This window comes from Mesorhizobium sp. LCM 4577, from assembly GCF_001854795.2.
Taxonomy (GTDB): Bacteria; Pseudomonadota; Alphaproteobacteria; order Rhizobiales; family Rhizobiaceae; genus Mesorhizobium; species Mesorhizobium plurifarium.
The window spans coordinates 1-53,740 of record NZ_MDDU01000018.1; the positions used below are offsets into that span (position 1 = coordinate 1).

Annotated in this window: 59 protein-coding genes, 2 pseudogenes and 1 riboswitch (1 of these 62 cut by a window edge); of the genes and pseudogenes, 29 read left to right on the forward strand and 32 right to left on the reverse strand. The window is 64.3% G+C overall.

The features are described from left to right. Both LCM4577_RS19495 and LCM4577_RS19500 read left to right on the forward strand, forming a co-directional pair. Window positions 1–314 (forward strand): annotated as a pseudogene (locus LCM4577_RS19495) (transposase); the annotation flags it as partial. A 130-nt stretch (window positions 315–444) separates the two neighbouring features. Then, complete coding sequence (locus tag LCM4577_RS19500; RefSeq protein ID WP_071072957.1) at window positions 445–2,067, forward strand: ABC-F family ATP-binding cassette domain-containing protein; 1,623 nt, start codon at window positions 445–447, stop codon at window positions 2,065–2,067. Window positions 2,068–2,071: 4 nt separating this feature from the next. On the opposite strand, the gene LCM4577_RS19505 is transcribed toward LCM4577_RS19500, so the two are convergent. The 8 genes from LCM4577_RS19505 to groES form a co-directional block, all read right to left on the reverse strand. Continuing rightward, a complete protein-coding gene (locus LCM4577_RS19505; RefSeq protein WP_071035839.1) occupies window positions 2,072–3,199 on the reverse strand; it encodes a serine hydrolase domain-containing protein in 1,128 nt (375 codons plus the stop codon). Between the two features lie 76 nt (window positions 3,200–3,275). Then, the gene (locus tag LCM4577_RS19510) at window positions 3,276–3,956 is read right to left on the reverse strand and encodes a type 1 glutamine amidotransferase (RefSeq protein WP_071035840.1); all 681 of its coding nucleotides are present in this window, start codon (window positions 3,954–3,956) and stop codon (window positions 3,276–3,278) included. Between the two features lie 116 nt (window positions 3,957–4,072). Continuing rightward, window positions 4,073–5,965 (reverse strand): molecular chaperone HtpG, encoded by a 1,893-nt coding sequence (htpG, locus tag LCM4577_RS19515; RefSeq protein WP_071072959.1) that lies wholly within the window; start codon window positions 5,963–5,965, stop codon window positions 4,073–4,075. 60 nt (window positions 5,966–6,025) lie between these two features. After that, entirely contained in the window at window positions 6,026–6,328 is a 303-nt protein-coding gene (locus tag LCM4577_RS19520; protein ID WP_040988400.1) for a DUF982 domain-containing protein, read from the reverse strand. Further along, entirely contained in the window at window positions 6,309–6,704 is a 396-nt protein-coding gene (locus LCM4577_RS19525) for a helix-turn-helix transcriptional regulator (RefSeq protein WP_052468051.1), read from the reverse strand. Before LCM4577_RS19525 ends, LCM4577_RS19520 begins: the two co-directional genes overlap by 20 nt. 72 nt (window positions 6,705–6,776) lie before the next feature. Next, complete coding sequence (locus LCM4577_RS19530; protein ID WP_040988402.1) at window positions 6,777–6,998, reverse strand: hypothetical protein; 222 nt, start codon at window positions 6,996–6,998, stop codon at window positions 6,777–6,779. 65 nt (window positions 6,999–7,063) lie between these two features. After that, window positions 7,064–8,692 carry a chaperonin GroEL gene (gene groL, locus LCM4577_RS19535; RefSeq protein WP_041009250.1) on the reverse strand — a complete coding sequence of 543 codons (1,629 nt, stop codon included), beginning with the start codon at window positions 8,690–8,692 and terminating at the stop codon, window positions 7,064–7,066. 58 nt (window positions 8,693–8,750) lie between these two features. Then, window positions 8,751–9,065 (reverse strand): co-chaperone GroES, encoded by a 315-nt coding sequence (gene groES, locus LCM4577_RS19540; RefSeq protein WP_040988406.1) that lies wholly within the window; start codon window positions 9,063–9,065, stop codon window positions 8,751–8,753. Between the two features lie 328 nt (window positions 9,066–9,393). Between groES and LCM4577_RS19545 the strand changes: the two genes are divergently transcribed. The 5 genes from LCM4577_RS19545 (at window position 9,394) to LCM4577_RS19565 (ending at window position 13,194) form a co-directional block, all read left to right on the forward strand. Continuing rightward, complete coding sequence (locus tag LCM4577_RS19545; protein ID WP_244508379.1) at window positions 9,394–9,741, forward strand: hypothetical protein; 348 nt, start codon at window positions 9,394–9,396, stop codon at window positions 9,739–9,741. A gap of 12 nt (window positions 9,742–9,753) precedes the next feature. After that, window positions 9,754–10,032: an usg protein gene (locus LCM4577_RS19550; protein WP_040988407.1), complete on the forward strand. Its 279-nt coding sequence runs from the start codon at window positions 9,754–9,756 to the stop codon at window positions 10,030–10,032. Between the two features lie 241 nt (window positions 10,033–10,273). Then, window positions 10,274–10,750: an Hsp20 family protein gene (locus LCM4577_RS19555; RefSeq protein ID WP_040988410.1), complete on the forward strand. Its 477-nt coding sequence runs from the start codon at window positions 10,274–10,276 to the stop codon at window positions 10,748–10,750. A 93-nt stretch (window positions 10,751–10,843) separates the two neighbouring features. Further along, window positions 10,844–11,353, forward strand: coding sequence for an Hsp20/alpha crystallin family protein (locus LCM4577_RS19560; RefSeq protein WP_040988412.1), 510 nt, complete (start codon window positions 10,844–10,846; stop codon window positions 11,351–11,353). A 416-nt stretch (window positions 11,354–11,769) separates the two neighbouring features. Then, window positions 11,770–13,194 carry a hypothetical protein gene (locus tag LCM4577_RS19565; RefSeq protein ID WP_071072961.1) on the forward strand — a complete coding sequence of 475 codons (1,425 nt, stop codon included), beginning with the start codon at window positions 11,770–11,772 and terminating at the stop codon, window positions 13,192–13,194. A gap of 33 nt (window positions 13,195–13,227) precedes the next feature. Here LCM4577_RS19565 and LCM4577_RS19570 read toward each other — a convergent pair whose 3' ends face one another. The 3 genes from LCM4577_RS19570 to LCM4577_RS19580 form a co-directional block, all read right to left on the reverse strand. Further along, a complete protein-coding gene (locus tag LCM4577_RS19570; RefSeq protein ID WP_244508380.1) occupies window positions 13,228–14,109 on the reverse strand; it encodes a hypothetical protein in 882 nt (293 codons plus the stop codon). A gap of 88 nt (window positions 14,110–14,197) precedes the next feature. Beyond that, window positions 14,198–15,868: an acyl-CoA synthetase gene (locus LCM4577_RS19575; RefSeq protein WP_071072965.1), complete on the reverse strand. Its 1,671-nt coding sequence runs from the start codon at window positions 15,866–15,868 to the stop codon at window positions 14,198–14,200. Window positions 15,869–16,068: 200 nt separating this feature from the next. After that, a complete protein-coding gene (locus LCM4577_RS19580) occupies window positions 16,069–16,875 on the reverse strand; it encodes a helix-turn-helix transcriptional regulator (RefSeq protein ID WP_071072967.1) in 807 nt (268 codons plus the stop codon). A 137-nt stretch (window positions 16,876–17,012) separates the two neighbouring features. Here LCM4577_RS19580 and LCM4577_RS19585 point away from each other — a divergent pair, with 137 nt between their 5' ends. Then, on the forward strand, window positions 17,013–17,402 hold the full coding sequence (locus LCM4577_RS19585; protein WP_071035849.1) for a VOC family protein: 390 nt from the start codon (window positions 17,013–17,015) through the stop codon (window positions 17,400–17,402). On the opposite strand, the gene LCM4577_RS19590 is transcribed toward LCM4577_RS19585, so the two are convergent. After that, window positions 17,399–18,103 carry a YafY family protein gene (locus LCM4577_RS19590; RefSeq protein ID WP_071035850.1) on the reverse strand — a complete coding sequence of 235 codons (705 nt, stop codon included), beginning with the start codon at window positions 18,101–18,103 and terminating at the stop codon, window positions 17,399–17,401. The genes LCM4577_RS19585 and LCM4577_RS19590 overlap by 4 nt on opposite strands. Before the next feature lie 119 nt (window positions 18,104–18,222). On the opposite strand from LCM4577_RS19590, the gene LCM4577_RS19595 reads away from it, so the two are divergent. The 3 genes from LCM4577_RS19595 to LCM4577_RS19605 all read left to right on the forward strand — a co-directional run bounded on the left by LCM4577_RS19595 (window position 18,223) and on the right by LCM4577_RS19605 (window position 21,183). Further along, window positions 18,223–18,627, forward strand: a complete 405-nt coding sequence (locus LCM4577_RS19595; protein WP_071035851.1) for a glyoxalase/bleomycin resistance/extradiol dioxygenase family protein — start codon at window positions 18,223–18,225, stop codon at window positions 18,625–18,627. A gap of 178 nt (window positions 18,628–18,805) precedes the next feature. Further along, window positions 18,806–19,906: a KamA family radical SAM protein gene (locus tag LCM4577_RS19600; RefSeq protein WP_198541063.1), complete on the forward strand. Its 1,101-nt coding sequence runs from the start codon at window positions 18,806–18,808 to the stop codon at window positions 19,904–19,906. Between the two features lie 416 nt (window positions 19,907–20,322). Next, window positions 20,323–21,183 carry a BA14K family protein gene (locus LCM4577_RS19605; protein ID WP_116390111.1) on the forward strand — a complete coding sequence of 287 codons (861 nt, stop codon included), beginning with the start codon at window positions 20,323–20,325 and terminating at the stop codon, window positions 21,181–21,183. 34 nt (window positions 21,184–21,217) lie between these two features. On the opposite strand, the gene LCM4577_RS19610 is transcribed toward LCM4577_RS19605, so the two are convergent. Beyond that, window positions 21,218–22,351, reverse strand: a complete 1,134-nt coding sequence (locus LCM4577_RS19610) for an alpha-hydroxy acid oxidase (RefSeq protein WP_071073045.1) — start codon at window positions 22,349–22,351, stop codon at window positions 21,218–21,220. A gap of 193 nt (window positions 22,352–22,544) precedes the next feature. Here LCM4577_RS19610 and LCM4577_RS19615 point away from each other — a divergent pair, with 193 nt between their 5' ends. Further along, on the forward strand, window positions 22,545–23,132 hold the full coding sequence (locus LCM4577_RS19615; RefSeq protein ID WP_040988427.1) for a TetR/AcrR family transcriptional regulator: 588 nt from the start codon (window positions 22,545–22,547) through the stop codon (window positions 23,130–23,132). Window positions 23,133–23,299: 167 nt separating this feature from the next. After that, a complete protein-coding gene (locus tag LCM4577_RS19620) occupies window positions 23,300–23,725 on the forward strand; it encodes a globin family protein (RefSeq protein ID WP_071035853.1) in 426 nt (141 codons plus the stop codon). A gap of 44 nt (window positions 23,726–23,769) precedes the next feature. On the opposite strand, the gene LCM4577_RS19625 is transcribed toward LCM4577_RS19620, so the two are convergent. Next, window positions 23,770–25,149, reverse strand: coding sequence for an FAD-binding oxidoreductase (locus LCM4577_RS19625; protein ID WP_071072973.1), 1,380 nt, complete (start codon window positions 25,147–25,149; stop codon window positions 23,770–23,772). 138 nt (window positions 25,150–25,287) lie between these two features. Here LCM4577_RS19625 and LCM4577_RS19630 point away from each other — a divergent pair, with 138 nt between their 5' ends. Beyond that, complete coding sequence (locus LCM4577_RS19630) at window positions 25,288–26,955, forward strand: DUF6119 family protein (protein ID WP_157900477.1); 1,668 nt, start codon at window positions 25,288–25,290, stop codon at window positions 26,953–26,955. Window positions 26,956–26,965: 10 nt separating this feature from the next. Further along, window positions 26,966–27,715 (forward strand): hypothetical protein, encoded by a 750-nt coding sequence (locus LCM4577_RS19635; RefSeq protein WP_071072976.1) that lies wholly within the window; start codon window positions 26,966–26,968, stop codon window positions 27,713–27,715. Between the two features lie 133 nt (window positions 27,716–27,848). Here LCM4577_RS19635 and LCM4577_RS19640 read toward each other — a convergent pair whose 3' ends face one another. Together LCM4577_RS19640 and LCM4577_RS19645 are read right to left on the reverse strand one after the other, a co-directional pair. Continuing rightward, window positions 27,849–28,283, reverse strand: a complete 435-nt coding sequence (locus LCM4577_RS19640; protein ID WP_071035856.1) for a hypothetical protein — start codon at window positions 28,281–28,283, stop codon at window positions 27,849–27,851. 95 nt (window positions 28,284–28,378) lie between these two features. Continuing rightward, complete coding sequence (locus LCM4577_RS19645) at window positions 28,379–28,807, reverse strand: SgcJ/EcaC family oxidoreductase (RefSeq protein ID WP_071073047.1); 429 nt, start codon at window positions 28,805–28,807, stop codon at window positions 28,379–28,381. Window positions 28,808–28,991: 184 nt separating this feature from the next. On the opposite strand from LCM4577_RS19645, the gene minC reads away from it, so the two are divergent. The 3 genes from minC (at window position 28,992) to minE (ending at window position 31,087) form a co-directional block, all read left to right on the forward strand. Beyond that, window positions 28,992–29,888: a septum site-determining protein MinC gene (minC, locus tag LCM4577_RS19650; RefSeq protein ID WP_071072978.1), complete on the forward strand. Its 897-nt coding sequence runs from the start codon at window positions 28,992–28,994 to the stop codon at window positions 29,886–29,888. Between the two features lie 114 nt (window positions 29,889–30,002). Further along, a complete protein-coding gene (gene minD / locus LCM4577_RS19655; protein WP_040988440.1) occupies window positions 30,003–30,818 on the forward strand; it encodes a septum site-determining protein MinD in 816 nt (271 codons plus the stop codon). Then, window positions 30,815–31,087, forward strand: a complete 273-nt coding sequence (minE, locus tag LCM4577_RS19660) for a cell division topological specificity factor MinE (protein ID WP_040973218.1) — start codon at window positions 30,815–30,817, stop codon at window positions 31,085–31,087. The genes minD and minE overlap by 4 nt, the downstream gene beginning before the upstream one ends. 267 nt (window positions 31,088–31,354) lie before the next feature. Here minE and LCM4577_RS19665 read toward each other — a convergent pair whose 3' ends face one another. From LCM4577_RS19665 to LCM4577_RS19680, 4 genes and pseudogenes are all read right to left on the reverse strand, one after another. Next, window positions 31,355–33,127 (reverse strand): ABC transporter ATP-binding protein, encoded by a 1,773-nt coding sequence (locus LCM4577_RS19665; RefSeq protein ID WP_071072980.1) that lies wholly within the window; start codon window positions 33,125–33,127, stop codon window positions 31,355–31,357. Beyond that, a pseudogene (locus tag LCM4577_RS19670) lies at window positions 33,124–34,154 on the reverse strand (glycosyltransferase family 2 protein). The gene LCM4577_RS19665 and the pseudogene LCM4577_RS19670 overlap by 4 nt, the downstream one beginning before the upstream one ends. Beyond that, complete coding sequence (locus LCM4577_RS19675; protein ID WP_071072982.1) at window positions 34,151–35,260, reverse strand: glycosyltransferase family A protein; 1,110 nt, start codon at window positions 35,258–35,260, stop codon at window positions 34,151–34,153. The pseudogene LCM4577_RS19670 and the gene LCM4577_RS19675 overlap by 4 nt, the downstream one beginning before the upstream one ends. After that, the gene (locus tag LCM4577_RS19680) at window positions 35,257–36,399 is read right to left on the reverse strand and encodes an acyltransferase (protein WP_071072984.1); all 1,143 of its coding nucleotides are present in this window, start codon (window positions 36,397–36,399) and stop codon (window positions 35,257–35,259) included. Before LCM4577_RS19680 ends, LCM4577_RS19675 begins: the two co-directional genes overlap by 4 nt. A gap of 626 nt (window positions 36,400–37,025) precedes the next feature. On the opposite strand from LCM4577_RS19680, the gene LCM4577_RS19685 reads away from it, so the two are divergent. From LCM4577_RS19685 to LCM4577_RS19695, 3 genes are all read left to right on the forward strand, one after another. Then, entirely contained in the window at window positions 37,026–37,877 is an 852-nt protein-coding gene (locus LCM4577_RS19685; RefSeq protein ID WP_244508381.1) for a DMT family transporter, read from the forward strand. A gap of 266 nt (window positions 37,878–38,143) precedes the next feature. Further along, window positions 38,144–38,857, forward strand: coding sequence for a hypothetical protein (locus tag LCM4577_RS19690; protein WP_071072988.1), 714 nt, complete (start codon window positions 38,144–38,146; stop codon window positions 38,855–38,857). 371 nt (window positions 38,858–39,228) lie between these two features. Next, window positions 39,229–39,786: a hypothetical protein gene (locus LCM4577_RS19695; RefSeq protein WP_071072990.1), complete on the forward strand. Its 558-nt coding sequence runs from the start codon at window positions 39,229–39,231 to the stop codon at window positions 39,784–39,786. A gap of 116 nt (window positions 39,787–39,902) precedes the next feature. Here LCM4577_RS19695 and LCM4577_RS19700 read toward each other — a convergent pair whose 3' ends face one another. After that, window positions 39,903–40,547, reverse strand: coding sequence for a response regulator transcription factor (locus LCM4577_RS19700; RefSeq protein WP_071036181.1), 645 nt, complete (start codon window positions 40,545–40,547; stop codon window positions 39,903–39,905). Beyond that, the gene (locus LCM4577_RS19705; RefSeq protein WP_041009273.1) at window positions 40,544–41,947 is read right to left on the reverse strand and encodes a sensor histidine kinase; all 1,404 of its coding nucleotides are present in this window, start codon (window positions 41,945–41,947) and stop codon (window positions 40,544–40,546) included. Before LCM4577_RS19705 ends, LCM4577_RS19700 begins: the two co-directional genes overlap by 4 nt. Window positions 41,948–42,510: 563 nt before the next feature. Between LCM4577_RS19705 and LCM4577_RS19710 the strand changes: the two genes are divergently transcribed. Both LCM4577_RS19710 and LCM4577_RS19715 read left to right on the forward strand, forming a co-directional pair. Next, window positions 42,511–42,696 (forward strand): hypothetical protein, encoded by a 186-nt coding sequence (locus LCM4577_RS19710; RefSeq protein WP_041010875.1) that lies wholly within the window; start codon window positions 42,511–42,513, stop codon window positions 42,694–42,696. A 336-nt stretch (window positions 42,697–43,032) separates the two neighbouring features. Then, window positions 43,033–43,254 carry a hypothetical protein gene (locus LCM4577_RS19715; RefSeq protein WP_041009275.1) on the forward strand — a complete coding sequence of 74 codons (222 nt, stop codon included), beginning with the start codon at window positions 43,033–43,035 and terminating at the stop codon, window positions 43,252–43,254. A gap of 122 nt (window positions 43,255–43,376) precedes the next feature. Here LCM4577_RS19715 and LCM4577_RS19720 read toward each other — a convergent pair whose 3' ends face one another. From LCM4577_RS19720 to LCM4577_RS19730, 3 genes are all read right to left on the reverse strand, one after another. Next, window positions 43,377–43,538 (reverse strand): hypothetical protein, encoded by a 162-nt coding sequence (locus LCM4577_RS19720; protein ID WP_157900478.1) that lies wholly within the window; start codon window positions 43,536–43,538, stop codon window positions 43,377–43,379. 252 nt (window positions 43,539–43,790) lie between these two features. Then, window positions 43,791–44,171 carry a YkvA family protein gene (locus LCM4577_RS19725; RefSeq protein ID WP_071072992.1) on the reverse strand — a complete coding sequence of 127 codons (381 nt, stop codon included), beginning with the start codon at window positions 44,169–44,171 and terminating at the stop codon, window positions 43,791–43,793. A 61-nt stretch (window positions 44,172–44,232) separates the two neighbouring features. Beyond that, entirely contained in the window at window positions 44,233–44,415 is a 183-nt protein-coding gene (locus LCM4577_RS19730) for a hypothetical protein (protein WP_041010878.1), read from the reverse strand. Between the two features lie 248 nt (window positions 44,416–44,663). On the opposite strand from LCM4577_RS19730, the gene LCM4577_RS19735 reads away from it, so the two are divergent. Next, a complete protein-coding gene (locus tag LCM4577_RS19735) occupies window positions 44,664–44,813 on the forward strand; it encodes a hypothetical protein (RefSeq protein WP_112100506.1) in 150 nt (49 codons plus the stop codon). Between the two features lie 29 nt (window positions 44,814–44,842). Here the strand turns inward: LCM4577_RS19735 and LCM4577_RS19740 are convergent, their stop codons facing one another. After that, complete coding sequence (locus LCM4577_RS19740) at window positions 44,843–45,178, reverse strand: hypothetical protein (RefSeq protein ID WP_131803328.1); 336 nt, start codon at window positions 45,176–45,178, stop codon at window positions 44,843–44,845. Window positions 45,179–45,543: 365 nt separating this feature from the next. On the opposite strand from LCM4577_RS19740, the gene LCM4577_RS19745 reads away from it, so the two are divergent. The 3 genes from LCM4577_RS19745 to LCM4577_RS19755 all read left to right on the forward strand — a co-directional run bounded on the left by LCM4577_RS19745 (window position 45,544) and on the right by LCM4577_RS19755 (window position 48,068). Continuing rightward, on the forward strand, window positions 45,544–46,368 hold the full coding sequence (locus tag LCM4577_RS19745; RefSeq protein WP_071072996.1) for a Ku protein: 825 nt from the start codon (window positions 45,544–45,546) through the stop codon (window positions 46,366–46,368). 100 nt (window positions 46,369–46,468) lie between these two features. Further along, a complete protein-coding gene (locus LCM4577_RS19750) occupies window positions 46,469–46,726 on the forward strand; it encodes a metal-sensing transcriptional repressor (protein ID WP_071036188.1) in 258 nt (85 codons plus the stop codon). Window positions 46,727–46,736: 10 nt separating this feature from the next. After that, window positions 46,737–48,068, forward strand: coding sequence for a cation diffusion facilitator family transporter (locus LCM4577_RS19755; protein WP_071072998.1), 1,332 nt, complete (start codon window positions 46,737–46,739; stop codon window positions 48,066–48,068). Between the two features lie 167 nt (window positions 48,069–48,235). On the opposite strand, the gene LCM4577_RS19760 is transcribed toward LCM4577_RS19755, so the two are convergent. The 5 genes from LCM4577_RS19760 to LCM4577_RS19780 all read right to left on the reverse strand — a co-directional run bounded on the left by LCM4577_RS19760 (window position 48,236) and on the right by LCM4577_RS19780 (window position 51,931). Beyond that, complete coding sequence (locus LCM4577_RS19760; RefSeq protein WP_071073000.1) at window positions 48,236–49,135, reverse strand: DUF1259 domain-containing protein; 900 nt, start codon at window positions 49,133–49,135, stop codon at window positions 48,236–48,238. Window positions 49,136–49,289: 154 nt separating this feature from the next. Next, window positions 49,290–50,237, reverse strand: coding sequence for a DMT family transporter (locus LCM4577_RS19765; RefSeq protein WP_071073002.1), 948 nt, complete (start codon window positions 50,235–50,237; stop codon window positions 49,290–49,292). Window positions 50,238–50,301: 64 nt separating this feature from the next. Further along, window positions 50,302–50,775 carry a hypothetical protein gene (locus tag LCM4577_RS19770; protein ID WP_131803485.1) on the reverse strand — a complete coding sequence of 158 codons (474 nt, stop codon included), beginning with the start codon at window positions 50,773–50,775 and terminating at the stop codon, window positions 50,302–50,304. Window positions 50,776–50,934: 159 nt separating this feature from the next. After that, entirely contained in the window at window positions 50,935–51,675 is a 741-nt protein-coding gene (locus LCM4577_RS19775) for a CbtA family protein (protein WP_071073005.1), read from the reverse strand. Between the two features lie 46 nt (window positions 51,676–51,721). Continuing rightward, window positions 51,722–51,931 carry a CbtB domain-containing protein gene (locus LCM4577_RS19780; protein ID WP_040980324.1) on the reverse strand — a complete coding sequence of 70 codons (210 nt, stop codon included), beginning with the start codon at window positions 51,929–51,931 and terminating at the stop codon, window positions 51,722–51,724. A 1-nt stretch (window position 51,932) separates the two neighbouring features. Continuing rightward, window positions 51,933–52,076, reverse strand: a riboswitch (adenosylcobalamin (AdoCbl) riboswitch). Window positions 52,077–52,161: 85 nt separating this feature from the next. On the opposite strand from LCM4577_RS19780, the gene LCM4577_RS19785 reads away from it, so the two are divergent. Both LCM4577_RS19785 and LCM4577_RS19790 read left to right on the forward strand, forming a co-directional pair. Further along, complete coding sequence (locus LCM4577_RS19785) at window positions 52,162–52,737, forward strand: histidine phosphatase family protein (protein WP_071073007.1); 576 nt, start codon at window positions 52,162–52,164, stop codon at window positions 52,735–52,737. 145 nt (window positions 52,738–52,882) lie between these two features. Further along, window positions 52,883–53,155, forward strand: a complete 273-nt coding sequence (locus LCM4577_RS19790; protein WP_052457634.1) for a hypothetical protein — start codon at window positions 52,883–52,885, stop codon at window positions 53,153–53,155. A gap of 102 nt (window positions 53,156–53,257) precedes the next feature. On the opposite strand, the gene LCM4577_RS19795 is transcribed toward LCM4577_RS19790, so the two are convergent. Beyond that, window positions 53,258–53,740, reverse strand: partial view of a DUF6428 family protein gene (locus LCM4577_RS19795; RefSeq protein ID WP_040980327.1) — the 3' portion only. The gene runs 39 nt beyond the window's last position; 483 of the gene's 522 nt are visible here — the last part of the coding sequence; its start codon lies off the right edge, out of view — the gene reads right to left on this strand; it ends in the stop codon at window positions 53,258–53,260.

The following is a 53,740-nucleotide window of genomic DNA, read 5'->3' on the forward strand; positions in this document are numbered from 1 at the left end:
CCGCGCGCGCCGCCTGCATCATCATGCAGCTTGTCCAAGCTCGCGACGGAGCATCCGCACAGTCGGCCGAGATCGCCTTTACGCCTACCGAAATCGACACCTTGCAGGCACTGGTGCCCGAGCTGGAKGGCAAGACCGAACTTCAGAAAAACCCTCACCCGCCCAAATCCCTGGCCTGGGCCGCATGGATCATCGCCAAGCTCGGAGGATGGGATGGCTATCCCAAGTCCAAGCCGCCAGGCCCCATTACCTTCCGCCACGGCCTTCAGTACTTCCAATCCATCGCACGGGGCTGGAGCCTACGAGATGTGTGAATCGCCTAGCCACATTCGTGGGGCGAGGAACCTTCATCCTGCGGCGCTTCTGCCTCTTCCCCTCGCACCCTCATTCGCGTACACGCCCGGGCAAATCCCGCCACGCCAGCGCAGTTTCCCGGACCGTCCCATGATCCGTCTTGAAAGTATCGGCAAGCAGAACGGCCGACAGATCGTCTTCATCGAAGCTTCGGCCGCCTTGCAGAAGGGCGAGAAGGTCGGGCTGGTCGGCCCGAACGGCGCCGGCAAGACGACCTTGTTCCGCATGATCATCGGTGAGGAGCAGCCCGACGAAGGCCAGGTCTCGGTCGATCGCGGCGTCACCATCGGCTATTTCAACCAGGATGTCGGCGACATGGGCGGTTTGAGTGCCGTCGCCGAGGTCATGGAAGGGGCGGGGCCGGTGAGCGCCGTGGCCGCCGAGATGCGCGAGCTCGAGCACGCCATGGGCGATCCCGAGCGCGCCGACGAGATGGATCAGATCATCGAGCGCTATGGCGAATTGCAGCACCGCTTCGAGGAGCTCGACGGTTATGCGCTGGATGGCCGGGCCCGCGAGGTGCTGGATGGCCTCGGCTTCAGCCAGGAAATGATGGACGGCGACGTTTCAAAACTCTCCGGCGGCTGGAAGATGCGCGTGGCACTTGCCCGCATCCTCTTGATGCGGCCCGATGTCATGCTGCTCGACGAGCCGTCGAACCATCTCGACCTCGAAAGCCTGATCTGGCTGGAGAAGTTCCTCAGAGATTATGACGGCGCGCTGCTGATGACCTCGCACGACCGCGAGTTCATGAATCGCATCGTCAACAAGATCATCGAGATCGACGCCGGCGCGCTCACCTCCTATTCCGGCAATTACGAATTCTACCAGGAGCAGCGGGCGCTGGCCGACAAGCAACTGCAGGCGCAGTTCGAGCGCCAGCAGGCGATGCTGGCCAAGGAGATCGCCTTCATCGAGCGCTTCAAGGCGCGCGCCTCGCATGCGGCCCAGGTGCAGAGCCGGGTGAAGAAGCTCGACAAGATCGACCGCGTCGAGCCGCCGAAGCGCCGCCAGACCGTAGCCTTCGAGTTCCAGCCGGCGCCGCGCTGCGGCGAGGACGTGGCGACGCTGAAGGGCATCCACAAGGCCTATGGCAGCCGCAGTATCTATTCCGGCCTCGACTTCCAGATCCGCCGGCGCGAGCGCTGGTGCGTGATGGGCGTCAACGGCGCCGGCAAGTCGACGCTGCTCAAGCTGGTCGCGGGAGCTTCCGAGCCGGACGAGGGCTCCGTCGCGCGGGGTCCCAGCGTCAAGATGGGCTATTTTGCCCAGCACGCCATGGAATTGCTCGACGGCGAACGCACCGTCTTCCAGACGCTGGAGGACAATTTTCCGCAGGCCGGCCAGGCGCCGCTGCGCGCCCTAGCCGGCTGCTTCGGCTTCTCGGGCGACGAGATCGAGAAGAAGTGCCGCGTGCTCTCAGGCGGCGAGAAGGCGCGCCTGGTGATGGCGCTGATGCTGTTCGATCCGCCCAATCTGCTGGTGCTCGACGAGCCGACCAACCACCTCGACATCACCACCAAGCAGATGCTGATCGAGGCGCTGTCGCAATATGAAGGCACGATGCTATTCGTCTCGCACGACCGGCATTTCCTGGCGGCGCTGTCGAACCGCGTGCTGGAGCTGACGCCCGACGGCATCCACACCTATGGCGGCGGCTACACCGAATATGTCGCCCGCACCGGCCAGGAAGCACCGGGGCTGCGGGGGTAGGGCGTTACAGCGCGTCGTAGACGGCGTCGATCAGCGCCTTGCGGCGCGGGTCCACATCGTCGAACCCCAGCATGTGGTTGGTGACGTAGCCGAACCCCAAGCCGGCACCGGGGTCGGCAAAGCCGATGGCGCCGCCCCAGCCGGTGTGGCCGAAGGTTTGAGGCGATGCGCGGCCGGCATAGATAGGATCCTCGATCTGGTAGCCGGCGGCAAAGGCAGCCGGCAGCGCGAAGCTGTCGTCCAGGCCGCGAAAGCGCGGCCTCGCGGCCTCCTCGATCGCCGCGCGGCCGATCAGGCGCTTGCCTTCAAACGTCCCGCCTGCCGCCATCATGCCGTAGACGCGCGCCAGCGCATGCGCGGTGGACTGGCCGTTGCCACCGGGCACCTCTGCGGCGCGCCAGGCGCGGTCGTTTGGCGCCAGGGCGCGGGGCGCCGGGTTGTCGCATGCGTGGGGAAAGGGCGAGGCGCGCACGAACTCCACCCATTCGGAAGCTTTCGGGCCCTCGATCATCTCGGCGGCCCGGAAATCTTCCGCTTGCGGCAGACCGACATGGAAATCAGCCCCAAGCGGGCCGGCGATCTCTTCCGCGATGAAGCGCCCGACGCTGCGCCCGTCGACGCGCCGCAGCACCTCGCCGGCGAGGTGGCCGTAGCTGAGCGCATGATAGACGCAGCGGCTGCCGGGCTCCCACAGCGGCGCCATGGCGGCAAGCGCGTCCGTATAGGGTGTCCAGGCGAGCAGGCCTGCCTCGTCCATCGGCACGGCGAGGCCGTTCAGCCCGGACTGGTGCGACATAACCTGGTCGAGCGTGATGCGCTCCTTGCCGCCTTCTGCGAATTCCGGCCAATAGCGCGCGACCGGAGCGGCATAATCCAGCTTGCCGCGCTCCACCAGCATCGCGATCGCCAGCGCCACGACGCCCTTGGTCGAAGACCAGACATTGATCAGCGTGTCACGCTGCCACCGCCGGATGCGCGCGGCATCCGCATGGCCGCCCCAAAGATCGACGACGGCCCTGCCGTCGGCTACGACCGAGACGCCGCCGCCATGCTCGAGGCCTTCAGCGAAACACCGGGCGAATGCATCGCGCACGCCGGCAAAACGCGGATCGCAGAAGCCTTGGATGTTCATAGCCAAAGTCCCACCAGGTGCCGACGGATGAATCTGTCCAGACCGTCACGGATTGACGCAGTTTGCCACCAGCACCTCAGCCGAACAGCCTGGTCACGAAACCGCGGATCCAGGCATGCTGTGCCGCGTGGTGGGCTTCCATCAACCGGTCCTGCTCGTCCCGGTCTTGCGCGCCGAGCGTTCCATAGGGCGCGCCTTGCCGTTCCTGCCAGCGCCGGAAGCCGGCCGGGCCCTGCTCGGCATGGAATTGCAGCGCATAGGTCTTGTCGCCGATCCGGAATGCCTGATTGAGGAAGGTCTCGCTCGAGGCGAGGTGCACGGCGCCCGCCGGCAGGGCGAAGGTATGAAAATGGTTCTGCGGCAGGAAGAGCGGCCGGTCGAGGAAGTCGCCGGCCTCGGGCGTCGGCGTGATCTCGAAATAGCCGAACTCCCTGATGCCGCTTTCCACCGGCCCGACATTGGCGCCCAGATGCCAGGCGATCTGCTGCGCGCCCTGGCAGATGCCGAGCAGCGGCAGGTCGTTGTCCAGGCAGTGCTCGATCAGCGCGGCTTCGTCATCGAGGAACGGATGCTTGTCGGTGTCGAAGACGTTGAACGGGCCGCCATAGATCACGGCGCCGTCGACAGCGTTGAGGTCGATCGCCTCGCCCTTGAACGGCATCGCCGTCGTGACCGCATGGCCGTTCGCTTCCAGGGTCGTCTGGACATGATCGTCGCCCGGTTCCTCCGAGTGCCTGACCAGAACGATGCGCTTCATCGGAGGCTCCTGCCGCTTATCCGTAGGAAACGATAAGGCTAAGCGGCCTGTCGGAAATGTGCCAGCGCCCAGTTACGGCTGGACGCCGGCAAGCCGCTCAGGCGCAGCGCCGAAGGTCACCCCTTCGCCAAGCCGCGATCGATCAGCCGGGCAAGCCGCGCCGAGAAGGCCTTGGCGTCCGCCGGCTTGTCGCCGTCGAGCACCCGCGCCTCGTCGTAAAGCAGATGCGCGGCGTCTTCCTTGAACGCCTTCTCGTCGTCGCCGAGCTTTGCCAGCGCCGCCACGCGCTCATGGCGCGGGTTGATCTCGAGGATCGGCTTGGCCGCCTTGTCGAGCCGGCCGGCGGCGTTGAGCAGGCGCTCGAACTGGCGGTCGGGGCCGTGCTCGGGCGCGACCAGGCAGACGGCGCTTTCGGTCAGCCGGTCGGAGGCCTTCACGTCCGACACCTCCTCGCCGAGCGTCGTCTTCACGAAAGCCAGGAAGGACGCGACATCCGATGACGTCTCGGCATCCGGCTTCGCCGCGTCCTCGGGCAGCGCGACATCGGCAAGGTCGGCGGCGCCCTGCGTCACCGATTTGAACGGCTTGCCGTCGAATTCCGGCGCCATCGTCACCCAGAAACTGTCGACCGGGTCGGTAAGCAGCAGCACCTCGATACCGCGGGCGCGAAAACCTTCGAGCTGCGGCGAGGCTTCGAGCCGGGCGCGGTCGTCGCCGGCCATGAAGAAGATCGCTTTCTGACCCTCCTTCATCGCTCTGACGTAGTCGGCAAGGCTGCGCCAGCCTTCGCCCGAAGCGGTCGAGCGGAAGCGGGCAAGCTTCAGCAACTGCTCGCGCCGCTCGTAATCCTCATAGAGGCCTTCCTTCAGCACGACGCCGAAATTTTCCCAGATCTTCCCATAGGTTTCGGCATCGTTTTCGGCGGTCTTGGCGAGGTCGCCAAGAACGCGGTTGGTCACGCCCTTGCGGATCGAGGCGAGCAGCGGGCTTTCCTGGATCATCTCGCGCGACACGTTGAGCGGCAGGTCGGCGGAATCGACCAGGCCGCGCACGAAGCGCAGGTAACGCGGCAGAAGATCGGCATCGTCGGTGATGAAGACGCGTCGCACATAGAGCTTCATGCGGCCCTTGCGGTCCTGATCGAACAGGTCGAACGGCCGCGACCCGGGCACGAAGGCGAGCACGCTGTATTCCTGCCGGCCCTCGGCGCGGAAATGGATGGTCGAAGCCGGCTCGTCGTACTGGCCGGCGACGCTGCGGTAGAAGTCGGTATATTCCTCCGGCTTGATCTCGCTCTTCTGCCGCACCCAAAGCGCCGTGCCGTCGGCGATGTCGCGCGGCTCGGCGCCGGGTTTCTCGACAAGCGTGATCGGCACCGGCACATGGCCGGACTGCGACTTCGCCAACCCTTCGAGCCGGTAGGGCGTGGTGTAGGAGGAAGCATCCTCCATCAGATGCAGCACGACGCGCGTGCCGCGCTTGGGCGCTGCCTCGAGCGGAAYCGGCGCGATTTCATAGGTGCCCTTGCCGTCGGACGACCAGCGGAAGGCCTCGTCGCTGCCCGCCTGGCGGCTGATGACGTCGACCCGGTCGGCGACCATGAAGGCCGAGTAGAAGCCGACGCCGAACTGCCCGATAAGCTGYGTGTCCTCCGCCGCCTTGCCGGCCTCGACGCGCTCCATGAAGGCGCGCGTTCCGGAGCGCGCGATGGTGCCCAGCGCCTCCGCCATCTCGTCGCGGCTCATGCCGATGCCATTGTCCTCGACGACAAGCTCCCTGTTGTCCGGATTGGCCGCAATGGTGATGCGCGGCTTCGGATCGTCGCCCAGAAGCTCAGGCCGGCTCACCGCCTCGAAGCGCAGCTTCTCGCAGGCGTCGGCCGCGTTGGAGATCAGCTCGCGCAGAAAAACATCGCGGTCCGAATAGACCGAGTGCACCATCATGTGCAGCAGCCGCGAAACGTCCGCCTCGAATGTCCTGGTTTCCGCCGTCTTGGTGTCCGTCGTCATTCAAAATTCCTGGGTTGGTCGTTTTGTCCGCCGCGCCAACACGCGCCGGGTTTCGAATCTTCAGCCATTGTTGCTTGTGGACGCGCGCCCTGCCAGCGCTGCGGGCGCCAGCGAAACCATGTCCGGCGCCAGAATATTGTGGCGGCGGGCGAAGGCAACAAGGGTTGCCCGCACCGTCTCAGCGTCGATTTCGCCGGCAATGCCGGCTTTGCAAGCATTGAGCGCGATCATATGTGCGCTGCTCCTGCTCGTGGCCGGCCAATCCTGCAGCATGGCATAGGCTTCCGCCACGTTCTCAAGCCGCACCGGCAAGCCCATGCCGACAAGCACCGTGACAGGCTCTTCAAAGCGGTCGTGGTTCATGGTCTGGATCCTCTTTCGGATGGATGCCCACGGTGCCCGGGCGAAGCCCTCCAGCCAGCATATGCCGGCGCGGGTAGGGCGGTTGCAGCACGACGCCGTGCGGCCGGGATTGGCTTATGGCGGGAAAGGCGTGCACAACCACCGCCCCGGCCGGCGTGGTGTGCGTCGCTGAAATCTGCTGCCTCAGCCGCGGCGGCGGCAGCGCGTTATGCGCCTTGGCCAGGGCCTCGATCCAGGCGGCGACCGCCAGCGGCACCGGCGCGCGCCCCTCGATCCAGCGCGTCGCATCGGTCCTGGAACAGCCAAGCTCCTGCGCGAGGTCTCCGGCGTCCCATCGCAAGCTTTTCAGGCATTCCCGCAAGCGTCCCGCAATCATGGCAATCGTGTTCCTACCCCGTCTCAATGCAGCTTGGCGGATCCCGCCCGCGAGGGGCGGGACCGATCTTGCTCAGCTTCGCGCCGATGTTTCAGTGGCTGACACCTGCTGCGCGGCAAGGAACATCAGCGTCGAGGCGACCGTCCGCCGGTTCCATCCGGCGGCTTCGGCTGCGTCGAGCAGGCCTGCCAGCAGCGGCTTCAGCGCGCTTCGGCATTCGGTTTCATAGGCGAGGAATTCGCTTGCCGAATGCGTCGGCGCGGGAATCGAGCCATCTGCGCTCATCATGTTCATGAGGGCCTCCCAAGTTTTGGTGAAACGCCCGCCCCCGTAGCCGGGAGCGGGCTCCCATCTCTATCTCAGAAGTCCATGCCGGCGCCGGCCGGCACGGCCGGCGCGGTTTCCTTCTTCGGCTTTTCGGCCACCATCGCCTCGGTGGTGACGAGCAGACCGGCGACCGAAGCGGCGTCCTGCAGCGCGGTGCGCACCACCTTGGCGGGGTCGATCACACCCTGCTTGTAGAGGTCGCCATATTCGCCGGTCTGGGCGTTCCAGCCAAAGGCGAAGTCGGTCTTCTCGCGCAGCTTGCCGACGATGATCGACCCTTCCGATCCGGCATTCTCGGCAATCTGGCGCGCCGGAGCCTCGATCGCGCGCCGCACGATGTCGACGCCGTATCTCTGGTCGGGATTATCGACGGCAACCGCGTCGAGCGCCTTGGCCGCCCTGAGCAGGGCGACGCCGCCGCCGGGCAGGATGCCTTCCTCGACCGCGGCGCGCGTGGCGTGCAGCGCGTCGTCGACACGGTCCTTCTTCTCCTTGACCTCGACTTCCGTCGCGCCGCCGACGCGGATCACCGCGACACCGCCGGCGAGCTTGGCCAGCCGCTCCTGCAGCTTCTCGCGATCATAGTCGGAGGTGGTCTCCTCGATCTGCGCCTTGATCTGCGTGACGCGGCCCTGGATCTCCTCCTTCTTGCCGGCGCCGTCGACGATGGTGGTGTTCTCCTTCTCGATCGCGACCTTCTTGGCGCGGCCGAGCATCTCCAGCGTGACATTCTCCAGCTTGATGCCGAGATCCTCGCTGATGGCCGTGCCGCCGGTGAGGATCGCGATGTCTTCCAGCATGGCCTTGCGGCGGTCGCCGAAGCCCGGAGCCTTGACGGCGGCGACCTTCAGCCCGCCGCGCAGCTTGTTGACCACCAGAGTGGCCAGAGCCTCGCCCTCCACGTCCTCGGCGATGATCAGCAGCGGCTTGCCGGATTGCACCACGGCCTCAAGCACGGGAAGCAGCGCCTGCAGGTTGCCGAGCTTCTTCTCATGGATCAGCACATAGGGCTCGTCGAGCTCGACGCGCATCTTGTCCTGGTTGGTGATGAAGTAGGGTGAGAGATAGCCGCGGTCGAACTGCATGCCTTCGACGACTTCCAACTCGGTCTCGGCGGTCTTGGCTTCCTCGACGGTGATGACGCCTTCGTTGCCGACCTTTTCCATGGCCTCGGCCAGGAAGCGGCCGATCTCGGCATCGCCGTTGGCCGAGATGGTGCCGACCTGAGCGATCTCGTCGTTTCTGGTGATCTTGCGCGCGTTGGTCTTGAGCTCGGCGACCACCGCATCCACCGCTTTGTCGATGCCGCGCTTCAGATCCATCGGGTTCATGCCCGAGGCGACCGCCTTGGCGCCTTCGCGAACGATCGCCTGGGCGAGAACGGTGGCCGTCGTGGTGCCGTCGCCGGCGAGGTCGTTGGTCTTCGAGGCGACTTCGCGGACCATCTGGGCGCCCATGTTCTCGAACTTGTCCTCGAGTTCGATCTCCTTGGCGACGGTGACGCCGTCCTTGGTGATGCGCGGGGCCCCGAACGACTTGTCGATGACGACGTTGCGGCCCTTCGGGCCGAGGGTGACCTTCACCGCGTCGGCGAGGATGTTGACGCCGCGCAGCATGCGCTCACGGGCATCGGAATGGAATTTGACTTCCTTGGCAGCCATTGGATCACTCCTTCTAGGCAGTTTTCATTGACTGGTTGCGGTTCGATCGAAGCCCCGATCAGGCGGCTTTCTTCAGCGTCGCGGCCTGCTCGATCACACCCATCACGTCGCTTTCCTTCATGATGAGCAGATCCTCGCCGTTGAGCTTGATCTCGGTGCCGGACCACTTGCCGAACAGGATGCGGTCGCCGACCTTCACGTCGAGGGGCACGAGCTTGCCGCTCTCGTCGCGGGCGCCTGGGCCGACGGCGATGACTTCGCCTTCCTGCGGCTTCTCCTTGGCAGTGTCGGGGATGATGATGCCTCCGGCCGTCTTCTCTTCGGCCTCGATTCGGCGGACGAGCACGCGGTCATGCAATGGACGGAACGTCATATCGTTCTCCTTCAGGACAAACAGATTGCGAGAGGTTCCTCCGCTCCGGACCGGAAGGTCCGGAGCGGGGCGCGCGACCCTTTCGGCGTCGCGCGCATGTCGAGCTAATTTTGCCTTCTTCTACTTTCAAGGGGATGTCGAAAAAATTTTGGCACTCTCGACCCTTGACTGCTAGTGCGCTGAAAACATGCGGTAAATTCGGTAGCGCCGGTGAGCGAAAGGCTTGAATTCGCGATTGAGGTGAACAAAATTATCGGCGCCCGGCAGCGCCGGAACCGACAAAAAATTAAACCCTGAAACAAGGAGTTTTTGGAGACGGAGGACAGAAATGGACCGACAGACACTATCGCCGATCATTCCTTCCCTTGCTCCCGAAATATCGGATCTTTCGCTCGACCGGCTGCTTTCGCCGGCCAGCCATTTTCAACACCCGCGAGACGTGCTGGAGGACGGCTCGCTCGACATATGGGAAAAGCGGGCGATCCTTTCGTCCTGGGCTTCCGACGCCTGCGCCGTGGAATCGATGCCGGCGCTGCGCCAGCCGCCGGGCGCCGAGCGGCCGGTCTCCTTCGACGACATCATGGATGCGCTGCGCCGGCTCGACGCAACCGCGCCGCCGCCCAGTCGCCCTGCCGATGACGACCAGCGTCAACTGGTCGAGCGGCTGAGCGCGTGAGGGCCGAAGGCGATGGCAAGCACGGTCAGCAGGGAATTCCGTTTGCAGATGAATGGCTATGGCCTGACCACTGCCGAGATCCATTATCATCTGCCCGACCATCCCAGCTTGCTTCAGCTCTATGTCTGGCAGGACTATGATCTGGCCCCGGATTTCCCCGCGCTGAAAGGCTTTCTGGGCTTTTGGGAACGCGAGCTGGCGGGCGCCCTGCATTCGATCCGGGTCGCCCACCATCGGCTCATCAGGCCATCGGAATGGCGGGCCGTCGACGGGATCATCGCGATCCATTGAAGATCAGCGCCCTGAGGCGGTCGCGTTGCGCGGCCGCCTTCCTTTCATCTTTTATCCGCCCGCATGCCGACGAAAAGCGCGACTTTTCACGACCTTGAAGGCGGTTCATGGCCGGGTCTTGACGTCCCGGATTTGAATTCCCAGATGGATTTTGCCGGTGCTTTGAGAGACCGGCAAAGGTCAAGGGGCGCCGCTTCCTTGGCGCCCCTCGTATCTATGTTGCTCAATGGAGGATGTAGCTATGAGAACCACCTTTGACTTCAGTCCCCTGTTTCGGTCGAGCATCGGTTTCGATCGAATGTTGAACGCGCTCGAAACGGCGAGCCGAATCGAAACCGTCGACAATTGGCCACCCTACGACATCGCCAAGACCTCGGAAGACGACTACCGCATCAGCATGGCGGTGGCAGGCTTCGCGCAGGACGAACTGGACATTACCCAAGAGCAGAACATGCTCATGGTCTCGGGCCAGAAAGCCGGCGAGGACAAGGGTGAGTACCTGCATCGAGGCATCGCCGGGCGCGCGTTCCAGCGCCGTTTCGAGCTTGCCGACCATGTCAAAGTCGTCGGCGCCAGCCTGGTGAATGGCCTGCTGACGATCGATCTGAAGCGTGAGATTCCGGAAGAGATGAAACCGCGCCGGATCGAGATCGCAGCCGACAAGGCGATGCCCAAAGGCGCGACGAAGAAGATCGAAGGCGAGAAGCACGCGGCCTGAGGCCTTCTTGTTAGCGCTCCACGCAATGCGCCGGGCGCATGGCCCGGCGCAACAGGGGGCCGTTTCAGTCCGACGAACAGAAAGGAGGAAACCATGAGTGTCCGTGATCTGATTCCCTGGGGCCGGAGCAACGGCAACCAGGTTCCAAGCCTGTTCCGCGACGGCGAACGCGATCCGTTCCTGTCGCTGCATCGCGAGGTGAACCGCCTGTTCGACGATGTTTTCCGCGGCTTCGACAGCCGGTGGCCGTCTATTGGCGGTGCCTCCGCCCTCGGCACTGGTTGGCCGAGCGTCGAGATCTCCAATGGCGAGAAGGAGATCAAGGTGACGGCCGAGGTGCCCGGCCTCGAACAGAAAGACATCGAGGTCCTATTCGACGACGGCGTGCTGACGCTGCGCGGCGAGAAGCGCTCCGAGACGGACGACAAGGACAGGCAATTCTCCGAACGCTATTATGGCCGCTTCGAACGCCGCATTCCCGTCGGCTACGAGGTTAAGGAAGACGAAGTCGAGGCGCGCTTCAGGAATGGCGTGCTGACCGTCACCTTACCGAAGAGCGAGAAGGCGCAGTCGCAAGTCAAGCGCATCGACATCAAGAGTTGATGCACCGGCGCGGGGGGCGCGTCGATCGCCTCCCGCGTCCAATCAACCACATCGAACGGATGCCCGCGCGGCACAGGCCGTCGCGGCCGCTCTGGAGCGGCCGAGGTCGAGAAAATTCAAGTGGCGAGAGCTTCAATTTTCCATCCGAAAGTCTTCGCATCGGTCATGTGAATGATGACAAGCAGCGCGCTGTCTCTCCCTGTTGGAACGCGGGCATGGAGCGCAAGGACCGAGAGAGAAAATTCACATAAGCTTGGAGCGGAAGAGCGACCACTTGGCACCCGGTCCGCATAGCATTGGGACTGGCGATAACCTTAATTTTGCTTTCTTTCGCAGAGGCTTCCCGAGCGGAAGGTAAAGAGATAAATTAGCAATTCGTTAAGTACGCGTGGGGCGCGAGTAAGGGATGTGCCGTGATGAATTTCAAGTCTCTGATTAAGCGGGCCGAGGACGTCGATAAGGAATTTCAGGACCTCCAATCGGATCTGGCGGAAGCATTCGAGGACGTCCTGAAAGGTGATGAACAGCCACCGTCGGGGGACGATGACGTTGCCGGCCAGGAACTCGTGGCAAGCGACGAGAATCCGCCGCCCGCGGAGCAGCCCGAGCCAGCTTCATCGCGGTTGACGCCCCATACCCAAACGCGGCTCGCCGCCCTGGAGGCGGTCGCCGGGCTTTTCCGCGACGGACAGGGGCATCTGCAGGAGATCGAGGCGAAGCTGGCGGAGATCGCCACCGCGCACCACATGACGCGCGAGGTCCTCAACGTCTTCCATCGCGACGTGTTGCGCTCCAACGAGCTGGAGCTGGCAAACCTCGCGCTCACCACCGAGCACAAGGCGCTTTCGGAACAATTGCTCGACGCCGCCCGCAAGCAGCGCGAGCGTGACGGTGCGGCCGAGGCCCGGCAGCAGCGCGAGGCGAGCCTCGTCCAGGATCGCGAGCAGCTGCGGTCGGCGCTGGCGGCCGTGCGCCTGGAGCTGGTGGAGATGAGCAATGAGAGCGCCAGGCGCGAGAAGGAGTTCGGCGAGATCGTCAAGGCCTTGACGGCCAAGACTGTCGAAGTCGACAGGCGCGGCGCCGAGAACAAGTTGCTGCGCGAAAAGCAGGTCGGCCTCTCGGTCGACCTGGAGCAGGCGCAAAAGCGCGAGGCGGAGGCCCGCCACAAATTCGACGAGTTCGCAGCGACCCACGCCAGCGAAACCGCCCATATCGCCGAGCTGCTGGCTCAACTCGGCAGCCACGAAAGAGAAGAAACCCGGCTGCAGAAGGCACTGGAGGCAACGCAGGCCAAGCTTGCCGAAACAGCCGAGGCGGCGCGGATCGCCGAAAGCGACGGTGCCGCCGAATTGGCGCGCAGCCAGGCGGAAATGCGCGGCCTGCGTGCCGAGATCCAGGAGTTGCAGTCGCGTCTCGACAAGGTCTCTACCGACAATGGCGAAGCCACGGACGAGATCATCAGGCTCAAGGCGCAGCTGAACGACGCCGTGACCGAACGCCAGATTGCGGAGGAAAGGCTCGCCGTCCTCAAGGAAGAGAGCGACGCGGACAAGAAGAACCTGTCGGTGGCCAGCACCAACCTCTCGCAGCTTTCGCTGCAGCAGGCGTCCGAGCAGATCCAGCTCGATATCCAGAAACAGGAATGCGAGGATCTGCGCGCCGAGGTGGAAGCGCTCAATGCCCGCATCCGGGAATTGCTTCCTTACGAGCGGCTGCATCGGGTGACCGACGCAAGGTCGCGCAAGGATGCCGTGCCTCAAGCCAACGGGATCATCGCGGAAACGGTGCGTTCCGCGCCGCGGCGTGTCCCACGGCGCAACATGCGGGCGAACGCGGGCTGAGGAACCGCCTCGCCCCGGAATTGCTACTGCCGGCTATTTGCCCGCCATGCCGTCGGCTAGGTCCTGTGCCTGCTTGAGCAGCGCCGGGAAGGACGGATCGCCGGGCAGGCGCTGGGCCATGCAGGCGCGGTAGTCTGCGTCGCCTTTTTCCCAGGCGGCGTTGGCCGGATCGGAGGCCTGCGGGTCGTCCTGATCCGAGCCCTGATCGGCCTGCTGGGCTTTCTGCGCGGCGGCGTCGGCCGCTGCCCAGATCGAATCGCAGGCCGCGATCTTCGGCACAGCGGGCGAGGCTGGCGCTTCGGCGATCATCACGCGGTCGCCTTTGACGACCGCCACCACGACATGCTGCTCGTAGATCGGCCCGACATCCTGCGTCCAGCCGCCGAGCCGAGCCACCACCACGTCAGCGCCCTCGGGCTTCGTCAGTGAAAAGTCGAGCGTGCCGGAGAACGCGGCGTCGCTGCCGATGGCCTGGGTGTAGAAACCATCGAGCTTCAGCGCCGCGCCGATGTCGGCGGGCAGCTTGAAATCCGCTTCCGCCTCGGCCGATTTGGATTTGAGCCAGCGCTCGGTCAGCCCGCGCGTCGAGACGATGATGCTCGGACCGTCGTCGCTCTGGGCATACCGCAACCCGTCGAGCATGCCGTAGCCGATATCGGAAGCGTTGAGGCTTTCGATGTTGTTGGTGCCGGTCGCCGGGAAACCCTTGACCGAAAGCGGACCGAGAATCGCGGCGAGACGCTGCTGGAGGTCGGCCAGCGCTTTCTCGTTCTGCGCATCGATGGTTTCGATGGCCGCGTTGGCGCTTTCCTGCGCCGTGATATCGGCAATCGCCTTGTCGCGCGCCGCGATATAGTCGTCTTCCGGCGAGGCCGCGAGCGCCGTGCTGCCCGCCAGCGTGAGGAGAAGTGTCAAGACCAACCGCATGCTGTAACCCCCAAGGTTAGCGATCAAGAGCCCATGCGAGCCATCGCCCGACTTGGCGGCTTTTGCGTGGCGGAAATCAGGGTGGGAGCAAATCTTTATTCCGCTTCTCCACCTCGGCCTTGCGCAGCAGGAACCGCTGGATTTTGCCGCTCGGCGTCTTCGGCAGCTCGCTGACGAACTCGACCTCGCGCGGATAGGAATGCGCCGACAGCCGCTTCTTGACATGCTGGGCAAGCTCCTCGGCCAGCGCCTCGCTGTCCTTGAAGGCGGGCGCCAGCACCACGAAAGCCTTGACAATCTCGGTGCGCTGCGGATCGGGCACGCCGACGACAGCCGCCTCGTTGACCGCCGGGTGCTCGATCAGCGCGCTTTCGACATCGAACGGCCCGATGCGGTAGCCGGACGAGGTGATGACGTCGTCGGCCCGGCCGATGAACGAAACCGAGCCGTCCGGCTCGTATTCCACCGTGTCGCCGGTTCGGTAATAGCCGCCGGCGATCGCCGGCGTCTCCGCCTCGTGGTAGCCGCCAAACCAGCGCAGCGGCGATCTGGCGATGTCGACGGCAAGCACGCCAGGCTGGTTGGGGCCGAGCTCGTTGCCTTCGTCATCCAGCACCACCATGCGGTAGCCCGGCATGGCGAAACCGGCGGAGCCCGCGCGGACAAGATGCTTAAGCCCGTGATGGTTGTTGACCATCATGCCGTTCTCGGTCTGGCCGTAATGGTCGTGGATCGGCGCGGCGAGGTGCGCGTCGAACCAGCGGATCACTTCCGGGTTGAGCGGCTCGCCGGCACTGCTCACCACGCGCAGCTTTCCTTTGACGCGCGCGGCCGCTTCCGGGCCCTCCGCCATCAGCAGGCGATAGGCCGTCGGCGAGCCGGCAAGGCTGGTGACGCCGAGTCGCTCGATGATGTCGTAGGTCGATTTGGCGTTGAATGCGCCTTCGTAGAAGGTGGTGGCGATGCCGAGCTGCAAGGGCCCGGTGATGGCGTAGTAGAGCCCGTAGGCCCAGCCGGGATCGGCGATGTTCCAGAAGATGTCGTCGGGCGTGAGCCCGATCGCGTCGCGCATATAGGCGCCAAAGGCAAGCAGCGCGCTGAGCGGCACCGGCACGCCCTTCGGGTGCCCGGTCGTGCCGGAGGTCGACATCATCATGAACAGGTCTGAGCCCTTGCGCATGACCGGCTCGCAGTCGGGGGAGGCGGCCGCGAGCGCCGCGCGGAAATCGATGTCGCCTTCGGGAAGCGTCTCGCCAGGTGCGAGAATGGTGGCGATGCGCGGATGGTTGCCCACCTCGTCGAGCTTGCCGCGGTTGGCGGGGTTCGTGACCACCAGCTTCGCCTTGCTGTAGCTCAGCCGATGCTCGATGGCCTTCGGCCCGAAAGCGGTGAACAGCGGCTGGTAGACCGCGCCGACCCGCCATGTGCCGAGGATCAGCGCCACCAGCTCGGGAATGCGCGGCAGCATGCCGGCCACGACATCGCCCGCGCCCACGCCGAGATCCTTCAGCATTGTGCCGACGCGGCCGGACATATCGGCCAGATCGTCGAAGGAATATTCGCGCAATTCCCCGTCGGCCGAGATCGCGCGCAGCGCCAACCGGTTCTCGCCTGTATAGCGGCCGCAGCATTCGACATAGGCATTGATGCCGGTGGCGGGGTCGCCGTGAAGGCGCGCGATCTCGTCCTCGATGCGGAAGCGCTCGACGGCATCTTCGTAGCGCGGCAGCGCCTGCGTCTTGGTCATGGTGGTCCTCCCTCGGTGGCGGATCATCTGCCCGTGATCGCCGTTGGCGGGAGATTGCCCGAAAAGATGGCGCTGGTCGATTGCGGCGAAAGTCGAGGCAGGCAAGCAAGGCCGGCCCCATAAAGACCGCCGCCGTTCATGGCGTTAAACGTTTCCGATCAACAAGCTGGACCCGACATCGGAATCGGGACCTGAACCGCCTAACCGCGCTTCCGATAAAGGCTCAGCGTTATGTCCTTGCCCACGCCAGCGGGCGCCAGCATGAAGTAGTCATAGGTCGCCACCTTGCCGCTTGGCCCGACCAGTCCCTTCGACCAGATCGACGCTTCCTCCACTCGCATCTCCGCCCATTGGCGCGCGAATTCAGGGCTCAGCGCCTTGAGCGGGTCGAGCACGGCGCGGACGTCGGCCGCAGACGCGTAGCCGACGGTCGCGGCGCGGAACTGCGCCATAGCCGAGCGCGCTACAACCTCCCAGTCGGCAAACAGCGCATGCCAGGCCGGGTCGAGGAAGAGCCGCTTGAGAAGGTTGCTCTTCGTCGGCTCCTCGGGATCGAAGCCGCCGAACAAATCCGCCGCCTCGTCGTTCCAGGCGATGAAGTCCCAGGCGCGGTTGAGCGCATAGGCCGGATTGGGCGAGAGCGTGGCGAGCAATGCCGCGATGCGCGGATCGGGCGAGGGGTCTTCGGGCGCCATCGCCTCGGGCAGCCATTCCGGCCTTGCGAGCTTGAACAGGTGCTGACGCTCCACGGGCAAAAGGTCCAGCACGTCGGCCAGCGCATTGAGCACCGGCGCGGAAGGGTTGGCCTCGCGGCCCTGTTCCAGCCATGTGTACCAGGTGGCGCTGATCCCGGCGAGTAACGCGACTTCCTCGCGCAGCAGTCCGCTTGCGCGCCGTCGTGTGCCGGTGCGGATGCCATGCCGCGACGGCTCGACGCGCTCGCGCATGGCGCGCAGGAAGCGCCCCAGTTCCTTGCGCCTGTCGATCTCGGCGGTCTGCTCCAGCATGCTCGTGCCTCGAAAGGGGGTAGCGACGCCACCAGTAGCATCGCTCATCTTGTACCACCTTGCTACCAGTATAAACGGGACAGCGCATCGCACAATCAAATCGCGCCGGAACGCGGCGCCAGGCAAAGGAGTCCGTCATGAACGCGCTGAAAAGTATCAGGAACATCGACTACACCGTCCTCTTTGCCCGCGACATGGAGGCGATGCGGCGCTTCTACGAGGACGTGATGGGCTTTGCAGTCCATTCCAGCCTGGGCGAGGGCTGGATTGCCTACCAGGTTGGCTCGTGCCTCCTGGCGCTCACCGAGCGTGGCGTGATGTTCGATGACGCGCCGACGCCGGCGCGCGCGCTTTCCGTGCAACTCGCCTTCCGTGTAGCGCCGGGCCAGGTTGACCAATGCGCCGACGCGTTGCGCGATAAGGGCGTGGCGATCGAAGGCGAACCGACTGACCAGCCCTGGGGCCACCGAACGCTGTTCTTTCGCGATCCCGACGGCAATGTGTTGGAGATCTACGCCGATATTTAGCCCTGCGGCAGGTGAATCCCCAGCGCCGCCATATGCCGTTTCCAGCGGCTGCGCAATTCGGCTGGCCGGCAGCCGATGCGCTCGTCGAGGAACTCCGCGGCACGGATGCGGTCGGTGCGGAAATGGCGGAAATCCTGGCGCAGCTCGCACCAGGCGGCGATGAGCCGCACCGTCTCGGCATAGCCGATCATGGTCGGCCAGATGACGCGCTCGCTCTCGTCGCCCTGTTCGCTACGGTAGCGGATCCGGATCTTGTGGCCCTTGCGGATCGAGGCTCGCGCCTTCGCGATGTCGAGCCCATCCGGCAGGCTCGCGCGGCTGAGCGGCGCGCCGACGGTCGGATTGCTGACGAAGGGGCGCAACCGCTCGGGCACGACGGTGGCGATCTTGGCGATCAGGTCGCGCGCCGCGCCGGCCAGCGCGGCATCGCCCTTATCGGCCACCCACTGCGCGCCGAGCACCGCCGCCTCCAGCTCGTCCGGCGTCAGCATCAGCGGCGGCATGTCGTAGTCGCGGTCGAGCACATAGCCGAGCCCGGCTTCGCCCCGGATCGGCACGCGCTGTCCGACGAGGTCGGCGATGTCGCGATAGACCGAGCGGCGCGAGGTTTCGAGCTCTTCGGCGATCCGGCTGGCGGTGATCGGCCGGCTCGAGCGCCGCAGGATCTGGATGATCTGGAACAGTCGGTCGGCGCGGCGCAAGGCATGTCTCCTGTTGCCACTATGCTGGCAGCAGGGTCGGTCCACAAGTCGGGCAGGGCGCCTGAACGGGCGCCACCGACGAAGAAAATTTTCGCGGCGAGCCAACGGAGAAGACTTGGATGAATTTCGTTTCGACCCGCATCATCACCGCCGACGTCAAGCGGCTCGTCGCCTTCTACGAGATGGCGACGGGCATCAAGCTCACGCTCTACACCGAGGATTTCGCCGAGCTCGTCACGGAGGCGGGCACGCTGGCCATCGGCAGCACCCGCACGCTTCGGCTCTTCGGCGGCGATAATGTCGCGAGCCCGGCCGAGAACCGCACCGCCATCATCGAGTTCCGCGTCGCCGATGTCGACGAAGAATACCGCAGGCTGGGCGGTCTCATTGACGGCGCGCTGGTGCAGGCGCCGACGACAATGCCCTGGGGCAACCGCTCGCTGCTGTTTCGCGATCCCGACGGCAATCTGGTGAACTTCTTCACGCCGGTGACGGCGGAGGCGATTGCGAAGTTTGAAAGGTGAGGGTGCTCCAGGAAGAGCGGGCACCGAAACAGCCAATCTCCCGCCTTGCGGGGGAGATGTCCGGCAGGACAGAGGGGGGTGGGCGGAAATTCGGCGCTTGAGAGTCTTGAGCAACCCCTGCCATTGACCTTGCCGCCCATCCAGCCGATATCCCGGGCAAATTATGCCCGAGCCCCGAATGACCACCGATCTCAAACAACTGGCCGCCGACACCGCCTGGCAGGACGATGTCCGCGCCGGCGTGCGCCATGTCCGCGACCTCGCCCCGCTGCCGCTCTCGCCGGCCGAGCGCGCCGCCGCGCAGGAGGCCGCGGCCGCGCACAAGGTGCGCGTGCCGAAACCCTATCTCGACCTGATCGACTGGGACGATCCCGAGGACCCGATCCGCGCCCAGGTGATCCCGTCGCCCGACGAGCTGGTCGCCACCGAGGGCGAGCTCGACGATCCGATCGGCGACCATGCCTTCAGCCCGGCGCCTCGGCTGACGCACCGCCATGCCGACCGCGTGCTCTTGTTCCCGACCTATCAGTGCGCCGTCTATTGCCGCTTCTGCTTCAGGAAAGAGTCGCTGACCTCCATCGGCCGCGGCTACACACGCGAAGCGCTGGAACCTGCGTTGGCCTATATCGCCGGCCACCCGGAAATCCGCGAGGTGATCCTGACCGGCGGCGATCCGCTGTCGCTGCCCGACAAGGCGCTGGCCGAGATCCGCGCCCGCCTGGAGGCGATCCCGCATCTCAGGCTGTTGCGTATCCACACCCGCGTGCCGGTGGCGCTGCCGTCGCGCATCACGCCTGGCCTGGTGGAGGCGTTGCAGGGCCGGCTGATGGTGACGGTGGTCACCCACTTCAATCACCCGCGGGAAATCACACAGGCCACGGAGGAAGCATGCCGCACGATGCGGCAGGCGGGCTTCGTGCTGCTCAACCAGAGCGTTCTGCTGAAAGGCATCAACGATCATGTCGAGGTGCTGGAGGAGCTCTGCCGCGAGCTGATGTATCGGCTCGGCGTAAAACCCTATTACCTGCATCATGGCGACCTCGCGCGCGGCATGGCGCACCGTCGCACCACGATTGCCGAAGGCCAGGCGCTGGTCGCCGAACTGCGCCGGCGGCTTTCCGGCATCTGCAACCCGACCTACGTCATCGACCTGCCCGAAGGCGGCGGCAAGGTGCCGCTGGCCGCGAGCCATATCGAAGGGCGGGAAGGGCAGACGTGGAGAGTTCGCGGCCAGGACGGCAAGGAGAGGGCCTATACCGAGGTGGTGGCGGGCATCTGAAGCGCGGGGTTTTCCCCGCTCAAAGGCGGCCCGGCAGCCCTGTTGGGGGCAACTTGCCGACTGCCGGGCCTAACCGACGGGCAGGTGGCCACCCGCCGGCTGAAACCAGCGTGGGTCGAAGCTGTCAAGACTGCACCATGTGAACGAAGGATCGCGTGCTTTTATTCCTTCGTTTGCACCATGCAGCGGGCCGGAAAAGGCGCGACGCTGCGCTCGATCCTTTTGGATCATCAAAGACTGCAACTGAGAAAGTCCTCAGCTAGGTCCCTTCTAGCGATCCTTGAGCCTCGCCTGCCTCTCCCCCGGGGCATGCGAGGCTCTCCCGTTGCTGCCGGCGGGTCTCAACATTGCCCTCTTCTCGTGGGAACTGGAGCCTGCGCCCCGCATTCTATGAGCAGGGGCTGAAGGAGCGTTGCGTGAAGGCTTTGTTGGGAATTGCCGGCGGCTTCGTGCTGACCTTGGCCGTGTTCGCCAGCGGGCTTGCCTTCGCCACCTGGCTGCTCGCCGCCAAGCCGGTGCGCCAGGCAACGCCGGCGATCGGCGTTTCCGAGCTCTGGACGAAGGACGCGCAGCCGATCGATCCGCGGAAGCAGAACCTTGAACGCATTCCCGCCCAGCAGGCAGCGGCCGCGCCCGCCAAGGCCGGCGAACCGGCCCCAAGCGAACCGACCAAGGCGGGAGGCGCAACGCAGATGACGGCGCTCGCTACGCCCACGCCGCCCGCAGCGCCGCCACTGCAGCCATTGCCGGACGTCTCTGGCCCGGGCCAGCCCGCGCCCGACGCCGGCGCGGCCCAGCAGCCGGCCGCGGCCGATCAGCAGGCGCGGCAACAGCAGCTGCCGGTTGCCCATCTGCAATGGTGCGCCACCCGCTATCGCAGCTACCGCCCGGCGGAAAACAGCTACCGTTCCTACAGCGGCGAGCTGCGTCCCTGCATCTCGCCCTATTACGACCCCGGTGGCGACCGCACGGCTTCCACCGACGCTGGCCAGAATGATCAGGCGGCAGCGAACGATCGCCCAGGTGCCATGGCCGACGACCGGGTGGGCGACGACCAGGCCGAGATGGAAGGCTACGCCCCGTCCGGTGACGGCTACGCCACCACCTATGGCGGCCCGCCGGAAGAGATTTCGCCGGAGGCCGAGGCCGCCCAGGCATCGGGTCGGGCGGTTCGAGGTGACCACGTCGACTATTGCTTCAGCCGTTACCGCTCCTACGATCCGCGCGACAACACCTATCAGCCCTTCGACGGCGGCCCGCGCCGCCAGTGCGAGTAGGAGTGGCGCGTCTTCGATCTGCGATTGGCGCTCGCTAGTTCAGCACCCTGCCATCGATCTCATTGACGCTGCGCGTCCCTGTCAGCGCCATGGTGACTGACAGCTCCTTGTGCAGGATATCTATGGCCGTGGCCACACCGGCTTCGCCGCCGGCGGCGAGGCCATAGACATAGGCGCGCCCGACAAGGCAGGCGCGGGCACCCAAGGCCAGCGCTCGCATCACATCCTGGCCCGAGCGCACGCCGCCGTCGAACAACACCTCCGCCTCCGATCCGACGGCTTCCGCGATCCTAGGCAACATCGAGATCGTCGAGGGGGCGCCGTCAAGCTGCCGGCCGCCATGGTTGGAAACCACAATGGCGTCGGCACCGGCCGCGCAGGCGCTCCGCGCATCGTCGGTGTTGAGGAGGCCTTTGACGATCAGCTTGCCCGGCCATATGCTCCGGATCCATTCGACGTCGCTCCAATTCAGCGTCGCGTCAAACTGATGCGCTACCCAGTCCGCTACCGCCCGGACATCGTCCTCGCCCTTGAGATGGCCGGCGAGGTTGCCGAAGTTCCAGCGTTTGGCGGTGAGCATGCGGGCCGCCCAGGCCGGATGGGCGGCTATGTCGAGGATCGTGCGAAGTTTTAATGCCGGCGGCACCGAAAGCCCGTTCCTGACATCGGCATGGCGCTGGCCCAGCACTTGCAGGTCGACGGTGAGCACCAGCGCGCCGCAACGGCCGGCGATCGCCCGCTCGACCAGCGAGCGCACGAAACCGCGATCCTTCATCACATAGAGCTGGAACCAGAACGGATAGTCGACGGCTTCAGCCACGTCCTCGATCGAGCAGATCGACATCGTGCTCATCGTATAGGGAACGCCTGCGGTCTTGGCGGCGCGGCAGGCGAGGATCTCGCCATCGGCCCATTGCATGCCGCCGAGCCCGATCGGCGCCAGCGCCACCGGCAGCGAGACCTTCTCGCCGAGAATTGTGGTTGCCGTGTCGCGCTGCTCGACATCGACCAGCACGCGCTGCTTCAGCGTGATGCGCTCGAGGTCGGCGCGGTTGGCACGCAGCGTCTGCTCGGCATAGGAGCCGGCTTCGAGATAGTCGTTGAAGACGCGCGGCACCCGCCGCCGCGCCGCCTGGCGCAGGTCCTCGACGCAGGTCATCCCGGCCATCAGCCCCGGCGCCGCCGACGCCGCCCTGAATTCGTCGGGCAAGGTCACGATGCCTGTTGGGATATCGCGCACTGTGGGGACCACTCGTTCCATCGCCGTCCTCCCTTCGAATATTAGAGAATGCTGATCATTGAAGGCCAGGTCGTCCCTGATGTAAATTCACTTGCGAGTATACTTATCGACGGCAGCGCTCATGCCCAGAGCATCCGACGCGACCAGGCCCGTGATTCTCCAGGCGGCGTATAAGTTGTTTCGCCGCCGGGGCTTCTTCCGCGTCGGCATGGAGGAGATCGCTGAGGCCGCCGGCGTCACCAAGCGCACGCTCTACTACCACTTCGACAGCAAGGACGCGCTGTTGACTGCCGTGCTCGCTTCGCAGCACGAGCGCACTTTCGCCGATTTCCAGAACTACGGCATCGAGCTGTCGGGCGGTGCCGACGCGCTGATCGATAAGCTGTTCGAGGGATTGGTCAAATGGTCATCCAAGCCGCGCTGGGCCGGCTCCGGCTTCACCCGGCTGGCGATCGAGCTCGCCGACCTATCGGGCCACCCCGCGCGCTTGATCGCACGCCAGCACAAGGCATTGATGGAAAAGCAGCTGGAAACGATGCTTGCCGGAGCCAGGATACCGTCGCCGAAGGAGAGGGCGCGCGAGCTGTTCGTGCTGATCGAGGGAACCATGGTGATGATCCTGATCCACGGCGACCAGAGCTACTGCACGGCGGCGGCGGACGCAGCGAAGAGGTTGATGGCAGTTGGTTCCTCGCGCTCCGGTCCTTGAGAAGCGCATCATGAGGCGCGCTGTCCCGTCAACACTTGCCGATTTCCTTCATAGGGCTTGATACGTTCCAGAGACCAAGCTGAAACACACCCTCCCTACAACCGGCATGCTTGCGAAACGCTCGAGCCGGATGGTCTTGGCTCCCGGAACCCAGGAGCTACGCGCCGATGACACCCGACCAGATCAAGCTTGTGCAGGACAGTTTTCGCGAGGTCGTCCCGATCAAGGAGGCCGCCGCGGCTTTGTTCTACGAGAAGCTGTTCGCCCTCGATGGCAGCCTCAAGCCGCTGTTTCGCGAGACCGATATGAAAAAGCAGGGCGCCAAGCTGATGGCCGCRCTGGGCTTCGTCACGCATGGGCTGTCGCGCGCCGAAAACATCCTGCCCACCGTCCAGGACCTCGCCCGGCGCCATGTCGGCTACGGCGTCGAGGAGCATCACTACGCGACCGTCGGCCAGGCGCTGATCGAGACGCTCGATGCGGGCCTCGGCGAAACCTTCACGCAGGAGGTGCGCGAGGCCTGGGCTGCGGCTTACGGCCTGCTCGTCGGCGTGATGATCGCCGCGGCAAGGGACGTGCAACTGGCGGCTTGAGGCCTGTTTCCTCCCCCCATTTCATGGGAGCGAGGAAAGAGCCTTTACCCCACCACCTTCCCCGGATTCATCACACCAGCCGGATCGATCAATCCCTTGATCGCCTTCGCCAAATCGCGCTTCACCGGGTCGGCGTGCCTTTCATAAGCCGCGCGCTTTTCCAGCCCCACCCCATGCTCAGCCGAGAACGAGCCGCCGGCGTCGCTCAGGCCTGCGTAAAGCACGTCCTCGATCGCCGCGTGCCGCTCATGCGCGACCGGCCCGTCGCAATTGATCGAGATGTGCAAATTGCCATCGGCGAGATGGCCGTAGACGTAAGGCGCGTACGAGGCGTCGATCTTCTTCAACCCGGCCTCGATGCGCGCCACATAGGCGTCCAGCCCGCCGGCCGGCACGGACACGTCGAAGGAGGGCGCCATCGGATGCGCGCGCTCGATCTCAACCGTCTCCTCGCGCAGCCGCCACATCGCCGCCGCCTGCGCCTCCGAGCTCGCGACCAGCCCGTCGAGAATGCCGGCCTCTTCCCAGACCGCCGCGAGCCCATCCTCAAGCGCGCTTCTCGCCGCCTCGATCGAGTCGGCGCCGAGCCCCAGCACCAGCAGGCAGGGCGCGTCGAGCGGCAGGCTGCCGGGCGCATAGCCAAGCGCGCGCTGCATCAGCGACGCAAAATTGCGCCACAGGATCTCGGCGGCGCTGAGCCGGGCGCTGGTCGAGCCCAGGAAATGCCGCACGATGCGCTGCGCGCTGGCCGCATCCGGAACGCCGACCAGCGCCGTTGCGCTGGCGCCTGCCACCGGGTCGAGCCGCACCGCCACGCGGGTGACGATGCCGAGCGTGCCCTCCGCGCCGATGAAGAGATGCTTCAGGTCGTAGCCGGCGCTGGTCTTGAGCACCCTGGTGAGGTCGCAAAACACCCGCCCGTCCGGCAGCACGGCTTCGAGCCCGAGCACGCGGTGGCGCATCGTGCCGTTGCGAAACGCCATGATGCCGCCCGCATTGGTGGAAGCCATGCCGCCGACGGTGGCGCTGCCGCGCGCGGCAAGGTCGATGCCCGGGTCGAGCCCGTGGACGGCGCAAGCCTCCTGCAGCGCCCCCAGCGTCACCCCCGCCTGCACGATCGCCACGCGCGCGAACGGATCGATCTCCTCGATTTGGGTGATCCCGCCGAGATCGCAGATCACCTGACCAGGGGAAGTCGCCGCCCCGCCCGCCAGCCCCGTGCGCCCGCCCTGCGCGACAAGGCTGACGCCATGCTCCGCGCAGAACCGCACCAGCGCTGCGATCCCGTCGACATCGCGCGGCCGCACCAGCGCCGAAGCGCCGAAATTGCGGGCGTCGAAGCCGGGATCGCGCGAGGCGAGCTCGGCGGCGTCCCAGACGGTGGCGGTGGGGAGGAGGGTGCGGAGGGTGGAGAGGAGGGACATGGGAGAGCGATTGACACCGTTTTATTTTGATATTCAAGCAAATCGAATTGAATTTCCAGAATCCAAACACCCCACGAATGTCGGTTTCATCGCGTGTAGAATATGGTAAAAGCCACGTGGGGTTACCTGGGGGTGAGAATGCCAAGAAGCAGATCTTTTTCGATCTATCTTCTCAAAGAAGGTTACAACGCTGGGAATTCTCTTCGAGAGGACAATAGCCTTGATGCGGTCGAAGCTCAGCATCTCTCGAAAGACGCATCGATCTTCATCTTAGACAGCGATCCCTACCAACCTTGGTGGAAGGGGTATTTTGGTGTAGAAAAGAATCTGCCTCAAGTGAACAAAGGCGCCCTTGTTTTCCAACCAGTCGCCGATCGTTGTTTTGCGCTTTCGTTCGGCCACGTAGCTCACAACCTAATTGACTCTAGTTATGAGTATGACTTTGGGCTTCGCGTGACGCTAAACAGTTTGGACCCTCAGAAGCTCAAAAGCACTGATACCCTGCAGCCGGGCGAGGCAAAGCGCCAGAGGACGCAACTTCCGATCGAATCCGAACTCACGTTGTTTGACTTCGACCGCGACAGCACAATTTTACGCAGCCTGACGGGTAAGGTTCGCGAGGAGTATAAGGAATTTTTTCGTCATGCGACAGGCGGCAGCAGCCTCCGCATCAGCACCGATGTGGCGGCCGACGAGTTGACGGAGCTTTGCGAAAAACTTCTGGAGCTTTATGGGAGCGAGCAATACAAAACGGCCTTTCCGGAGATACAGAACATCGCTCCTGTTCGAGACCCGGGCCAAATCGAAGCCCTCAACGAGTTGCTTCTGCTTGCATTACGAGAGCGCAATCCAGATCTTAATATTACAGTTCCGGATATTGTAAGTTACAGTGATAATTTATACACCACCTTCGCCGGCGCTGGGCGTAGCTTAATTTACGACGATGTTTATATCGGAAGATACTATGGTTACCTAGACCAGCATGAGGTTGACCTGGCTGCGGTGGGGATCGACKATCTGCGTCGACACGCGTTGGTGCTGACTGACGAGAATGGCAATGCGCGCGACCGCTACAGCATCTTCAAGAGTCTTATTTTCGACACGACGCTTCAAGGTGCCCAAGGCGAAACGTTCCATCTCTCTGAGGGTAATTGGTATCGAATAGACGATGGATACATCACACGCCTCGTCGCCTACCTTGATCCACTCTGCATCGACAGCGACCTTCCTCCCTACAATCATTCCAGTGAGGGCGAATACAACGAAGCTGTTTCAGCCGAGAACGTTGGCATCGCCTGTCTGGACAAAAAGAATATCAGCCCCGACGGTCAGACTGCTGTTGAGCCATGCGATCTATTGGCAATACACGACGACGTCGCTGTATTCTATCATGTTAAAGTATCAACATTGTCTGCGCAACTAAGTCACCTATTTAACCAAGGCGTAAATGCCATCGAATTGATGAGATTGGAGCCAGCGGCGGTTGATAGACTTGAGGCGATTATCCGCGACGCTTTGCCGCCTGAGGTTGACGTGGATACATTCGTGACTCGCGCCCGGGATCGGAACTGTCGCGTAGTCTTTGGGATCGTCACCCGCAAAGACCCGGCGGCGCGATCATCGAATCTTCCACTGTTCTCCCGCATCAGTCTTATGCGTAGTATGAAAGCACTACGGCTCATGGACGTAATTGCGAATGTCATTTTTATTGCGGATGACGTTGCGCCAGCTCAAGGTCGGAAAAAGAAGCGGATGAAGGGTACTCCGGCTGCCGTACAGCCAGTCGGTGCCGAGCCAGCAGAATAGCGGGTGAGGAATGGATTCTGGGGACGGCGAGGAGACTGTTGCTGGTCGGAAGGCGGCGCGTGACCGAAGCATCAAGCGGCTATGGCTGAAGGCTCGGGATGGATTAGGGGCTGTCTTTTACCTTGTCGCTTCAGCTCTAATTGTCATGGCGGGTTGGGCTGCATATGCAAACGCAGCCATATCAGGTTGGGACTCCAATGCTGCCGCTTGGGTTCAGGCCGCTGGTTCGATCGCAGCGATAGCCGGCGCGGCGTGGCTTGCCCAAAGCGAAAGCAGGAGGGCACGAAGACTGCGGCGTGAGCAAAACGAAGAGGCGGCTTGGTACGTACGCTTTGCCGTCGTTCAGGCACAGCTTGAAAGCCACATTATTGCTGATGGTCTGGTCAACCGATCGGTTCCGATCGAAACGAGCGATGTCAGGGAATGGCGTCAGCGTGCAACAACCTGCGCCGTTGGGTTGAATGCTCTGGCTGATAGAACAGATCATATCCACCCCGCCGTGACGCACGTGATTTCGAATGCGAAGGTTTTGGTTGACGATCTAGTAAGCGACTTAGTTCGGCTGAGCGAGTTAGTGAAGGATGGCAAGAAGCCAGATGGCGAACTGGTTGGCCTGATTGTTGGGCCACATCGAGCTCTGCAAGATCTGGTCGCCCTCTATGACGAGAGGATGCACGGTGTTCACCTGGCTCTAGATGAGGGAGGCGATGCGCTACCCATTCGGACGTGGTCACGCGGTACGCAGGTCAGGACCAACTAGCCCTCAACTTGGGGGGGGCTGATGCCCGCGCCTCGTCGGATTGCGCGGGCGCCGATCGCGGCTAACTCGAGGCGCTCGGTCATCTGCGGCTCGCCGGTTGCGGCGCATCCAGATATGTTCGACTGTACTTCCCCTAACCCGCCCACACCGAGCATCCCACCTTCTGCCCTGTCGCCGCATCCCGCACGGTCTTCGCATACACCCGCCGCAAGCCGGCTCGGTTGGACGCAACATCCTTGCTCGCGAGATACGCCGGATCGCCGACTTCCCAATGGTAGCGGGTGTTGGCAGGCGCGCGCTTCCAGGTGAATTTCGAGCGGTAAGCCACTTTGCCCGGCCTGGTGTCGGCGAAGCGGCAGTCGATGGTCGCCGGCATCATGCCTTTCGCACTCATCGCGCTGACGACCTTATCGGCGTCAGCTGTCGTCAGCCATTGGTTTATGCTGCTCGTCCGGTATGCGTCTATGCCGGTCGGCTGGTGCGTCATGCATCCTGAAAGCAGCATCAGCGCTGCCATCGCGGCACCTGTCTTGCCTGCCCGCTTGCTGTCCTGCTGGTCGATGCCCATGCCCGTCTCCCTCCTGAAGGGAGTGGAAAGTTCCGGGCAAGAGGATCGTCCGTGCGCGTCGTTTCGTATATTAGGCGCTTCACATGTCGCCGCTATCAGCTTGCGCGGGCAGGGGGAGCGATCGCCCCTGGAACGATGTCGGTGTTCTGGGCCACCTTGATCCGCCATCCAAGCTGTTCCTTCCTCACCACCAGAAGCAGGATGCCTTCCCGCGTTCCGGCTGGTGAGCCGTCCGGAGCGGATGCACCGGTCAAGGTCCATCTGTAGTGCACGGATGCGAGGCCGGGAGACAGCTCCACGACCGACGCGGCGACACCCTCCAACCGGCTGTCGCGAAACATGGTCGCATGAGTGGCGCGGTGCGCCGCTTCGATCTCGGTCCGGTTCTTCCACCACATGCCCACGACATTGACGAAATTGGCATCCTCGGAAAACAGCGCCGCGAAGTCGTCCATGTCATGTCTGTTCCAGGCATCGGCAAACGCGGCCGTGACATCCTCAGGCTTGCTGATCTCCAGTCTCACGGCATGACCTCCCTTGCTTTCCGCCAGGCCGGGGTGAGACGATAGCGGCATCGGCGGGCCCTGTCACCGCGCTGCCACAGAACTTCGCCGCGCCACTTCCTTAACGGCCGCGATCCCCAAAATTAACCTTTTGTTAACCATTCGGCCGGCACCCTTTAACCATTGAGTAAGGATTCGCCCGGACGTGACCTTCGCCGCCCCTTTGCACAACAAATCGATCCGCTTTCGCGCCCGATCCTTCGTCGCTTTCACGCTGACGCCGGAGGCGCCGATCGCCGACTGGCTGGAGGGGCTGGATCGCTGGATCGCCAACTCGCCGGGCTATTTCAACGGGCGCCCGGTGGTGCTGGATCTGAACGTCCTGCAGCCGGGGCCGGAGGAGATCGGCGCGCTGGTCGGCGTGCTCCGCTCGCGCGGCATCCGCGTCTACGCCATCGAGCTCGAAGGCGCCGAGCTCGGGCCCGAGCTGCCGCCGCTATTGGCCGGCGCCAAGGAGGCGACCGCCGAGGGGCTGCTGGGCCGCGCCGCGCGCAAGGCGCGGGCGGAGGAGTTGGAAGCCGCCGCCGGGGAGCGGGTCCAGGCCGCCCAGATGACGCAGTTGGCCCCAGAGGCGCCGCAGGCGGACGTTTCCCCCATAGAGATGTCCGGAGACGAGCCGGTGGACCCCGAGCTGGCAAGGCTGGAGGCGGTCCGGATCGAGCCGGCGCAAGCCGCAAGCGCAGGGCAGGGCGCCGAGCCGGCGATGCCTTCGGCCGGCACTCTGATGATCAAGGCGCCGATCCGCTCGGGACAGTCGGTGTTCCATCCGCATGGCGACGTGATCGTGCTTGGCTCGGTCGCGTCCGGTTCCGAAATCGTCGCCGGCGGCTCGATCCATGTCTATGGCACGCTGCGCGGCCGCGCGATCGCCGGCTCGGAAGGCAATGTTTCGGCGCGCATCTTCTGCCGCAAGAACGAGGCCGAGCTGCTCGCCGTCGACGGCTGGTACACGACCGCAGAGGAGATGGAAGGCGTGTCGCGCGGCAAGGCCGTGCAGGCCTTCCTCGACAATGATGCGCTCTGCGTGGTGCCGCTGGGCTGAGTTTTTTGGGGCCGGCAAGCTTCGGGCCGGTTTCGCGTGCGATTGTTCCCGAGAGTCCGTCGTGTCCAACACGGGCGGGCCCGACATAAAAACGCCAACGGAGGCTGGATGAATATGGGCAAGGTAGTCGTGGTCACATCGGGCAAGGGGGGCGTCGGCAAGACGACCTCGACGGCCGCGCTCGGCGCCGCCGTGGCCAAGACCGGCAAGAAGGTGGCGCTGGTCGATTTCGACGTCGGCTTGAGAAACCTCGACCTCATCATGGGCGCCGAGCGCCGCGTGGTGTTCGACCTCGTCAACGTCATCCAGGGCACGGCGAAGCTGTCGCAGGCGCTGATCCGCGACAAGCGGCTGGAGACGCTTTACCTGCTGCCGGCCTCGCAGACGCGCGACAAGGACGCGCTGACCGAGGAGGGCGTGGCCGAGGTCATCGCGCGGCTGCGTTCGGTGTTCGACTATGTCTTCTGCGACAGCCCGGCCGGCATCGAGCGCGGCGCGCAGCTTGCCATGCGCTTCGCCGACGAGGCGGTCATCGTCACCAACCCGGAAGTGTCGTCGGTGCGCGATTCCGACCGCATCATCGGCCTGCTCGACGCCCGCACCATGAAGGCCGAGCAGGGCGAACTGATCCAGAAGCATGTGCTGGTCACCCGCTATGACGCCTCTCGCGCCTCGCGCGGCGAGATGCTGTCGATCGACGACGTGCTGGAGATTCTGTCCACCCCGCTGCTCGGCATCATCCCGGAAAGCCAGGATGTGCTGCGCGCCTCCAACCTCGGCTCCCCGGTGACGCTGTCGGAGCCGATCAATTCCGCCGCGAAAGCCTATCTCGAAGCGGCAAGACGCCTGGAAGGCGAGGACCTGCCGGTGGTCGTCCCCTTCGAACGCAAGGGCTTCCTCGACCGGCTTCTCGGAAGGAGGGCCGCATGAGCATCCTCGACCTCTTCAAGCGGCGCACCAGCGCGCCGGTGGCGCGCGAGCGGCTGCAGCTGCTGCTCGCCTACGAGCGCCAAAGCCGCGGCCAGCCGGACCTCGTCTCCATCCTGCGCGAGGAGATCATGGCGGTCATTGCCAAGCATGTGCAGATCGACCAGGACTATCTCCAGGTCTCGATGGATCGCGGCGCGACCATGTCGACGCTCGAGATCGACATCCAGATCCCCAACAAGAGCGCCGTGCCGCTGGCAATGGCGGGGTAGAACTTGGGTTCCTCGCCCCCGCCAAGGCGGGGAGAGGTGCCCTGCGCAGCGGGGCGGAGAGGGGGCCCGCGCTAACGCTTCGTCATCCTCGGGCTTGACCCGAGGATCCATGCCTTGACCTTCGACATGGAGCGCAGCGGTGCAGAATTCTGCAAACGTAGCAACGCTTTAGCGTCACGGCATGGATCCTAGGGTCTGCGCGCGTCGCTTCGCTCCTTGCTCCGCCCTAGGATGACGAAGGCGCCAAAGCGGCCGTCCTTCCATGCCTCACTCCGGCCGGTACAGCTCATCCATGCTGTGCGCCGCCATCTCCGCGAACGGCGCCTGCTTCTTCACCCGTCCATGTTCCAGGATCACCAGGWCGTCGCAGAACGAGATCGTCGAGTGGTGGTGGCTGATGACGATCGTGGTGCGGCGGCCGGCGCGTGACTTCAGCGTTTCCACGATCGCCGCCTCCGAAAGCCCGTCCACCGCGTTGGTGGCCTCGTCGAGAATCAAGATGTCGGGATCGCGCACCAGCGCGCGGGCGAGCGCGATGCGCTGCCTTTGCCCGGCCGACAGGTTGACGCCGCGATAGCCGACGACCGTCTGGTAGCCTTGCGGCAGCCTTTCGATGAATTCATGCGCCTCGGCAAGCTCGGCCGCGCACCGCGCCGCTTCCGCGCCCGCCGTGTCCTTGCCGTAGGTGATGTTGTCGAGGATGGTGCCGTCCACCAGTTCCAGCTCCTGGCTGGCCAGGGCAATATGCGCCCGCCAGGTGACGGGGTCGATCTCGTCGAGCGCCGTGCCGTCGACGAGGATCCGGCCCTCGTCCGGCTCGACGAAGCGGCAGAGCAAATTGACGATGGTCGTCTTGCCGGCGCCGGAGCGGCCGATCAGCGCCGTCGAGCGCCCGCTTCGGATGTCGAAGCTCGCGGCATGCAGCACTGCCGCGCGCTGCTCCTCATTGGCATAGCTGAAGCTCACGCCCTGGAAGTCGATTTTTTCGCTTAAAGACGCGAAGGGCCGGCTGCCTTGCGGCGGCGCTGGCTTGCCCGTCGGGTCGAGCAGCCAGCTCACCTCGTCCAGCGAGCCGGAAAGCCCCTGCAGTTGGCTCCAGGTCATCTGCAGCGCCCGCACATGCGGCTGCAGGCGGTAGAGCAGGATAAGAAAGGCGGCGACCAGCGGGAAGCTCAAGCCCGCGAGCCAGGCGCCGATCACCACCGCCAGGAACAGCATGGCGTGCAGCACTTCCGTGAGTGGTCCCAGCGCGCCCTGGCGGTTGGCAAGCTGGAAGGCCGCCCGGCGCACGCCGTCCGACGCCGTCTCGAACGCCGCCTTTTCGCGCTCTTCCTGGCCGAAGATGCGGATCAGCCGGCCGGCATGCACCAGATGCAGCATCCGCGAGGCCAAAGCGCTGTTGCGCGCTGTAACGCTGCGGCTGGGCGCCTTCAGATGCGCCGACAGCGTCATATGCGCCCCTTGCACCAGCGCCAGCCCGATCATTACCAAAAGCGTCATCTGCCAGGAGAGCAGCAAAAGGAAGCCTAGCAGGATAAGCGCGGCCGAGGCGCTGACGATCGAGCCCAGCATTGCCTGGATGGCGTCGGAGGCGCGCCAGGATTCACTAGAAATGATGTTGAGGAGGCGTCCTGGGCTCTCCTTCAGGAAGAAGGGATAGCCGACCTCGAGCAGTCGCCCGGCGAGCGCCCCGCGGATCGCCTGGCCGGCCTTGCCGTAGATATGGGCCGTGAGCACCGAATTGGCGAAGGCAAGCAGGTTCTTGAGCAGGATCGAGCCGAGAATCGCGGCCGCAATCGCGATCAGCCGCTCGCGCTCGCCAAGCCCCGCGCCAACCTTTTGCAGCACGGCCGAGAAGCCCGCCATGCCGGCTGTGTCGCCATGCCCCATGATGATGCCGAGCAGCGGGATGATCAGGCCGATGCCGAAACCTTCGAGCGCCGCGCTTGCAAGCCCGAGCGCGACGACGATCGGCAGCAGGCCGAGCTGCCGGCGGCCGAGCGCCTGGCACAGCATCGACAACGTCGGCCGACCGCTCATCGCGCGCCGGCCTCCGCCTTGGCCTCGGGCGTTTTCTGGGCGTGTCGCGCTTGTCGCGGCAGATGCCTGGCCAGCACCAGAAACGCGAATTGCGCCGCGCCCGCGAGGTTCATCAGAACGATTGGCCAGTGCGACAGGCTGAGATCGCCATCGAATCTGGGGCCGCCGGCAAGCTCGCGCAGAGCGGCGCGCGCGGCCCAGTAGAAATGTCGCAGCAGCCACGGCGCGCGCCGTAGATGCTTGAGGCAGAGCGCGCCGTTGCCGAAATGATAGTCGCGGTGCAGACGGTCGATCGCCTCGCGGTTGCGCCGGCCATGATGGTGGAAGATCGTCATGTCGGGCACATATTCCACTGCCATGCCGGCAAGCATCGCCCGCACCAGATAGTCCGTGTCCTCGGCCGAGCGCAGCGCCCCGCCGGCGCCGAAGCGCTCGTCGAAGGGACCGATCAAGGCGGCGACCTCGCGGTGCATGGTCATGTTGCAGCCCAGCACGAAGCCCCCGGATGGACGGCCGGCGTCAGCACTTCGCGCTTGTCGCAGCGCTTGATGGTGAAGGGCAGGTCGCGCGCGTCGCCGATCTCGACGCGGCCGCCTCGGATCAGCCATTTCTCGCCGCTCGCATAATGCCGCTCCAGGTCGACCAGGTAGTTGCCGTCGAGCCGGCAGTCGTCGTCGACGAACACCAGCACCTGCCCGCGTGCCCGCGCCAGCCCCGCATTGCGCGCCGCCGCCAGCCCGTGCCGCGGCTCGCAAATCGCCGTCAGTGCGATGTCGGATGTAGCGGCGGTCGCGGAAAGATAGCTGGCCGTGCCGTCGCGCGAGCCGTTGTCGACCACCACCAACTCGGCGGCGAATGCGGGGTGCGCGCGACAGGCGACGCGGATCGAGTCGATGCAGGCCTCGAGCACCGCGAGCCGGTCGCGCGTGCAGACAATGAAGGAGACCGCCAGCCGCTGCTTGGGCCTCGGCGGAGTGGGCGGGGCCGGGCGAGCGTGCCGCGGCAGGGGATGGCGCTCGACGTTCATGCCGCCTCCACCCGATAAGGCGCGAGCACCGATGCCGCCGGCGCGGATTTGAAGCGGTAGGCGACCCAGTCGGCACGTTTGCCGGCCCACATTGATGCTTGGCTCAGCCAGGGTGCCAAGGCGCCGGGGCTGAGCGCGTATTTCTCGCGGCGGCGGATCGCGTTCCATTTCCCCGTCAGCGTCAGCAATTCATGCGCCAGGGCCGGCCTCTCCTCGTCATTGACGAGCTGGTAGAGGAAATAGAACAGGTTGAGCGCGCCGGCCTCGAAGCTCGGCCTCGTCGTATCGGGAAGAGCGGCGATCCGCTCCTCAAGAGCATGGACGAAAGCCGCGGCCCGGGTCACGGTGTCGAAGGTGACCGTCTCGCCGATGGCGCGCAGGTTCGCGCCGTCGTCCGTCAGCCCCTCGCTCTCGAGATTCTCRCCGACTATTCTGAGGTGCGTGCGCCGCATCTCCTTGCTGTGCAGGCTGGTCACGCTGCCGGGATGGATGCGGTAGACCAGCAGGCTTTCCGGGATCAGCGCCGCCGGATAGCGTTCGGCCAGCCGCCGGAAGAGGTCGAAATCCTCGGCATGCCGGTAGAAGCCGTCATAGCGGAGATCGGCCTCGCCGATGACCTTGCGATTGTAGACCACTGTCGGATGCATGAAGATGGTGAAGAATTTCGACAGCACAGGCAGACCGAGACGGAACACCGGATCGAGCCGGCCCCGGGCGATGCGGCCGTGCAGCAGCGTGTCCACCAGCGCGCCGCAGAAGCCGAGCTCCGGCCGCGCGGCAAACAGCGCCGCCTGGCGCGACAGCCGCCAGGGATAGGCGAAGTCGTCGGCATCCATGCGCGCGACAAGCTCGCCCCGCGCGACCGCCAGTCCCTCGTTGAGGCTGGCGACAAGCCCGCGGTTCTCGCGCGAGATTATGGATACCCGGCTGTCGTCCCGGCGGCAGCGTTCGAGGATCTCCAGCGACCGGTCGGTCGACCCGTCGTCGATGGCGATAAGCTCGATCCGGCCGTGGTCCTGCCGCAGGATCGACTGCATCGCGGCGGCCACGTAGGGCTCGGCATTGTAGACCGGCAACAGCACGGAGATGAGAGGTGTCGCGGTCATGGCCGGCTCTGGTCCGTTGGCCGCAGATCGAGCGCCGGGACCGCGCCAAACCCGCGCTCCTCGCTCGCGCCGCGCCGACGCACGGGCGCGACGTAAGGGAAATAGCGCTTGAGGCCGTTGAGCGGCTTCTCGAAAAACACCCAGGAGAGCGAGGCGACGACCAGCGTGGCGGTGCCCGCGACAAGGAACCGCCCCGGCCCCTGTTCCGAGACGTTGACCGGGAGCCATGGCTGCGCCCTGACGGTCAAGGCGAGAAGGATCGAATGATAGAGGTATACGCCGTAGCTGATGCGACCAAGCCACAGCAGCGGGGGGAGTTCGGCCAGCCTGCCCGGCGCGCCGCCGAGGCCGTTCGAGCACGCCGCGACGATTGCCAGCATCGGCACCAGCGGCAGCACTTGAACCAGCGTCCAGCGGGGCCACTCCCAGGCGGAATTCGCTAGCCCGGGATCGGACCAGACTATGAGCAGGAACATCGCGGCCAAGACCGGCCAGCCAAGCCGCATCCACTGCGGCGCATCCGCCCCTCGAGCGCGGCGCACGGCAAGCAGGGCGCCGCAGCCAAGGGCGTCCATCGAGGCCGGAGGCAGCAGGTCACGGGTAAGCGCCGGGCTGGCGGCAATCGGCCCGTAGAAGCGGTAGGCGAGCGAGAAGGCGATGACGCCGACGGTGATCGCCTCGATGCGCTGGCGCGGCGCCAGAAGCACGATCAGCGGCCAGACGAGGTAGAACTGCTCCTCGATGCTGAGGCTCCAGAAATGGCAGAGCAGCCAGGGCGTCCAGTCGTTTTGCCGCGCATACCAGAAATTCGAGAGGTAGAGCGCATGCCAGGCGAACGAGGCTCTGGATTGCTCCGAGGCGAACCACACGAGCCCCAGCACCGCGAAATAGGGCGGGAATATCCGGATCATGCGCCTGGCATAGAAGGAACGCAGCGCCGCCCCGGCGGCGAATGCACCGGTATCACGCGCGTCCAGCAAAAGCCGGGTGATAAGGAAGCCGGAGAGCACGAAGAACAGCCTGACCCCGAGATGGCCGACGAATGACGAGCCGTCCGGAGCGAAGAAATGCGAGTAGAGCACCAGCGTCACCGCGATGGCTCGCAATGCGTCCAACTGAATGTCGCGCGCGTTCGCCATCAGCGGCATCCGCCGGGCCGGTCACGCCAAGCGGCAGAGGTGGAGCAAAACGCGCCGCTGTGGGCCGACGACTCGCCGTCCGGGCCGGGGGCACAATCCGTGCCGACCAACGGAATGCCCATCCGAGTCACAATAATGGCATCCTCCAACAGGCATGCCCCCAGCCCACGATTGTCGCGGCCGATGTTGCGGCGCAACACAAAATGCTTACGTCCATGAAATAAGATGTGATGCCGCGACGTGACAGAAATAGTTGTGCCCTAAAACTATAACCAGGGCTGCCCAATGGTCCTATTCAACCGCGGGTAATTGGTCTGATTCTGGCAAATATTAATCGCAAAGGATGTCGGAAAGATACCAAGCAACCGCAGCGAGTATGATGGGAAATATTGAGAAAAGGCTCGATGGCGGCGCTAAGTTCTATGGATAGGTCCATAAAAGCCTTGATTTTCAAACTCTTGTGCGGTGCAACAGGCCTGCCCGAAGGGACGGGGGCCGCTTGTCCCACCATCCGCCGCCTGCTGCCTCACGACGGCGCAGCCCCCAGGCTTTATCTCCGATCCCGACAAGGGCAGGGGAATGGAGAGCAAGTGACGTCGACGCCGATTGCACAACCGGACGCTCACATGGGCGCCATGCCCGTGCTTGGCCTGCTTGGCGCAATGCTGTCCGTGCAGGTCGGCGCCGCCTTTGCCAAGGGCCTGTTCCCGGTGTTGGGGCCGGACGGCACGACCATGCTGAGGCTTGCCATCGGCGCGTTGATGCTGGCGGCGGCGCTGAGGCCCTGGAAGGTGCTGCCCTCGCGGAAAAACCTGCCTTGGCTCGCCGCCTATGGCATCACCGTCTGCGCCATGAACATGCTGTTCTATGCTGCGCTCCAGCGCATTCCGCTGGGCATCTGCGTGGCGCTCGAATTCACCGGGCCGCTGTTTGTCGCCACGCTCGGCTCCAGGCGCCTGCTCGACCTTGTCTGGGTGGCGCTGGCCATCGTCGGCATCGGCCTGCTGTCGCCCTTTGCCGGTATCAGCAGCGGGCTCGATCCGCTGGGCGTGGTGCTGGCGCTGGCGGCGGGCGCCTGCTGGGGGCTCTACATCATCTTCGCGCAGAAGGCCGGCGCCGAGCTCGGCGTGCGCACCTCCGCCTATGGCATGGCGATCGCCGCGGTGCTGGCGCTGCCTTTCGGCTTCAGCGCAGCTCAAGCCCACCTCACCGACCCGCACGTCATGGCGGGCGCTGCCGTGGTCGGCCTGTTCTCCAGCGCGCTGCCCTTCTATCTGGAAATGCTGGTGCTGGCCCGCATGCCGGCCAAGGTCTACGGCATGCTGGTCTGCCTGGAGCCGGCTGGCGGCGCGCTGACCGGCTTCCTGTTTTTGCATGAGAAGCTCAACCTGTTGCAATGCTTGGGCATCGCCGCCGTCATTGCCGCCGCTTTCGGTGCGGCGGTTGCGGCGCGGCGGCCGGCGCCATTGCCGGCCTGAGCGCATCTTGCGAACATGCCGCAAGCGCGAATCTCGTTAACAGCTTGGTCGGCCTGGAAAATTGACCCCGCGACGAAAGTGTCCGACCACATCCGTTGGTTGAAATAAGACTTAGGTCCTACAGTAAAACGCAATAGGTCCGAGTGGACAAGACAAGGGTCGTGGGCCACTTCCTTATGACCTGCTGATTGGGGATGCTTATGCTGCGACATTGCCGGTGGGGTAGCTTGGCCGATGGGCTGAAGGGCTGGCATGGGGAGAGCGGGATGCGCGTAAAGCGCAGGGGCTGCAGGCTGGTCTTGCAAGCGCTTACTGCGTTGGCGCTTGTTGTCGCGCCTTTCAGTCTCTCCCTCGATGGTCCGGTCGTGACCAAGGCCTATGCCGGCAAAGGCGGCGGTGGCGGTGGAAACGGCGGCGGCAAGGGTGGTGGAAACGGTAACGGGGGCGGTAACAGCGGGAACGGCAACGGAGGCGGGAATAGCGGCAATTCCGGCTCTGCAGGTGGTTCCAATTCCGGTTCGGCCGGCGGCTCGAATTCCGGCAATGGCGGAAACAACGGAAACGGTAACAGCGGCGGGAACAACGGAAACGGCAACAGCGGCGGCAACAACGGAAACGGCAACAGCGGCGGCAACAACGGAAACGGCAACAGCGGCGGCAACAACGGAAACGGCAACAGCGGCGGGAACAACGGAAACGGCAACAACGGAAACGGTAACAGCGGCAGCGACAACGGAAACGGCAACAGCGGCAAGAACAGCAGCGCCAGCGCGGCAAGCACCGCCGATGTCGATGATCATGTGAACGCCCTGACGGGCGACAAGGTTGAGGCCACCCGCACCAAAATCCAGGTCACGCACCGCAATGGAATGAAGGAGAAGATCGAGAACGGCCGGTTCAGGATGGAAGACAAATACGGACGCACCATCGTCGACCGCAAGGCCACCATGGCCGATCTCAATCGCCTGAAGAGTTTGTGAGATAGAGTTTGTGAGAGCGAGGTTTTATCGGGATTAGATCTTAAGGGACCGAAGGTCAGCGCTGCAAAATCAGGTTGCCACCTTTTGCTTCGTCTCTGCGGTCCTGATCGTCTTGCGGTAGAACTTGGCTACTCACCTTACCCCCGCCTTCGTGCGGGGGTAATTTTTTAAAACCCGGCGACGTCCCGCCGCCTGCGACATTGGTCAGTCATGCCGGCGGAAATGGTCCGACCGGTCGGGGCATGGGTCGTGGGCCGCTTTCGTCTTCTGCCGGAATGTGAATCCTTGCCGGCCAAGACACTGGTTCCGTTGCGCCTTTCCCGTGAGCGGAACTTCGGCAATGCCGAGACGGACCCGCAGGAAAGGACCGAATGCACCAACCAGCCTGCAAAGGGCCTGCCCACCTTATGCTGCGCGTCGTTGCCGCGCTGTCGATTGTCGTCGCGCCCTGTCTGGTGAAGCCGGGCTGCATGACCAAGCTCGCATCCGCCGCCTATGCCGGTAACGGCAATGGCAATGGAGGCGGCAACGGCAGTGGCGGAAACGGCAGCGGCGGCAATTCGGGTTCCGCCGGTGGCTCGAATTCCGGCTCGGCCGGCGGCTCGAATTCCAGCAATGGCGGCAACAACGGCAACAGCAATGGCCAAGGCAACAACGGCAACAGCAATGCCGGCGGCGGCAACCCCAATGCCGGGCCGGGCAACAACAGCGGCAAGGGCAACACCAATCCCGGCGGCAAGAACAGCTACACCAATGCCGCAACCGGCGACACGCTCTCCATCGACGGCGACAAGGTCACCGTCATTCATCGCAACGGCATGAAGGAGCAGGTCGAGAACGGCCGTTTCGAGATGATGGACGCGCAAGGCCGCACCATCATCGAGCGGCAGGCGACGGAGGAGGACGTGTCGCGCCTGCTGAACCTGTGAGGGGATGAGAACTGAGGAACTGGAGAAATTGAGGAGCTGAAGAAATCGAAAAATTGAAGAGAGGAGTCCCTCTTGGCTCTCCAGTTTCGTTAATTCTTCCTCAGTTCCTCAGTTCCTCAGTTCCTTTCCCTCGCCTCATGCATCAGCAGCGCCGCCTCGGTGCGGTTGCGCACATTGAGCTTGGCCAGCACCCTGGTCATGTGATGCTTGACCGTCTTCTCCTGCAGCGACAGTCGGGCGGCGACCTCCTTGTTGCTCAGCCCCTCCGCGACCAGTTTCAGGATTTCGGCCTCGCGGCCGGTGAGCTGGCTGAGCGGATCAGGCTTGCCGCCGGTGGGCTGCAGAAGGTCGGAAAGCAGCCTCGCCGAGAGGCTCGGCGATACGTAGCTCTGGCCGTTGGCGACGTCGCGCAGGATCTCGGCCAGCGCCTTGGAGCCGACGCCTTTCAGCACATAGCCACGCGCGCCGGCCTTCAGCGCCTGGGCCACGTCGGCATTGGTCTCCGACACGGTGAGCATGACGATCTTCTGCTCGGGCATCGTTGAAAGGATGCCGGCGAGCGCATTGAGACCGCCGCCCGGCATGCTGATGTCGAGCAGGAGGATATCGGGCGTGCTGGTGCGCGCCAGCCTTTCGGCGTCCTCGGCGCTGGCGCCTTCGCCCACGAGTTCGAAGCCGCCTATTTCGCCGAGGCTGCGCGCCACGCCCTCGCGAAACAGGGGATGGTCGTCGACTATTGCGATGCGGATGGACGTGCTCACGGTTGCTCCTCGACAGACAAGGTGATCACCAGTCTTGTTCCTCCCGGGCCGGTCAGCGTTTCGAACTGTCCGCCTATGCTTTCGATACGCTCCCTGAGGCCGGCAAGCCCAAGGCCCTCGCTTCGGGCCGGATCGAAGCCCGGGCCGTTGTCCGCAACCTCGACGAGAAGCTTGCCGCCTTTCGTCGTGGCCCTGACTTGCTGGCCCTTGCCCTTGCCGTGCCGGAAGGCGTTGTTCAGGCCTTCCTGCACGAAGCGATAGATGCTGATCTTTTCCGAGGTGCCGAGTTCCGGCAAGCGCTCCGGTAGGGTTAGCAACACTTTGGTGTCGGTGCGCCGCTCGTGCTCGGCCACCGCGAGCCGCAAGATGTCGGCGATGGCCTGTGTCTCGATTTGCGGCAGCACCAGTCCGTTGCAGATGCCGCGTATCTCGCGCATCGCTTCGCCGAGCGTCTTGTGGATGCCGGCGATCTCGGCCTCGCGCAGCGTGCTCGACGTGGTCGGATCGACCAGCGCCGGGCTGTCCATCCTGAGCGCGGCGAGCGCCACGAGTTGCGCCGGCCCGTCATGCAGGTCGGCGCCTATGCGCCTCAGATAACGCTCGTTGATGGCGGCGGCGCGGCGCGAGGCGCGCTGAACGCGCTGCCGCAGCGTCGAGTTCTGCGCCAGCGCCGCCTGCAACTCCGCGACCTTGGCCTCGAGCGCCGCCTGCTGGGTAACGATGGTGCGGCTGCCCCGGAATACGATGCCAGAGAGCAGGGCAAGCGCCGCCGCCGTGGCGCCTGCCACCACCAGCCAGCTCCATAACAGGGCCGAGTGCAGCGATTCCTCGAAATCGCCGGACAATTCGTAGAATTCAGACACGGCCACGACCTCGCCCGACCAGGGTTCGCGCACCGGGTTGTAGATCTCGAGCAGCGGGACCCCCATCGACCGTTCTTTCTCGTCTTCCTCGTCTGCGAGCCTGTTGGAGTTGTATCTGACCATGACATTGCCGGCGAAAGCGGCAACGAGATTGACGTTGGGCTTGATCTGCCTGCCGATGAGGCTGGCGTCCTTCGAATAGAGAATCGTGCCGTCGCGCCGCCAAAGCTTGAACGAGACCAGCCTTTTCCCAAGGGCCCCTTGGCCGAGCGTCTCGTCCAGCGCCCGCTTGACGGTGTCGTCCAGCTCCTGGCTCTTGCGCATGTCGGGCAGCAGCGGCGCGATCACGCTATCGACATAGAGCGCGGTGGTGGCCGCGGAATTGTGCAGGACGCCGTCACGGATTTGCGATGTCACCCACAGTCCGACCACGAGCATCACCGCCAGAAGGCCGATGCCGCCCGCGATCACGAACTGCCAGGCAAGCGAGAGCCCGCTCCAGATTCGTGCAAGACGTTTTAAATACCTCCCAAACATCGGCACCGCTCACCCACCCGTCCAGGAGAGTATAGGCGAGGGCAGGCAATTGCGACACCGACCTTGGTCCGTGCCCGTAGGGAAGGTTAATGGCGGGCGGTTTGCCGGCCCGCACCGGCGGGCGGCTCCGATTCGCGGCCGGGGAAGGTTGCTCATGCTTCCCGACGGCAAAAGCCCGCGCCACTCCTGTTGACGGGGAAGACGCGGGCCGGTTGCCACCTGGATCTGGATCATCTCTTGCGGCTCTACGTGCCGAGACAATCACCATTTAGGCCCGAGGTCCACATCAAAAGACATATGCTTCGGTGGATATAGCGCTGCCTTGAGATGGATGCCGGCCGTCTACCGTCATCCGCCCTTCGTTGTAGTTCCAATCATATAGCGCTTCACCCATCGGCCGCCCGCTCGCAACGCCGCGTCCCATCGGCCGCTCCATCCCGATACAAGCCGCTGGAGTCGCGGCAAAACTTGCCCCCAAAAGAAGTCAGGGCCAAGCTGTTGATGGTCTGAACGACCGCCGCATATATAACGGGCTAAAACCTTGGGGGTCTTGGCAACGCATTATGGACGCCGGTACAGACAAGAAAAAAAGAAATCAGCGGCTGTCGGTTTTTGAGCTCGAGGCGTTGCGGGAGGCTTTCAAGCGGTCTGTTCGTGAGAACGGTGTCGTGGAAGCGGAATGGGCGCGGCACGCCGAGCTTTTCGTCAAAAGTACACTGCAAAAAGGCAGCCGTCCCACGCGGGCCTGACGTTCGGGCGCTCCGGCGCCGGATGGATTTCATTGACGCCGCCGGTCGGACCATTGCGTTGGCGCATAGGACCTCAGCAACAATTGCGGGCGCAACGGGAAGTAGACACTCTATCCCTGCGCCGGCTCCCCCCAAGGAAACCCAATGGTCGGCGCTTCAGCCCGGCCTGCCTGTCAAAGAGCCGTACTCTTTTACCGCCAAGGCAGGCCGGGCTACCCCAACCGTCGATTCGGCCTCCCACGTCCGATATCCTTCGAGACACGGCGCAATTAACGGATGCGCGGGGCCGGCATTCTAGCGCGGAACGAAAGGCGGGCAGGCGCGTTTTCCGCCGCGATGTCGAGGATCCCTCATCATCACAAGGCCGAAAGACCTTTTCAGGCCTCGCTTGCCGAGGCCGAGCGCCTGGCGCGCGCACAAAAGAACGCCAGGCTGAAGGATCTTCGCACCCACGCTTCGTGGCTGGTGCTCGATCCGCAGGCGCACTTCCAGGAGGAGATCGATTGTTCGGCGTTGCTCGGCGACCTGCCGATCCGAAAGGTCGTCCGCGACGGCTAAAGCATGTCTCCCGAAGTGGAAACCGATTTCGGGATAAAGACATGCGCAGAATCAACAACCAAGAGCGCATGGAGCGAATCTGAAGGCTCGCGACGCGCTTTAGGTCCTTGCGGCTTTCAGCCTCAGGCCGCCTGTAGCCGGGCTGCGCCATCCCCGCGTGATATCTCGACCAGCCGCGCGATCGCCCATGGCGCCATCAGTGCGAAGAATGCCGTGACATCGAGGAAGATCGACCGCGCCAGATCGAAACTGCTGTGGTCGTAGCAGACTGCGAACTCCATCACGCTTGACCCTTTTTGACCCACCCGTTGCGCATGTCGTTTCGCGCGTCTCACTAGCATGGTCCTGATTTGCAAAAAATACAAGGCACGGCTAATGTATATGTTAAGTAAGGCGCTGCTGGCGCATGCGCGGTCATGCCGGCTGAAGCGCCTAGAGCGTGTCGCGATCTTTCAGATTCGCTCCCTGCGCTTTGGGCTTTTGATTCTACACATGTCTTTGCCCCGAAACCGGTTCCCACTTTCGGGAGACATGCTTTAAGCCGGCTTCGGCCAGAACAGCCAGATAAGGGCCACTGCCGCCAAGGCCCAGAGCGCGATCATGAAGGCGAGTCCGGCCTTGCTCACCGGCTTCTCGCGTCGCATGGCCTCTTCGCGGAATTCCTGCATCAGATCGGCTGGGACCAGCTTGACCGCGAGCATGATGCCGACAGGCACGATCAGCAGGTCGTCCAGATAGCCGATGATCGGGATGAAGTCCGGGATCAGGTCGACAGGGCTCAGCGCGTAGGCCGCGACGGCGCCTGCGGTGGCTTTTGCGTACCAGGGCACGCGCGGATCGCGGGCGGCGATCCAGAGCGCCACCACATCGCGCCTGATCTTGCGCGCCCACTGCTTTGCCATATCGAGCATAGACATGCGGCCCTATATACGGGCGAGCGGGTCTTCAGGCCATGTGGCGATCGAGAGCTCGGCCTTCTCAGGCGCAATCCTTCAGTTCCACAACCTCGACGCCGAGGCGGAAGGCCTGGCCGTCGGCATAGGAGCGCGCATGCTGCTCGGCTTCGAAGGGGAAGATGAGCGTCGTACCGTAGGCGGTGACACGCACCGTCCACTTCTGGCCTCTGACGAGTTCAACGCCGTGAAGCTTCGCCGTAACCATCTCACCCTCCTCAGATCCGGCACGTCAGCGACATCCGCATAACGTCGCCAAAGTCATTTGAATACAAATAATCCGACCAAATCGTGTCGTTGCGGCGTCGATTCCGACATTTGGCCGTTTGCGTCCGTGAAATGGTTCACCGACAGCGGCGCCTTTTTTCGGCCGGGCCGCAAAAGGGGGCGGGACGCCCTGCCTGGAACCGCGACGGTCCCGGTCAGGTTAAAGTCTTGGTTCATAAGGAGGCCCCCATGATCCGCAAGCTGAAATCGGGCGAATATCGGCTCTATTCGCGCAAGATCGATCCCAGGACCGGCAAACGCCGCAATCTGGGCACCTTCAAGTCGCGCGAAGCGGCCGAAAAGCACGAACGCGAAGTGCAGTATTTCAAGCGGCACTAGTTAGTTTTCGCGACGTGGTGGCGATCGCGTCATCCATGCGGTCTCGGCGGGGTGCGTGGGCGCGGGTGGCCAGGCACATTGGAGCCGATATGGTCGAGGTCGCAACGTCGCGTGATCATCTCGACCGACTTGGTGTCGACGCTCACGCGCCCCAGCACCTGCACGGTCGTGCGGCCGAGGTCGTCATCGACATGGACGACCTCGCCCTCGAGCCTGAGCTTGTCGCCAACCTTGGCGTTGGGCTCGACCATCGAATAACTATGGCTGTTGCCGTCGAGCGTCAGCGTCACGCGATCCTTGACGCGCTCGGTCACCGTCGCGACCACTGCCACCCTGTCCCCTATTTCAACAACGGGCCGTATCATTGCGGCCTCCTTTCTGCTCCGTGCGGTTGTTGGCCGGGAGCCAATTGCTGTCGACATGACGGCGCCGGCAGCTGCTGAAATAAACGAGAAAACAAGTGTTTGGTTGCCTCTGAGCTACCTGCCGCTATGGCCCGGCCGATCACCTGAAGCCAGATTGTGCGGCAGATACTGCGTTCAGTCGCCATGCCGGGCGATGCCATCAACAGCATCGGGAAGGTGATGCGCGTGCCTCGATCGACCGCAAGGCCGAGCACCGTTCGCATATGCCTGCCGTCTTGCCCACCGAGGTGCTGTGGCTTGGCCCGCGCGGAACCACGCGGGCCGCCAGATGTTCCTTGTGATCACAACGACAACAGGGGCGGCATATGGTTGCGCCACGCGCGGTTTGGAAGGGTTTTCTGAAGGTCGGGTCGGTCTCGTGCGGCGTGAAGCTGGTCGGCGCGACCAGCGAAGCCGGAAAGGTTCATTTCAAGATCCTGAACCGTAAGGACGGCTTGCCGGTGAAAAGCGCCTATGTCGACGAGCAGACGGGTGATGTAGTCGAGACCGAAGATCAGACCAAGGGCTTCGAGTTAGAGAAGGATGATTTCGTGGAGATCGAGCCCGACGAGATCAAGAAGCTGAAGCTTACTTCGGCACATACGCTGGAGGTCGATGAGTTCGTGGCCTTGGATGACATCGATACTCGCTACCTGGAAAAGCCTTATTATCTCATTCCCGCCGACGGCGCGGCCCTGGAGGCCTTCAGTGTGCTGCGCGAGGCGATGAAGGAGAAGCGGGTCGCTGCAAGATCCTGCGTGGTGCTCTACCAGCGCGGCCGCGAGGTGGTGATCCAGCCCTTCGACAAGGGCATGCTTCTCACCGAACTGCGTACCCACAACGAGATGGTTTCGGAGAAAAGCGTCTTCGAGGATCTGAAGTCGCCGAAATACGACAAGGACCTGCTGGAGATCGCCGAGCTCCTGATCGACAAGAAGGTAACGAAGTTCGACCCGTCGAAATTCCAGGACACTTATGAGGATGCGCTTATCGCGATGATCGATGCCAAACGCAAGGGCAAGAAGCTGCCGAAGGCCGCACCCAAGCCGAAGGAAAACGTCATCGATCTGGCTGCGGTGCTGAAGAAGAGCCTCGCCAAGGAAGGCATCAAGGCTCCGTCGAAGACGAAGCCCGTCCGCAAGTCTGCTTGATCAAGACTGGAGATAATCGTCCAAGCCGCGTCATCCGTTCCCTCCGTCGGATTTGCGATGCATCGCTTGCCACATCCTACCCTGGGGGATAGGTTGCGGCATGACGATACACAGCTCCCATCCCGATATCATCGCCCGGCTCAAGCGCGCGCACGGCCATCTCGCCGCCGTGCTCGCCATGTTCGAGCAAGGCCGCTCCTGCCTCGATCTCGCCCAACAGCTCCACGCCGTCGAAAGCGCCGTCGGCAACGCCAAGCGCGAGCTGATCCACGACCATATGGAGCATTGCCTTGTCGAAGGCGGCGAGCCGACCAGGGACACGCTCAAGGAGCTGAAGCAGCTCACCAAATATTTGTGAGGCGGTTGATGTGGGAAAAATTCTGGACTGGTTCGGCTTCGGCACGCATGGACATGACCATAGCGGGCATGACCATGGGAGGCATGGCCACGGACCGCCCGGCCATACGCATGGCGTGATCGACGCCACCATCGCCACCACCGATCGCGGCATCTGGGCGATCAAGTGGTCGTTCGTGATCCTGGCGATCACCGCCGCCCTGCAGATCGTCGTCGTCATGGCTTCGGGCAGCGTGGCGCTGCTTGCCGACACCATCCACAACATCGCCGACGCGACCACGGCCATTCCGCTCTGGATCGCTTTCGTGCTGGTGCGGCGAAAGCCGACCCGCACCTTCACCTACGGTCTCGGCCGGGCCGAGGACCTGGCAGGCATCGTCATTGTGCTCATCATCCTGGCGAGCGCGCTTGTGGCTGGATATGAAGCCGTCAACCGCCTGTTCAACCCGCAGCCGGTGCAGTTCCTGGGCTGGCTCGCCGCGGCCGGCGTGATCGGCTTCCTCGGCAACGAGGCGGTGGCCGTGTTCCGCATCCGCGTCGGCCGCCAGATCAACAGCGCGGCCTTGATCGCCGACGGCTATCACGCCCGCACCGACGGGCTCACCAGTCTTGCCGTCGTTGCCGGCGCGCTCGGCGTCTGGCTCGGCTATCCGCTGGCCGACCCGATCATCGGCCTCATCATCACCGCCGCTATCTTCGGCATCGTCTGGCAATCGGCGCGCTCGGTGTTGACGCGCATGCTGGACGGCGTCGAGCCCGGCCTCGTCGGCGAGATTCATCATGCCGCCGACCATGTCGTCGGGATCGAGAGGGTGGTCGACGCGAAGGCCCGCTGGCTCGGCCACAAGCTGCATGTCGACGTGGAAATCGCGGTCAATGATGGGCTGCTGCTCGCCGCCGCGAACAACATCGCCGCATCGCTCAAGGCCGAGCTCTCCGCGCACATTCCCGCGCTCGACGTCGCCACGGTGCGCTTTGCCGAGCCACGGACGGAAGGGGGCCACCATCATGCGCCCGATCCGTTCCTGGTCTCCGGCAAGCTCGCCAGCGGGCTGCTCGAGATCGTCGACACGCCGCAGGGCGAGCGCATGCGGCTGCGCCTGTCGCGTCACGCCGAGGGCCTGCGGGCGAACGTCGCCATCGAAAGGGCGGACGGCGCGGTCGAAAGCCTGCCGCTGTCGCCGGTCGGCGGCGACCATCACTACCTGCAAAGTCTGGTCGCCCCGGCTGAGCCGCACGAATTCAGCGCCAGGCTGCAACTGGCTGCGGGTTCCGACAGCGAGGATCTGCCCTTTGCCATGGCCGAGCCTGAAGGCCATCACCATGAGCACGCGAATGGATGATACAGGCACTCTTTGAGTACCAGCGCGAAATCTACCTGGCGATAACGCAACACTAAGGGCGCGCGGCGTCGATGTTCGCCTTCCGCCTCGTAGCTGGGCTGTTTGACGCCAAACGGACCGATGCAGCGTAACGGCCCTTCGGAATCCCGCCGGGACTGCGTCAAAGATCAGCTACCTGTCCTGGTGTGTGTTTGATCGAGCGCCAGCTTCAGCCCTTTGGCCAACTTCCCGACATCGTCATTTGCCCAGAAATGCATGAAGAACAGCCGGGGTTGATCGTCGAGCATGTGGTTGTGCACGGCGGTCACTTCTATCCCGCTTTCCCGCAAAGCTCGTAGCACCGGGTTCACTTCGGATGCGATCAGAACGAAATCGCCGGTGATCGCGGCCTTGCCGCCGCCGGTGGGCTGGAAGTTGATGGCAATCGCGGAACCCATTGCATCAGGCACGTCCATGCCATCGTCCTTGATGGTCTCTGCGCGCGGGATGCTGATCTGATAGACATCGCCGTTGACCTTGCCTTTGTGGCCAAGCGCCTTGTCAATGGTTTGCGTGTCGAGATCGATCGCTTTCGAAGCAGCGGCGGCGCTCGCCGGTGCGTCCGACAGCGGCGTTCCACTTTGCTGCAACGCCGAATGCAGCGCCGTGGCCAATTTCTCCGGATCGCCGTGCCCCAGGACGTGCATGTACATCGTCTCCGGCTGGGCTCTCTGCAGATGATTATGAAGAGCCGTGATCTCAATGCCGCTTTCGATCAGTTTCATCATCACCGGGTCGATCTCGGGCAAGGTCAAGACGAGATCGCCCATCACCATGGCGTCGTGATCGCCCATGGGCTTGAATGCGAGCCACGAACCGAGCGCCAAGGCTGGTTTGAGTTCCAAGCCGTCGAGAGTGACTTTCAGGTCCGAACGAGGCAGCCCGACGCGATAGATGCCCCCTGGCACCTCTTGGCCGGATTTCCCGAGTGCCTGCGCTACCGCCTTCCAGTCGGGTGCGGCAAGCGAGGGTTGGGCAATTCCAAGGGAGGCTGCCAAGGCGAGGCCAGTTATGATTTTTCCACGCATGATTTGCTCCTGTGTTCAGCCCAGGCGCCCAAATGGAAAACGTCTGCCGTTCCGAGATGCCGTCACGCTCGCGCAATTGTGATGCGCTCGGTCATCAGGCCGCCGGCTCGCGTGTTCGTCGCTCTTTTTGGCACGAGCGCTGATGCGCAACGCGTCACCGCACGCTGATCAGCGCCGTGCCGGCGATGGCCAACAGCGCGCCGGCCCAGGCGGCTGCGGTCGGCCTTTGCCCGCTGCGCAGCCACACCATCGGCAAGATGATGACCGGCGTCATCGAGGACAGCGTCGAGATGATGCCGACATTGCCTGTGCGCAGCGCGGCCATCAGGCAGGACATGCCGAGCGAGGTGCCGACGAAGGCGGACAGCACGGCGAGCCCGACCGTGCCGAACTGGGCGGCCTCCCGCTTGCCCCTGCCGAACGGCGTCGCTGCAAGGGCGACGAACAGGATCACGGCGAGGCCCGAGCGCAGCGCCATAGCCGTGAACGGTTCGACGCCAACAGCCATGGCCGGCCGCGCCAGAAGCGTGCCGATCGCCTGGCCGAGCGCCGTTATTACGCCGAGCACGACGCCTGGTCCGAGGCGCCCGGTGAGCGGCGGGCCGGGCACAGTGCTGACCGGCACGGTGGAAGGGGTGACGACCGGCATCGCCGGCGCCAGGTCGCCGCGCTTGAGGAAGCGCCGCGGCATGCCGATCGCAAGCACGACGCCGGCAAGCACCAGCGCTACGCCCAGCGCCTGCCAGTGGCTGACGGTTTCGCCGAGCACGAGATAGCCGAGCGCCAGCGCGAAAGGCGAGGTGAGCGAAAAGAGCAGCGCCGTGATGCGCGGGCCGACCGAATAGATGGTGGTGAAATAGGTCGTGCTGGCGATGCTGATGCCGGCGAAGCTCGATCCGGCGAGCAGCCAGAACTCCCTTGGTCCGATCGTGTGCCAGCCGCCGATCGCCAGCGACACCGAGCCGGTCATGACGAAGGTCGCGAGCATTTGCCAGCGCGCGAGCTGGAGGAGGGGAACGCGGCCTTTGAGCTCGCTGAGGAACATGGAACTCAGCGCGCTGCACAAGGCGGCGGTGACGGCGAAGGCTTCGGGGGCGAACATGGCTGGCGACTGCGAATCCGGGAGCCGGACAATTGCCACGCTTACGCCAGCACGAGGCCCGCGGCTAGGCTGTGCGGGGCCGCGGCCTGCCGAAGATCATCCAACTGGCCCCGATCAGCGCTGCGGTGGTCGCAAGAAGCACCGCGAGGCTCGGCAGATGCAAGAACACAGTCCGCCAGCGCGGCTCGATCACCGCGCCGGTGCTGAAGGTCTCGCCGCTGAACTGGCACAGGATCCAGGACGCGCCGCTGCGCACCATCTCGGCATCGATGTCGGAGATCAACGCCTTCGCCTCATGCGCTGCCGACGGCATCGTCGCCATGTAGGTGAGCAGCGCCTTGGCGGTGGCGAGATAGGCGTGGCTGCATTCGTTGAACGGGCTCTCCTCATCGCCGAGGCTGCCCGGCATCAGGCCCCAGAGGCAGTAGGTGTATTGCAGGTTGCCGTGATTGTAGAGCCGCCGGAAGGTCGGATCGGTCACCGTCTGTGCTTGCGCGAGTGCGAGAATGTCGCCGCGATAGCGCGCGATCACCGCCATCTGGCCATGGGTGAGGCTGGGGATCTGGATGCCGGGAGGCGGAAGGACGGAAGATCCGCTATGGGCTTGGGCCGGGGCAGCCAGGAGGAGGGCGAAAAGGGTCGCCAAAAAGAAATTGGCCGCCAGGGCGCGGAACCGTGGCGGCCAACGCATCGGATTTCAGGCGTAGCGGCGGGCAGGGCTGCGCTGGTCACGCACCGCGACCACGCGTTCGGCAACCGCGCCGAAACCGAGCCCGACGACGGTCCACAGCACGAGCTGGATGCCGAGCGAGGCGACCCGGAACTGCCAAAGCACCGTCGCCGAGAAGGTCTCCGGCACTTCGTTGATGTCGGGCAGCGCCGCCTTCACCAGCGCGAAGACGACGAGGAAAGCCAGGCCCGCGACGATCGAGGCGTTCCAGGCGCCGAGCCGGTTCCACAGCCGTTGCGCCAGGCCGACCGCCGCCACCATCGCCGCGATCGACACCACGATCATGATGAAGAACAGCTCTGTGCGGTAACCGATTGTCTCGGCATTGCCGACAGCCGGTGGGTTCGCCGGGTATTTGAGGCTCGGAACCACGATCACGGCCAGGAAGCCGAGCAGCGCGATCAGCGCCGAGGTGCCGCGCGGGCCGAGCGAGCCCAGCCGGCCATAGGCATAGGCAAAGACCAGCGAGAACAGCCCGCCAAGGGCGGCGCCATAGATCAGCACGCCGGTCGCCAAGCCAATACCGGCTTGTGTGGCGCGGCTGACCATCTCGGGCTCCGGCGCCTCGCCGGCGGCCTGGGCCTGCTGTTCCTCGAAGGCGATCGCCTTATCGACCTGCGGCTCGCCATAGACGCGAGCAAAGGCGAATGCCAGAATCCCGGCGACCAGCCCGACAAGCAAGCCGCGCAGCAAGAGTTTTCCAACCATGTTCAGAACCCTTCGTCGAAAGCGGGTTCAGCGATGCTGAACCGCTTTAGTGGCAGGGGAAGCCGAGCAGGTGGCGGCCGTCATGCACGAATTCGTGCACCGCCGTGCCACGGATCAGCGAGGTCGCGCCTTCTTCCGCGCCGACGAAATAGAGCATCAGCATCAGCATCAGGCCGGCGAAGATGGCCCAAGGCAGAAGCTCGCGGACCGGAATCGCAACCGGACCGTAGCTGGGGGCGAAAGTGGTGTCGGACATATTTGACCTCCCTTGGGATACTGCGTCCCGTTGATCGAACAATGCTGCGGAATAAGGCCTGACTTTCGGCTTGTGCCGATCACAGTGGCGCGACCGTGCCGGACTCGCACCGGCTTCCAATCCCGTATAGCGCTAAAACACTTGTCAGCACTTCGTTCGCCTGTCAACGACATGTAATGGCCAACGCGGCCTCGCGCGGCTGAAATTTCACTGGACCACGGAGTTTTGGGATGTTCGCCCGCCTGACGATGATCGCAAGCGGCGCGACGCAGAGCACGCGCAAGGGCTGCTTTCCGAAGGACGAGGCGCCGGAGCCGAGCGCTCTCAAGCGCGCCGGCGCGATCGCTTCGTCGCTGCGCCGGGCCGACCGCGTCTGGACGAGTCCGGCGCTTGCGGCGCGCGGAACGGCCGAAGCGCTCGGCCTGGACGCGACGGTCGAGCCGCTGCTTGCCGAGCAGGATTTCGGGCGCTGGGCCGGCAAAGGTTTCGAGGAGGTGCAGGCCGAGGATCCGGAAGGCATGGCGGCCTGGCTTTCCGATCCGGACGCCGCGCCCCATGGCGGCGAGTCGCTTGCCGCGGTCGCCTTGCGTGGCGCGGCGCTGATGGAGCGCCTGGCCGGCGAGGGCGGCCACACCATCGCGCTCACCCATGCCGTGCCGATCCGCGCCGCCATCGTGCATGTGCTGGGCGCGCCGCTCTCCGCCGTCTGGAAGATCGACATCGAGCCGCTGTCACACACCGAATTCCGCAGCGACGGGCGCCGCTGGGTGCTGCATGCGAGCGGCGTGGTCGCCGCCGCGAGATAGCGCTGGAAAAGCACTTGCCTGGCGACGAGCGGTCGCCGGCGAAGGCGAAGTCCGCCGTTTCAGCGATCGCTAACGGAACGGAAACGCCTCGCTGCTAGGGTGCGGCCCGTGGCGAGGAGAGCCTCGCCCGAGGAGTCCGTCGCCTATGGCCGAATATCCCGAGACCGAGCGCCGCCTTCATGTGCGCGAATTCGTGCTCAAGGAAGCCACGATCATTGCCAATGGCGTCAGGATCGGCTGTTCGGTCAGAAATCAGCACGAGCAGGGCGCGGAATTGCGCGTGGCCGCCGGTATGGACATCCCGGAACGCTTTCTGCTCGAGGTTCCGGCCGACGACATGGCCTATCGCGCTTTGGTGCGGTGGCGGCGCAACGACCGCGTCGGCGTGGCGCTCTACAGCAACGCGCCGAAGGACTGACGCGCAGGCATCTCACCGATCCGTCACTTGATCCTGTCTGTTGCAGGCCAACACCATGATCCGGTTCTGAAGCAGCGGCGCCGCTCGCCGCCCTTCGCAGGATCAGCAACAGCGGCTCGCCCCGCAGCATGGCTGGCTTGCCGCCTTCTGTTCCGTCAGCCAGCGGTCGCGCGGCTTGCAGCTTGCCGGTCGTGGCGTCAGCTCGACCTCGATGACACCGCCAACGACGCTTGGCTGAGCCGCCCGGTGCAACTCCATGGGGCGGACGCCGTCACTGACCTCAAACGTCAGCTTCGCCGCCTGATCGAGAGCGACGTGGTCCGAAACCTTGCGGATGATCGCGGCGAACTTGCCGGCTGGCATATGGACCGGGCCGCCTTCGTCCACGTCCCATAGCTGGACGAATATCTCCGACCATGATTCCGGATTCGCTTCGCAATCCAGCGCCGCGAACTGTCCCGCCTTCACCTCGGTGACATGGTAGCCCGGCTTCACCGCCCGTCCGCCGTAGCGGAACACCAATGGCTTGTCCTTGCAATCGGCCAGCGCCGCCATGAGATCGCCGATGGTCAGGTCGGAGGGGTC

What these genes read in the sequence shown, in the direction of transcription:
- LCM4577_RS19790 (WP_052457634.1), top strand. Translation starts at nt 52,883, where the DNA reads ATGGCCGAATATCCCGAGACCGAGCGCCGCCTTCATGTGCGCGAATTC.
- LCM4577_RS19625 (WP_071072973.1), bottom strand. Translation starts at nt 25,149, where the DNA reads ATGTCCCTCCTCTCCACCCTCCGCACCCTCCTCCCCACCGCCACCGTC.
- LCM4577_RS19765 (WP_071073002.1), bottom strand. Translation starts at nt 50,237, where the DNA reads ATGTTCGCCCCCGAAGCCTTCGCCGTCACCGCCGCCTTGTGCAGCGCG.
- LCM4577_RS19585 (WP_071035849.1), top strand. Translation starts at nt 17,013, where the DNA reads ATGAACGCGCTGAAAAGTATCAGGAACATCGACTACACCGTCCTCTTT.
- LCM4577_RS19780 (WP_040980324.1), bottom strand. Translation starts at nt 51,931, where the DNA reads ATGTCCGACACCACTTTCGCCCCCAGCTACGGTCCGGTTGCGATTCCG.
- LCM4577_RS19550 (WP_040988407.1), top strand. Translation starts at nt 9,754, where the DNA reads ATGGCAAGCACGGTCAGCAGGGAATTCCGTTTGCAGATGAATGGCTAT.
- LCM4577_RS19785 (WP_071073007.1), top strand. Translation starts at nt 52,162, where the DNA reads ATGTTCGCCCGCCTGACGATGATCGCAAGCGGCGCGACGCAGAGCACG.
- groES (WP_040988406.1), bottom strand. Translation starts at nt 9,065, where the DNA reads ATGACGTTCCGTCCATTGCATGACCGCGTGCTCGTCCGCCGAATCGAG.
- LCM4577_RS19730 (WP_041010878.1), bottom strand. Translation starts at nt 44,415, where the DNA reads ATGGTTACGGCGAAGCTTCACGGCGTTGAACTCGTCAGAGGCCAGAAG.
- LCM4577_RS19505 (WP_071035839.1), bottom strand. Translation starts at nt 3,199, where the DNA reads ATGAACATCCAAGGCTTCTGCGATCCGCGTTTTGCCGGCGTGCGCGAT.
- LCM4577_RS19740 (WP_131803328.1), bottom strand. Translation starts at nt 45,178, where the DNA reads ATGATACGGCCCGTTGTTGAAATAGGGGACAGGGTGGCAGTGGTCGCG.
- LCM4577_RS19750 (WP_071036188.1), top strand. Translation starts at nt 46,469, where the DNA reads ATGACGATACACAGCTCCCATCCCGATATCATCGCCCGGCTCAAGCGC.
- LCM4577_RS19530 (WP_040988402.1), bottom strand. Translation starts at nt 6,998, where the DNA reads ATGAACATGATGAGCGCAGATGGCTCGATTCCCGCGCCGACGCATTCG.
- LCM4577_RS19610 (WP_071073045.1), bottom strand. Translation starts at nt 22,351, where the DNA reads ATGGCCGGGATGACCTGCGTCGAGGACCTGCGCCAGGCGGCGCGGCGG.
- LCM4577_RS19595 (WP_071035851.1), top strand. Translation starts at nt 18,223, where the DNA reads ATGAATTTCGTTTCGACCCGCATCATCACCGCCGACGTCAAGCGGCTC.
- LCM4577_RS19705 (WP_041009273.1), bottom strand. Translation starts at nt 41,947, where the DNA reads ATGTTTGGGAGGTATTTAAAACGTCTTGCACGAATCTGGAGCGGGCTC.
- LCM4577_RS19725 (WP_071072992.1), bottom strand. Translation starts at nt 44,171, where the DNA reads ATGTCTATGCTCGATATGGCAAAGCAGTGGGCGCGCAAGATCAGGCGC.
- LCM4577_RS19715 (WP_041009275.1), top strand. Translation starts at nt 43,033, where the DNA reads ATGTCGAGGATCCCTCATCATCACAAGGCCGAAAGACCTTTTCAGGCC.
- LCM4577_RS19560 (WP_040988412.1), top strand. Translation starts at nt 10,844, where the DNA reads ATGAGTGTCCGTGATCTGATTCCCTGGGGCCGGAGCAACGGCAACCAG.
- groL (WP_041009250.1), bottom strand. Translation starts at nt 8,692, where the DNA reads ATGGCTGCCAAGGAAGTCAAATTCCATTCCGATGCCCGTGAGCGCATG.
- LCM4577_RS19695 (WP_071072990.1), top strand. Translation starts at nt 39,229, where the DNA reads ATGCACCAACCAGCCTGCAAAGGGCCTGCCCACCTTATGCTGCGCGTC.
- LCM4577_RS19510 (WP_071035840.1), bottom strand. Translation starts at nt 3,956, where the DNA reads ATGAAGCGCATCGTTCTGGTCAGGCACTCGGAGGAACCGGGCGACGAT.
- LCM4577_RS19680 (WP_071072984.1), bottom strand. Translation starts at nt 36,399, where the DNA reads ATGGCGAACGCGCGCGACATTCAGTTGGACGCATTGCGAGCCATCGCG.
- LCM4577_RS19710 (WP_041010875.1), top strand. Translation starts at nt 42,511, where the DNA reads ATGGACGCCGGTACAGACAAGAAAAAAAGAAATCAGCGGCTGTCGGTT.
- LCM4577_RS19575 (WP_071072965.1), bottom strand. Translation starts at nt 15,868, where the DNA reads ATGACCAAGACGCAGGCGCTGCCGCGCTACGAAGATGCCGTCGAGCGC.
- LCM4577_RS19640 (WP_071035856.1), bottom strand. Translation starts at nt 28,283, where the DNA reads ATGGGCATCGACCAGCAGGACAGCAAGCGGGCAGGCAAGACAGGTGCC.
- LCM4577_RS19600 (WP_198541063.1), top strand. Translation starts at nt 18,806, where the DNA reads ATGACCACCGATCTCAAACAACTGGCCGCCGACACCGCCTGGCAGGAC.
- minD (WP_040988440.1), top strand. Translation starts at nt 30,003, where the DNA reads ATGGGCAAGGTAGTCGTGGTCACATCGGGCAAGGGGGGCGTCGGCAAG.
- LCM4577_RS19770 (WP_131803485.1), bottom strand. Translation starts at nt 50,775, where the DNA reads ATGGCGGTGATCGCGCGCTATCGCGGCGACATTCTCGCACTCGCGCAA.
- LCM4577_RS19615 (WP_040988427.1), top strand. Translation starts at nt 22,545, where the DNA reads ATGCCCAGAGCATCCGACGCGACCAGGCCCGTGATTCTCCAGGCGGCG.
- LCM4577_RS19745 (WP_071072996.1), top strand. Translation starts at nt 45,544, where the DNA reads ATGGTTGCGCCACGCGCGGTTTGGAAGGGTTTTCTGAAGGTCGGGTCG.
- LCM4577_RS19500 (WP_071072957.1), top strand. Translation starts at nt 445, where the DNA reads ATGATCCGTCTTGAAAGTATCGGCAAGCAGAACGGCCGACAGATCGTC.
- LCM4577_RS19635 (WP_071072976.1), top strand. Translation starts at nt 26,966, where the DNA reads ATGGATTCTGGGGACGGCGAGGAGACTGTTGCTGGTCGGAAGGCGGCG.
- LCM4577_RS19555 (WP_040988410.1), top strand. Translation starts at nt 10,274, where the DNA reads ATGAGAACCACCTTTGACTTCAGTCCCCTGTTTCGGTCGAGCATCGGT.
- LCM4577_RS19525 (WP_052468051.1), bottom strand. Translation starts at nt 6,704, where the DNA reads ATGATTGCGGGACGCTTGCGGGAATGCCTGAAAAGCTTGCGATGGGAC.
- LCM4577_RS19775 (WP_071073005.1), bottom strand. Translation starts at nt 51,675, where the DNA reads ATGGTTGGAAAACTCTTGCTGCGCGGCTTGCTTGTCGGGCTGGTCGCC.
- LCM4577_RS19735 (WP_112100506.1), top strand. Translation starts at nt 44,664, where the DNA reads ATGATCCGCAAGCTGAAATCGGGCGAATATCGGCTCTATTCGCGCAAG.
- LCM4577_RS19520 (WP_040988400.1), bottom strand. Translation starts at nt 6,328, where the DNA reads ATGAACCACGACCGCTTTGAAGAGCCTGTCACGGTGCTTGTCGGCATG.
- LCM4577_RS19580 (WP_071072967.1), bottom strand. Translation starts at nt 16,875, where the DNA reads ATGCTGGAGCAGACCGCCGAGATCGACAGGCGCAAGGAACTGGGGCGC.
- LCM4577_RS19565 (WP_071072961.1), top strand. Translation starts at nt 11,770, where the DNA reads ATGAATTTCAAGTCTCTGATTAAGCGGGCCGAGGACGTCGATAAGGAA.
- LCM4577_RS19760 (WP_071073000.1), bottom strand. Translation starts at nt 49,135, where the DNA reads ATGCGTGGAAAAATCATAACTGGCCTCGCCTTGGCAGCCTCCCTTGGA.
- LCM4577_RS19545 (WP_244508379.1), top strand. Translation starts at nt 9,394, where the DNA reads ATGGACCGACAGACACTATCGCCGATCATTCCTTCCCTTGCTCCCGAA.
- LCM4577_RS19685 (WP_244508381.1), top strand. Translation starts at nt 37,026, where the DNA reads ATGGGCGCCATGCCCGTGCTTGGCCTGCTTGGCGCAATGCTGTCCGTG.
- minE (WP_040973218.1), top strand. Translation starts at nt 30,815, where the DNA reads ATGAGCATCCTCGACCTCTTCAAGCGGCGCACCAGCGCGCCGGTGGCG.
- LCM4577_RS19690 (WP_071072988.1), top strand. Translation starts at nt 38,144, where the DNA reads ATGCGCGTAAAGCGCAGGGGCTGCAGGCTGGTCTTGCAAGCGCTTACT.